Source organism: Lichenicoccus roseus, assembly GCF_005844085.1.
Taxonomy (GTDB): domain Bacteria; phylum Pseudomonadota; class Alphaproteobacteria; order Acetobacterales; family Acetobacteraceae; genus Lichenicoccus; species Lichenicoccus roseus.
In genome coordinates this window covers 111,988-165,285 of the sequence record NZ_VCDI01000009.1, presented here as the reverse complement: position 1 = coordinate 165,285, position 53,298 = coordinate 111,988, and the positions used below count along the sequence as shown (strand labels likewise).

Annotated in this window: 51 protein-coding genes (1 of these 51 only partly in view); 20 read left to right on the top strand and 31 right to left on the bottom strand. The window is 70.1% G+C overall.

What is annotated here, in order from left to right:
* Together FE263_RS19545 and FE263_RS19540 are read left to right on the top strand one after the other, a co-directional pair.
* On the top strand, window positions 1–1,888 hold a 1,888-nt coding region (locus FE263_RS19545), incomplete at its 5' end, for a DUF6600 domain-containing protein (RefSeq protein ID WP_205880465.1).
* A 69-nt stretch (window positions 1,889–1,957) separates the two neighbouring features.
* On the top strand, window positions 1,958–3,121 hold the full coding sequence (locus tag FE263_RS19540; RefSeq protein ID WP_138327713.1) for an iron-containing alcohol dehydrogenase: 1,164 nt from the start codon (window positions 1,958–1,960) through the stop codon (window positions 3,119–3,121).
* Window positions 3,122–3,153: 32 nt separating this feature from the next.
* On the opposite strand, the gene FE263_RS19535 is transcribed toward FE263_RS19540, so the two are convergent.
* From FE263_RS19535 to FE263_RS19520, 4 genes are all read right to left on the bottom strand, one after another.
* Complete coding sequence (locus FE263_RS19535; protein WP_138327712.1) at window positions 3,154–4,773, bottom strand: L-lactate permease; 1,620 nt, start codon at window positions 4,771–4,773, stop codon at window positions 3,154–3,156.
* A gap of 79 nt (window positions 4,774–4,852) precedes the next feature.
* Window positions 4,853–6,082 (bottom strand): cystathionine beta-lyase, encoded by a 1,230-nt coding sequence (metC, locus tag FE263_RS19530; protein ID WP_138327711.1) that lies wholly within the window; start codon window positions 6,080–6,082, stop codon window positions 4,853–4,855.
* Window positions 6,079–6,966, bottom strand: coding sequence for a sulfurtransferase (locus FE263_RS19525; protein WP_138327710.1), 888 nt, complete (start codon window positions 6,964–6,966; stop codon window positions 6,079–6,081). Before FE263_RS19525 ends, metC begins: the two co-directional genes overlap by 4 nt.
* A 57-nt stretch (window positions 6,967–7,023) precedes the next feature.
* A complete protein-coding gene (locus tag FE263_RS19520) occupies window positions 7,024–7,905 on the bottom strand; it encodes a helix-turn-helix domain-containing protein (RefSeq protein WP_138327709.1) in 882 nt (293 codons plus the stop codon).
* 310 nt (window positions 7,906–8,215) lie between these two features.
* On the opposite strand from FE263_RS19520, the gene FE263_RS19515 reads away from it, so the two are divergent.
* The 6 genes from FE263_RS19515 (at window position 8,216) to ureG (ending at window position 13,366) form a co-directional block, all read left to right on the top strand.
* Complete coding sequence (locus FE263_RS19515) at window positions 8,216–9,361, top strand: AI-2E family transporter (RefSeq protein WP_138327708.1); 1,146 nt, start codon at window positions 8,216–8,218, stop codon at window positions 9,359–9,361.
* A gap of 25 nt (window positions 9,362–9,386) precedes the next feature.
* Window positions 9,387–9,977 carry an endonuclease/exonuclease/phosphatase family protein gene (locus FE263_RS19510; RefSeq protein WP_138327707.1) on the top strand — a complete coding sequence of 197 codons (591 nt, stop codon included), beginning with the start codon at window positions 9,387–9,389 and terminating at the stop codon, window positions 9,975–9,977.
* A 179-nt stretch (window positions 9,978–10,156) separates the two neighbouring features.
* Window positions 10,157–11,497 (top strand): DUF3422 family protein, encoded by a 1,341-nt coding sequence (locus FE263_RS19505; RefSeq protein WP_138327706.1) that lies wholly within the window; start codon window positions 10,157–10,159, stop codon window positions 11,495–11,497.
* A gap of 53 nt (window positions 11,498–11,550) precedes the next feature.
* Window positions 11,551–12,039, top strand: a complete 489-nt coding sequence (locus tag FE263_RS19500) for an urease accessory protein UreE (protein ID WP_138327705.1) — start codon at window positions 11,551–11,553, stop codon at window positions 12,037–12,039.
* 8 nt (window positions 12,040–12,047) lie between these two features.
* Complete coding sequence (locus tag FE263_RS19495) at window positions 12,048–12,707, top strand: urease accessory protein UreF (RefSeq protein WP_138327704.1); 660 nt, start codon at window positions 12,048–12,050, stop codon at window positions 12,705–12,707.
* Window positions 12,704–13,366 carry an urease accessory protein UreG gene (gene ureG / locus FE263_RS19490; RefSeq protein ID WP_138327703.1) on the top strand — a complete coding sequence of 221 codons (663 nt, stop codon included), beginning with the start codon at window positions 12,704–12,706 and terminating at the stop codon, window positions 13,364–13,366. Before FE263_RS19495 ends, ureG begins: the two co-directional genes overlap by 4 nt.
* Window positions 13,367–13,387: 21 nt before the next feature.
* Here the strand turns inward: ureG and FE263_RS19485 are convergent, their stop codons facing one another.
* From FE263_RS19485 to mtnK, 4 genes are all read right to left on the bottom strand, one after another.
* On the bottom strand, window positions 13,388–14,098 hold the full coding sequence (locus FE263_RS19485) for an anti-sigma factor (RefSeq protein ID WP_138327702.1): 711 nt from the start codon (window positions 14,096–14,098) through the stop codon (window positions 13,388–13,390).
* A complete protein-coding gene (locus FE263_RS19480; protein WP_138327701.1) occupies window positions 14,095–14,652 on the bottom strand; it encodes a sigma-70 family RNA polymerase sigma factor in 558 nt (185 codons plus the stop codon). Before FE263_RS19480 ends, FE263_RS19485 begins: the two co-directional genes overlap by 4 nt.
* A gap of 125 nt (window positions 14,653–14,777) precedes the next feature.
* Window positions 14,778–15,581, bottom strand: a complete 804-nt coding sequence (locus FE263_RS19475; RefSeq protein WP_205880464.1) for an alpha/beta hydrolase — start codon at window positions 15,579–15,581, stop codon at window positions 14,778–14,780.
* A 59-nt stretch (window positions 15,582–15,640) separates the two neighbouring features.
* On the bottom strand, window positions 15,641–16,897 hold the full coding sequence (mtnK, locus tag FE263_RS19470; protein WP_138327699.1) for an S-methyl-5-thioribose kinase: 1,257 nt from the start codon (window positions 16,895–16,897) through the stop codon (window positions 15,641–15,643).
* Between the two features lie 72 nt (window positions 16,898–16,969).
* On the opposite strand from mtnK, the gene FE263_RS19465 reads away from it, so the two are divergent.
* Both FE263_RS19465 and FE263_RS19460 read left to right on the top strand, forming a co-directional pair.
* Window positions 16,970–19,207 (top strand): prolyl oligopeptidase family serine peptidase, encoded by a 2,238-nt coding sequence (locus tag FE263_RS19465; RefSeq protein WP_138327698.1) that lies wholly within the window; start codon window positions 16,970–16,972, stop codon window positions 19,205–19,207.
* 147 nt (window positions 19,208–19,354) lie between these two features.
* Window positions 19,355–20,257 (top strand): NmrA family NAD(P)-binding protein, encoded by a 903-nt coding sequence (locus tag FE263_RS19460; RefSeq protein WP_138327697.1) that lies wholly within the window; start codon window positions 19,355–19,357, stop codon window positions 20,255–20,257.
* Between the two features lie 25 nt (window positions 20,258–20,282).
* Here FE263_RS19460 and FE263_RS19455 read toward each other — a convergent pair whose 3' ends face one another.
* The gene (locus tag FE263_RS19455) at window positions 20,283–21,248 is read right to left on the bottom strand and encodes an AraC family transcriptional regulator (protein ID WP_205880463.1); all 966 of its coding nucleotides are present in this window, start codon (window positions 21,246–21,248) and stop codon (window positions 20,283–20,285) included.
* 146 nt (window positions 21,249–21,394) lie between these two features.
* Between FE263_RS19455 and FE263_RS19450 the strand changes: the two genes are divergently transcribed.
* Window positions 21,395–22,600, top strand: coding sequence for an MFS transporter (locus FE263_RS19450; RefSeq protein ID WP_138327696.1), 1,206 nt, complete (start codon window positions 21,395–21,397; stop codon window positions 22,598–22,600).
* Window positions 22,601–22,778: 178 nt separating this feature from the next.
* On the opposite strand, the gene FE263_RS19445 is transcribed toward FE263_RS19450, so the two are convergent.
* The 3 genes from FE263_RS19445 to FE263_RS22250 all read right to left on the bottom strand — a co-directional run bounded on the left by FE263_RS19445 (window position 22,779) and on the right by FE263_RS22250 (window position 26,632).
* The gene (locus FE263_RS19445) at window positions 22,779–24,146 is read right to left on the bottom strand and encodes an MFS transporter (RefSeq protein ID WP_138327695.1); all 1,368 of its coding nucleotides are present in this window, start codon (window positions 24,144–24,146) and stop codon (window positions 22,779–22,781) included.
* Window positions 24,147–24,265: 119 nt separating this feature from the next.
* Entirely contained in the window at window positions 24,266–26,227 is a 1,962-nt protein-coding gene (acs, locus tag FE263_RS19440; protein WP_456306583.1) for an acetate--CoA ligase, read from the bottom strand.
* A 252-nt stretch (window positions 26,228–26,479) separates the two neighbouring features.
* The gene (locus tag FE263_RS22250; RefSeq protein ID WP_171034229.1) at window positions 26,480–26,632 is read right to left on the bottom strand and encodes a hypothetical protein; all 153 of its coding nucleotides are present in this window, start codon (window positions 26,630–26,632) and stop codon (window positions 26,480–26,482) included.
* Here FE263_RS22250 and FE263_RS19435 point away from each other — a divergent pair.
* Window positions 26,631–27,224, top strand: a complete 594-nt coding sequence (locus FE263_RS19435; protein ID WP_138327693.1) for a histidine phosphatase family protein — start codon at window positions 26,631–26,633, stop codon at window positions 27,222–27,224. The genes FE263_RS22250 and FE263_RS19435 overlap by 2 nt on opposite strands.
* Here the strand turns inward: FE263_RS19435 and cobS are convergent.
* From cobS to FE263_RS19420, 3 genes are read right to left on the bottom strand one after another with little or no spacing between them, the layout of a single operon-like run.
* Window positions 27,211–27,987, bottom strand: a complete 777-nt coding sequence (cobS, locus tag FE263_RS19430; protein WP_138327692.1) for an adenosylcobinamide-GDP ribazoletransferase — start codon at window positions 27,985–27,987, stop codon at window positions 27,211–27,213. The two genes, FE263_RS19435 and cobS, sit on opposite strands and share 14 nt — an antisense overlap.
* Window positions 27,984–29,015, bottom strand: a complete 1,032-nt coding sequence (cobT, locus tag FE263_RS19425) for a nicotinate-nucleotide--dimethylbenzimidazole phosphoribosyltransferase (protein ID WP_138327691.1) — start codon at window positions 29,013–29,015, stop codon at window positions 27,984–27,986. Before cobT ends, cobS begins: the two co-directional genes overlap by 4 nt.
* Entirely contained in the window at window positions 29,012–30,310 is a 1,299-nt protein-coding gene (locus tag FE263_RS19420; protein WP_205880462.1) for a cobyrinate a,c-diamide synthase, read from the bottom strand. Before FE263_RS19420 ends, cobT begins: the two co-directional genes overlap by 4 nt.
* 50 nt (window positions 30,311–30,360) lie before the next feature.
* Here FE263_RS19420 and FE263_RS19415 point away from each other — a divergent pair, with 50 nt between their 5' ends.
* On the top strand, window positions 30,361–31,500 hold the full coding sequence (locus FE263_RS19415) for a cobalt-precorrin-5B (C(1))-methyltransferase (RefSeq protein ID WP_138327689.1): 1,140 nt from the start codon (window positions 30,361–30,363) through the stop codon (window positions 31,498–31,500).
* Here FE263_RS19415 and cobM read toward each other — a convergent pair.
* Genes cobM through cbiE form a run of 3 tightly spaced genes read right to left on the bottom strand, consistent with a single transcriptional unit; the run spans window position 31,443 to window position 33,806 of the window.
* Window positions 31,443–32,225 carry a precorrin-4 C(11)-methyltransferase gene (gene cobM, locus FE263_RS19410; RefSeq protein WP_138327688.1) on the bottom strand — a complete coding sequence of 261 codons (783 nt, stop codon included), beginning with the start codon at window positions 32,223–32,225 and terminating at the stop codon, window positions 31,443–31,445. The genes FE263_RS19415 and cobM overlap by 58 nt on opposite strands.
* Window positions 32,222–32,608: a cobalamin biosynthesis protein gene (locus tag FE263_RS19405; RefSeq protein ID WP_240759953.1), complete on the bottom strand. Its 387-nt coding sequence runs from the start codon at window positions 32,606–32,608 to the stop codon at window positions 32,222–32,224. The genes cobM and FE263_RS19405 overlap by 4 nt, the downstream gene beginning before the upstream one ends.
* Entirely contained in the window at window positions 32,601–33,806 is a 1,206-nt protein-coding gene (gene cbiE, locus FE263_RS19400) for a precorrin-6y C5,15-methyltransferase (decarboxylating) subunit CbiE (protein WP_138327687.1), read from the bottom strand. Before cbiE ends, FE263_RS19405 begins: the two co-directional genes overlap by 8 nt.
* Window positions 33,807–33,817: 11 nt before the next feature.
* Here cbiE and FE263_RS19395 point away from each other — a divergent pair, with 11 nt between their 5' ends.
* Complete coding sequence (locus FE263_RS19395; RefSeq protein ID WP_138327686.1) at window positions 33,818–34,579, top strand: cobalt-precorrin-6A reductase; 762 nt, start codon at window positions 33,818–33,820, stop codon at window positions 34,577–34,579.
* Here the strand turns inward: FE263_RS19395 and cobJ are convergent.
* The 8 genes from cobJ to FE263_RS19355 form a co-directional block, all read right to left on the bottom strand.
* Window positions 34,555–35,310 (bottom strand): precorrin-3B C(17)-methyltransferase, encoded by a 756-nt coding sequence (cobJ, locus tag FE263_RS19390; protein ID WP_138327685.1) that lies wholly within the window; start codon window positions 35,308–35,310, stop codon window positions 34,555–34,557. The two genes, FE263_RS19395 and cobJ, sit on opposite strands and share 25 nt — an antisense overlap.
* Window positions 35,311–35,332: 22 nt before the next feature.
* A complete protein-coding gene (locus FE263_RS19385) occupies window positions 35,333–36,058 on the bottom strand; it encodes a precorrin-2 C(20)-methyltransferase (protein WP_138327684.1) in 726 nt (241 codons plus the stop codon).
* Complete coding sequence (locus FE263_RS19380; protein WP_138327683.1) at window positions 36,055–36,714, bottom strand: precorrin-8X methylmutase; 660 nt, start codon at window positions 36,712–36,714, stop codon at window positions 36,055–36,057. Before FE263_RS19380 ends, FE263_RS19385 begins: the two co-directional genes overlap by 4 nt.
* Window positions 36,711–37,865: a precorrin-3B synthase gene (locus tag FE263_RS19375; protein ID WP_138327682.1), complete on the bottom strand. Its 1,155-nt coding sequence runs from the start codon at window positions 37,863–37,865 to the stop codon at window positions 36,711–36,713. Before FE263_RS19375 ends, FE263_RS19380 begins: the two co-directional genes overlap by 4 nt.
* A 94-nt stretch (window positions 37,866–37,959) precedes the next feature.
* The gene (locus tag FE263_RS19370) at window positions 37,960–38,154 is read right to left on the bottom strand and encodes a hypothetical protein (RefSeq protein ID WP_138327681.1); all 195 of its coding nucleotides are present in this window, start codon (window positions 38,152–38,154) and stop codon (window positions 37,960–37,962) included.
* Window positions 38,155–38,222: 68 nt separating this feature from the next.
* Entirely contained in the window at window positions 38,223–38,429 is a 207-nt protein-coding gene (locus FE263_RS19365; RefSeq protein ID WP_138327680.1) for a cold-shock protein, read from the bottom strand.
* A gap of 242 nt (window positions 38,430–38,671) precedes the next feature.
* Complete coding sequence (locus tag FE263_RS19360; RefSeq protein WP_205880469.1) at window positions 38,672–40,000, bottom strand: LLM class flavin-dependent oxidoreductase; 1,329 nt, start codon at window positions 39,998–40,000, stop codon at window positions 38,672–38,674.
* Entirely contained in the window at window positions 40,000–41,493 is a 1,494-nt protein-coding gene (locus FE263_RS19355; protein ID WP_171034228.1) for an FAD/NAD(P)-binding protein, read from the bottom strand. The genes FE263_RS19360 and FE263_RS19355 overlap by 1 nt, the downstream gene beginning before the upstream one ends.
* A gap of 79 nt (window positions 41,494–41,572) precedes the next feature.
* On the opposite strand from FE263_RS19355, the gene FE263_RS19350 reads away from it, so the two are divergent.
* The 5 genes from FE263_RS19350 to FE263_RS19330 all read left to right on the top strand — a co-directional run bounded on the left by FE263_RS19350 (window position 41,573) and on the right by FE263_RS19330 (window position 46,927).
* Window positions 41,573–42,466 (top strand): aldose 1-epimerase family protein, encoded by an 894-nt coding sequence (locus tag FE263_RS19350; protein WP_138327677.1) that lies wholly within the window; start codon window positions 41,573–41,575, stop codon window positions 42,464–42,466.
* A 155-nt stretch (window positions 42,467–42,621) separates the two neighbouring features.
* Window positions 42,622–43,032 carry a DUF4870 family protein gene (locus FE263_RS19345; protein WP_138327676.1) on the top strand — a complete coding sequence of 137 codons (411 nt, stop codon included), beginning with the start codon at window positions 42,622–42,624 and terminating at the stop codon, window positions 43,030–43,032.
* A gap of 124 nt (window positions 43,033–43,156) precedes the next feature.
* A complete protein-coding gene (locus FE263_RS19340) occupies window positions 43,157–44,317 on the top strand; it encodes a substrate-binding domain-containing protein (RefSeq protein WP_138327675.1) in 1,161 nt (386 codons plus the stop codon).
* A gap of 28 nt (window positions 44,318–44,345) precedes the next feature.
* Complete coding sequence (locus tag FE263_RS19335; protein WP_138327674.1) at window positions 44,346–45,947, top strand: sugar ABC transporter ATP-binding protein; 1,602 nt, start codon at window positions 44,346–44,348, stop codon at window positions 45,945–45,947.
* Window positions 45,944–46,927, top strand: coding sequence for an ABC transporter permease (locus tag FE263_RS19330; RefSeq protein WP_138327673.1), 984 nt, complete (start codon window positions 45,944–45,946; stop codon window positions 46,925–46,927). Before FE263_RS19335 ends, FE263_RS19330 begins: the two co-directional genes overlap by 4 nt.
* Window positions 46,928–46,990: 63 nt before the next feature.
* Here FE263_RS19330 and FE263_RS19325 read toward each other — a convergent pair whose 3' ends face one another.
* Genes FE263_RS19325 through FE263_RS19315 form a run of 3 tightly spaced genes read right to left on the bottom strand, consistent with a single transcriptional unit; the run spans window position 46,991 to window position 50,185 of the window.
* Window positions 46,991–47,815, bottom strand: a complete 825-nt coding sequence (locus FE263_RS19325) for a sugar phosphate isomerase/epimerase family protein (RefSeq protein ID WP_138327672.1) — start codon at window positions 47,813–47,815, stop codon at window positions 46,991–46,993.
* Complete coding sequence (locus FE263_RS19320; RefSeq protein WP_205880461.1) at window positions 47,812–49,515, bottom strand: GMC family oxidoreductase; 1,704 nt, start codon at window positions 49,513–49,515, stop codon at window positions 47,812–47,814. Before FE263_RS19320 ends, FE263_RS19325 begins: the two co-directional genes overlap by 4 nt.
* Window positions 49,490–50,185, bottom strand: a complete 696-nt coding sequence (locus tag FE263_RS19315; protein WP_171034227.1) for a gluconate 2-dehydrogenase subunit 3 family protein — start codon at window positions 50,183–50,185, stop codon at window positions 49,490–49,492. Before FE263_RS19315 ends, FE263_RS19320 begins: the two co-directional genes overlap by 26 nt.
* A 100-nt stretch (window positions 50,186–50,285) precedes the next feature.
* On the opposite strand from FE263_RS19315, the gene FE263_RS19310 reads away from it, so the two are divergent.
* A complete protein-coding gene (locus tag FE263_RS19310; protein WP_138327669.1) occupies window positions 50,286–51,062 on the top strand; it encodes an SDR family NAD(P)-dependent oxidoreductase in 777 nt (258 codons plus the stop codon).
* 82 nt (window positions 51,063–51,144) lie between these two features.
* Here FE263_RS19310 and FE263_RS19305 read toward each other — a convergent pair whose 3' ends face one another.
* Window positions 51,145–52,293, bottom strand: coding sequence for a YihY/virulence factor BrkB family protein (locus FE263_RS19305; protein ID WP_205880460.1), 1,149 nt, complete (start codon window positions 52,291–52,293; stop codon window positions 51,145–51,147).
* A 73-nt stretch (window positions 52,294–52,366) separates the two neighbouring features.
* A protein-coding gene (locus FE263_RS19300; protein ID WP_138327667.1) for a glycosyltransferase family 61 protein crosses the window boundary here: on the bottom strand, window positions 52,367–53,298 show its 3' portion. 94 nt of this gene lie beyond the right edge of the window; the window shows 932 of its 1,026 coding nt (coding positions 95–1,026); the start codon falls outside the window, past its right edge; it ends in the stop codon at window positions 52,367–52,369.

Sequence of the window (53,298 nt, the reverse complement as noted above, 5' to 3'; positions counted from 1 at the left end):
GGCCCCCCGGGGCCCGGTGTCCTGGGGCCCCCCCCCCTCCCCCCTTGGGGCACGGGTCCGGGCTGTCCCTCCCCGCGCGGGCCGCGCCGCCCCGCGGGGGGGGCCCGCCCGGCTGGCTCGGCTCGACGGCACGGTCAGCACGCATGGTCCGGGCGGCACGCAGTGGACACCGGCAATTCTCAACTTCCCCCTCACGTCAGGGGATGCGCTCTGGACCGAGCCACCAGCGCAGGCCGATGTCGAGATCGGTCAGGATCTCCTGACCCTTGCGGCCCATACCGAGCTCGATCTTGACACGCTCGATAACCTGAACGCGGTCGCCGGGGAGCCACAGGGCGCACTCTTCGTGGACCTCCGGGGTGTCCAGCCCGGCGAGACCTGGACCTTCAACACCCCACGCGGCGCGGTACAGATCGCGGCGGATGGCCAGTATGAAATACTGGCCGGCGACGCTGCGACGGCGACGCGGGTGGTGATCGTCCGAGGTGCGGCACAGTTCACCAGCGGAGCCCTCGTGCTGCGTGGTGGTGCCGGGCAGATGCTGGTGGCTTCCGGCAACGACACCCTGCAGGGCGATGTCGAGGCGCTCGGTACGCCGGACGCATTCCTTGCCGCCATGCTGGCGCGCACCGATCCTTCTCCGCTTCCGATCCCACAGGCGGCAATCGGCATGACCGGCGCCGATCAGCTGGGTGGCTACGGAAGCTGGCAGTCCGATCCGCAGTATGGCGAGGCCTGGTATCCGCAGGTCGATCCGGACTGGGCGCCCTATGGCGATGGCAGCTGGTCCTTTGTCGAGCCCTGGGGCTGGACCTGGGTGGATGCGGAGCCCTGGGGCTTCGCGCCGTTCCATTACGGGCGCTGGTTCCGCTCCGGCGGCCGCTGGGGCTGGAGCCCCGGCACATACGACCACTCCGGCTATCGCCCGACCTACGCGCCGGCGCTGGTAGACTTTCTCGCCGTTGGCGCTGGTGCCGGACTTGCCGCCGGTGCACTGACAGCCGCCCTCCTGGCGGGACATGGTCGTGTCGGCTGGGTGCCACTCGGCCCGCACGAGTTCTACCAGCCCGCCTACCACACCAGCGCGAGCTATCTTGGTCGACTGAACCACGGCGGCGGCTGGCACCGGCCAAGCTGGGACGATGCGCAGGGCGGCACGGGCTTCGTCAACCGCACCGCCCTGGTAGTCGCGCCGGCCACCGCAATACTGCGATCGTCACGGATCGGCAGCTTGCGCGGGCCCGCCCCCCGGCAGGGTCCGGTCGCCGGCTCCGGCAGCATCCGGACCTTGCGAGACGGCTTGCCGCTCAAGCCGGGGCCGGAGACACGAGGCCTGTCATTACCCGCCGCGCGTCGGATCGGGCTGGCGTCCGGCCCCATCCATCCGTTGTCGCCGGGGCCCACTGCAGCGACACGACCGCAGTTCGCATTGCCGGTCGCCAGCGCTGCCGGTTCGGCACGCCAGCAGGTGCAAGGACCCGGTCTGCCGCGTGGTGGGCCGGCTCGCCCGCCGCACGTCGACGGTCCGCTCGTCGCCCCTGGCCCGGAGTTGGGACGTCCAGACCGGGCCCGTCCGGATCTGCCGCGGATCCTGACGCCGCGCAGCCCGGCACCGGTGTTGCCGAACGTTCCACTGACCAGCCGTCCACTTCGCCCGACGCTGCAACGCCCGACGGTGCAACGTCCGGAGCTGCCCCGGATCCAGGCACCCTACGGTGCGGCGCCTGCGATCGCCGGGCCGCGCTTTTCGCAGCCAAGGTTCGCGGAGCCGCCACATCTTGCGCAACCTCGCATGCCGGGTCCGCGGATGGGACCGATGCTGCGTCCGGCGGCGCCGATGGCATCGAGGGCAGCTCCGGTCGCGCCGGGTCGCCCGCCGCCGCGTTGAGGCGCCGGCCAGCGCTGGCTGTCGAGACGTGCCGCGGCTACGCTGGACCTACGTACGGAGGCACTGCCGATGAAGTCGCTCTACCTGCCGGGTTCGCTGCGCGTCGGCGGCGGCTCCATCGATGGCCTGCCGGACGCGCTGCGCCAGATCGGCCTGCGCACGCCCCTGATCGTGACCGATCCGTTCATGGCGTCCAGCGGTGTGCTCGACCGCGTGCTGTCAGTTCTCGACGCCGCCGGAGTGTCGGCTCGCGTCTTCGACGGGGTGGTGCCGGATCCCACCGTCGCCTCGGTGGAAGCAGCCGTGGCGGTGTTGCGCGGTGGCCAGCATGACTGCGTCATCGGACTCGGTGGCGGCAGCCCGATCGACACCGCGAAGATGGTGGCCGTGCTGGCTCTGCACGACACCTCGCCGCGCGCCCTGCGTCATCCGCACGTCCAGGACCAGCCCGGGCTGCCGGTGGTCGCGGTGCCGACCACCGCCGGCACCGGGTCGGAAGCAACCCGCTTCACCATCATCACCGACGAGGCCACGCAGGAGAAGATGCTCTGCGTCGGGCTGGCCTACCTGCCCCGCCTGGCCATCGTCGACTACGAGCTGACGCTGAGCAAGCCGTGGCGGCTGACCGCCGATACCGGCCTGGATGCCCTCACCCACGCCATCGAGGCCTATGTCTCACGCCAGAACAACCCGTTCGCGGACGCGTTGGCACTCGCCGCCATGCGCGGCATCTGGCCGAACATCGCCACCGCCTGCACCACCCCCGGCGACCGCCGTGCCCGAGAGGCGATGATGCTTGGGGCCCTGCAGGCGGGCATGGCGTTCTCGAACTCGTCGGTGGCGCTGGTGCATGGGATGAGCCGGCCGATCGGCGCGCATTTCCATGTCGCGCACGGCTTGTCGAATGCGATGCTGCTGCCGGCGGTCACTGCCTGGTCGATCGCGGCGGCGGAGCCCCGCTATGCCGACTGCGCGCGCGCCATGGGCGTGGTCGACGCGGGCGCTCCTGACCGGGATGCGGCGATGGCGCTGGTCTCGGCGCTGGAGGACAGGAACCGCGAGCTCGAAGTGCCGAGCCCGCGCCGCTACGGTCTCGATCCCGAGCGCTGGACGGCGCTGCTGCCGCTGATGGCCGAGCAGGCCCTGGCCTCCGGCTCGCCCGGCAACAACCCTCTGGTCCCCGATACGGCCTCGATCGTCGCCTTGTATCGCGAGATCTGGGACCGCGACTGACCGGCAGGCCCGGTCGGCCGCGCCACCGGTCGCTAGTGCGGCACCATCCAGTGGAAGACGAACTGCTGCAGCACGGCGATCACGCCCAGCAAGGCCGTCAGGATGATCGAGTGCTTGAAGGTCTTGGAAAACACCAGGCCCTCCTGGCCCTTCAGCGGGGTGACCGACACGCCCGTCGATATGTTCTGCGGCGAGATCATCTTGCCGAGCACGCCGCCTGACGAGCCGGTGGCGGCGAACAGCACCGGGTCGAGCCCGAGCTGGTGGGCTGCCACCACCTGGAGGTTGCCGAACAGCGCGTTGCCCGAGGTGTCGCTGCCGGACAGCGCCACCGCCACCCAGCCAAGGAAGGCCGAGGCGAACGCGAAGAACAGGCCGAGATGCGAGACGCCGTCGCCGAGCGTGTAGGTCATGCCCGAGAAGTTCATCAGGAAGGCGAGGCCCATGATGGTCGAGACCGTCAGCATCGCGATCCGCAGCTGCCGCCAGGTGGTCAGCGCGCAGGCGAGGAAACGCACGGGCGAGACGCGGAACAGCAGGGCGGTCACGGCCGCGGCGAACAGGATCGCGGTGCCGGTGGCGAGCGGCTCGAAGGTCCAGACCGCCGCGTACGGCTTGTGGTACAGCGTGATGTAGACGGCGTTGTCGAGACCGGGCCAGTTGATCTTCTGCCGGCCGATGGCGGACAGGCCAAGCTGGGTCCAGATGATCACCACCACGCTGACCACGATCCAGGGAATCCAGCCCTGCCAGGGCGAGAGGCGCGGGGTGGCCGCGGCGCCGAGGGAAACTGCCGTCGGCTCCAGATCGGTCCGGGTCGCGAACTTGGGATCCGGCGCCGGACGCCAGACACGCAGGAACGCCACGGTGATGATGAGCGACCCGAGCGAGGCGAACACGTCGGTCAACCGGTAGTCGAGATAGTTCGACACCCCGAACTGGATCAGCGCGAACGATCCTCCGGCGGTGAGCAGCAGCGGCCAGAGGGCGGCGATCGAGCGACGGCCGCCGAACACGCCCATGACATAGAAGGGAAGGATGAAGGCGAGGAACGGCAGCTGCCGGCCGATCATGGCGCCAAGCTGTTCCGCCGGGAGATGGGTGATCGCGCCGAGCACCGTCACCGGAATGCCGAGTGCGCCGTAGGCGACCGGCGCGGTGTCGAAGATCAGCGAGTAGGTGACCGCCTCGAGTGGTTCCCAGCCGACCAGGATCAGCAGCGAGGACGAGATCGCGATCGTCGAGCCGAAGCCGGCGATGCCCTCCAGCAGGGCGCCGAAGCAGAAGCCCACGACGACCAGCACGACGCGGCGGTCGGCCGGCAGGTTGTCGATGATCCAGTGGCGGAAGGCGTCGAAGCGGCCGCTCACCACCGCGATGTTGTAGAGCAGCAGGGCGTTGAACGCGATCCACATCACCGGCCAGAGCGCGAACACCATGCCGTTGAGCGTACTGTCGGCGGCGAGGAACAGCGGCATGCGCCAGAAGGCGATCGAGGTGACGAGACCGACGACGAGGCCGCCCACCGAAGCCTGCCAGGCCGGCCGGCGCAGGATGCCCAGCATGACCAGCACGGTGGCGATCGGTAGCGCGGCTACGAGGAAGGACAGCGGCAGGCTACCGCCTATCGGCGTCAGGTCTTGATGGAACACGGCTCCCCCCGGAACGTTTTCATTCTTGTTGTCCAGGGACTTACCAGCAGTCCTGGCGAGAGGGAAGGCTGTTGCGCGGCTACTCCGAGGCAGCCCGCAGCACGGCCAGACCACCCTCGAGATCGGCGATCAGCTCATCGGTATCCTCCAGCCCGACATGCAACCTGATCGCCGGGCCGCCGAACCGGCTGCTCTCCAGGGTACGGGTGATGGTCGGGTTGCTCGGCAGCGCCAGGCTCTCGTAGCCACCCCAGGATTCGCCGATCCCGAACACGCCGAGCGCGTCAACCATCGCATCCACCGCCGCCTGGCTGAAGCCGGGCCGGAAGACCACGCCGAACAGGCTGCTGGCGCCGGTGAAGTCGCGCGCCCAGAACTCGTGGCCCGGCGCGGTGGGCAGCGCCGGATGCAGCACGCGAAGCACCTCGGGGCGCGCCTCGAGCCAGAGCGCCACCTCCAGCGCGGAAGCCGATTGCCGCTCGAGCCGCACGCCGAGGGTGCGCAGGCCGCGCAGCGTGAGCCAGCAATCATCCGGGCTGGCATACTGGCCGAGCTGCAACGCGCCGTCGCGGAGCACCTGCCAGTCGTTGTCGTCGGCCACCGTGATGGCGCCCAGGATCAGGTCGGCATGGCCGCCGGCATATTTGGTGAGCGCCTGGATCGAGACATCGACGCCATGCTCGAACGGCTGGAACACGTGCAGGCCCCAGGTATTGTCCAGGATCAGCTTGGCGCCGTATTCGTGCGCGACGCGTGCCAGCATCGGCACGTCCTGCACCTCGAAGGTATGGCTGCCCGGGCTCTCGGCCATCACCACCTGGGTGTTCGGCCGCATCAGCGCGTGCAGGGCGGCTTCCGGCAGCATCGGCTCGTAGTACGTGGTCTCGACGCCCATGCGCTGCAGCATGGTGTCGCAGAACCGCCGCGTCGGGCCGTAGACGCAGTCCGGCATCAGGCAATGTCCGCCGGCGCCCAGGAAGGCGAGCAGCGGCGTGGTGCAGGCGGCCGATCCGGAAGAGACGATCTGGGTGTGGGTGCCGCCCTCGATCTCGGCGATCGCCCGTTCCAGGTGGAACTGCGTCGGCGTGCCGCACGCGCCGTAGGTGAGTTCGTGCGCGTAGCGGCGGGCGCCGTTCTGGCGAAGCGCGCGCAACGTCGGGAACAGCACCGTCGAGCCGCGCGACACCGGCGGGTTGACGAAGCCATGCGCCTCGTCGGCAGCCCCATCGTCCTGATCGCTGCGCCCGGCCCGCACCAGCCGGGTCGAGAGCGTGCGCCAGACGGCGGAAACCTGCATGGGGCTGGTCATTGCGCTGCACTCCCGCCCTGGGCATCAACGCCGCCACGGGGCAGCCCTGGATGACTGGCCCATTCCGTCCAGGACCCGTCGAACAGGGCGCCATGCGGATAGCCGGCGACCCGCAGCGCCAGCGACAGCACCGACGCGGTCAGGCCGGAGCCGCAACTGGTGACCACCTGTCCGCCGGCCTCGATGCCGGCGCCGGCGAACCGGTCGCGCAGCACGTCCGGCGGCAGCATGCGGCCGTCCGTGGCCAGCAATTCGGTGAACGGCAGGCTGGCGCTGCCGGGGATATGGCCACCAGGCAGGCCGGCGCGCGGCTCCGGCGTGGTGCCGGCCCAGCGGCCCCGGCTGCGCGCATCGATGACCGTCGCGGTCCGCTCGCCGGACGCGATCCGGATCATGTCGCCCAGACCCACCAGCCGCTCGCCGCGCAGGCGGGGGGTGAAACGGGCCGCGGGGGGAGCATCCGGTTCACCGCTTTCGAGCGGATAATCCAGCGCGCGCCAGGCCTGCAGGCCGCCATCGAGCACCTGCGCGTCGTCGTGGCCGAACAGGCCGAGCAGCCACCAGGCGCGCGCAGCGCCGATCAGGCCGGTCTGGTCATACAGGACGACGCGGGTCGCGTTGCCGATCCCGAGGGCGGCGATCAGGCGCGAGAAGCGGCCCTGGCTCGGCACCATGTGCGGAAGCGCGCCCTCCGGATCGGAGAATGCCTCGATGTCGAAGCGGCGGGCGCCGGGAATATGCGCATCCAGGAAACGCTGCTGCGGATCGTGGCTCTCGCCCGGCAGCAGGACGCTGGCATCCAGGACGACCAGCGAGGGTGTCTCGACCCCGGATGGCTTATCGAGGAGGGCACGCAGATCGTCGGGCGTGATCAGCGGGGTCATGCGGCCGGGTCCCGGGAGGCGGCCTCGCGGGAGTGCGAGTCGTACCGCCCCAGCAGATCACTGCACGGCGTGGGCCGCAAGCAGCTCCCGGACCCGGCGCGCCGCGGTGGCGCCCTTCAGGCTGTCCCGCCACATCGTCTCGGCCACCCGCTGGTGCGAGCTGACCGCCTCGGGCGCACTGGTCACCAGCGCCACGCCGTTGGCGTTCACGCAGCTCGCATCGCTGCGGAACGGGTTGATCGCGAGCGAGGCACGGTCGCGCTGGCGCAGCAGCGTGCAGGAGGTGGTCGGTTCGGCGCCGGGGATCAGGCTGAACTGCAGCCCCATCGGCTCGGTCTCGAGCATGGCGGCGATGTTCTGCACCTCGGCGGCTGCGATGCGGCGGCAATAGGCGCGAAGCGTCGGGCTGACGCGCATGCTGTCGGCGACGCCCTGCTCGAGGAAACGTTGCAGCACCGGTTCCGCAATGATGGTGATGAGGTTCGGGCGGCGCAGCTGGTAGGCGCGTTTGCGGGCCGCCATGATGCCGAGCACCTGCTCGGACAGCGCGCGCGTGGTCGGCGCCTCGGCACCCGACTGCTCGGCCATCTCGGCGAACACCTGGGCCAGCAGGGCGTCGTATTCATCGGAGGTCACCAGGTAGGCGAGCGGTTCGCCGACCTGCAGGATCTGGTCGGCGGTCTCCTCGAGCTGGCGCATGCGCTCGAAGAAGCCGATCGTCCGGCTGTAGTACTCGACACCGATGCCGAGCAGCGAGAGCGGCGAGATCTTGAGCAGCTCGGCCAGCCGTTGGACGGTGTCGAGCTTGATCACCTCGCCCTTCTCGTAACGATAGAGCGCCGCGCGCGAGACACCGAGCCTTGCAGCGATCTCCTCCGCCCGCATGCCGGACTCGAGCCGGTAGGCTCGAAGCTGCTGGCCGATCTCGTTCAGTCGCATAATCTTTGTCCCCGACCCACACGGGTGCCGCCAAGCCCCCGTATCCCAGAAAATCCGGACCCCGGACGAAGCCGGCCGCGAACGCGAGGTCCCGAATCCATCAATATCACGTTAAAGCACGTGTTTCATCCTACTGCATCACGGAATAGTTTTCATCTCAAAACATTGTCGTCTTTTCGTGCGATGCCAACGCTGCCGCCTCTCGCCCCGGCTTGCGGAAAATGGGAAGGTCCCGGCCCTCGATCCGGCGCCCGCGTCGCCCGGGAAGGAAGTGCCCGGGGATCGCGGGAGAAAGCTGCGAAGGATGTGCATGGCCGAGCGAATCATGATGGGTCTGCTGATCACCGGCATCGCCGCCGGATGCCTGATCGTTCTCTACCCGTTCTTTTCCGCCATCCTCTGGGCTGCGATACTGACCTTCACCACCTGGCCGGTCTACAGGCATCTCGCGCGTCGGGCGGGTCCCTACGCCGCGGCCGCGATGATGATGCTGATGACCGCCCTGATCGTCGTGCTGCCGCTCGCCCTGGTCACCACCGAGGGCGTCGACGACGCGCCGGGCATCGTCCATGCCGTCGAGGGGCTGGTGGCGCTGCATCTTCCGGAGCCGCCGCGCTGGGTCGCCAACACGCCGCTGATCGGCCGCCAGGTCGCCGTCACCTGGGCCAAGTGGTCGGCTGACCTCTCCGCCGCCGGCGCGTTCGCTCAGCCCTATCTCGGCACCATCGCGGCGCGCATCCTCAACCTGCTGGTGCAGATCGCCAGCGGCCTGCTGCAGCTGGTGCTGGCACTGTTCATCGCCTTCTTCTTCTGGGTCGGCGGCGAGCGCCTCGGCGCCCACCTCACCGCCATCATCCAGCGCATCGCCGGCACCTACGCAGACCGGCTGCTCGGCGTCACCGGCAGCACGGTGCGCGGCACCGTCTACGGCATCCTCGGCACCGCGATCGTGCAGGGCATCCTGACCGGCGTCGGCTTCTACATCGCCGGCGTTCCCAACCCGGTGCTGTTCGGCGGCATCGCGGCCTTCGTCGCCGTGCTGCCGATCGGCGCCCCGCTGGTCTGGGTGCCGGCGGCGATCTGGCTGGCACTCAGCCATCATCTCGGCTGGGGCATCTTCCTGGCCGCCTACGGCGTGCTGGCGATCTCCGGCGCCGACCACATCATCCGCCCGGTGTTCATCGCGCGCGGCGCACAGCTGCCCTACCTGCTGACGGTGCTGGGCGTGCTGGGCGGCGTGCTCGCATTCGGCGGCCTCGGCATCTTCCTCGGGCCGGTGCTGCTCGGCGTCGGCTACACGCTGGTGATCGAGTTCGCGGCGAACGGCCGCGATCCCGGCCGGCACGGCGTGCGCCCGGCGACGGCCCCCGGGATGGTGGAACCGGGCGGCCTTGCCGAGCAGGGCAGCCTGGTTCCGCGGCCGGGCTTGAAGTCGGGCGTGCAGACGGACGCATGAAGCCTCCGGGGATGAAGATCGGCGCATGAAGATCGTCAGCTGGAACCTGCTGCGCCGGGTCGGCGCCTCGATCGACGATGTCAGCGCCCTGATCGCGGCGGAGCGTCCGGACCTGATGCTGATGCAGGAGGCCACCATCGAGATCGACCAGCTGCCGGCCCGCATCGGCGGCTATTACGCCCGCTCGCCGCTGCCCGGACGCATCCACGGCGTCGCGTGCTGGAGCCCGACGCGGTTCCTGGAGCCGCCGCTGATCTGGCCGCTGCAGCCGGGCACCCTGATACGCCGGGTCTGCCAGGTCATCACCTGCCGCGACTTCGCCGTGGCCAACGTGCATCTCTCGCACGGCCAGGTGCTGAACCGCCGCCAGCTCCGGCTGATCGCCGAGCGCCTGCCGTTTCGCGCCGCGGTGCTGGGCGACTACAACCTGGTCGGGCCCGCCCTGGTGCCGGGCTTCAGGGATGTCGGACCGCGCGGCCCGACCCACCGGATGGCAGACATGGTGCCGATCCGGCTGGATCGCTGCCTGGTGCGCGGGCTGGAATGCATCGCTTCCGAGATCCTGCCGCACCGGCCGTCGGACCATCATCCGATCAAGGTCGTGCTGCGCCTCTGAAGCCGGGCCGCCCGACACGGCGATCCTTACAACCTTTACCGATTTCCAGACTTCGAGTGAGCGGGGCTGACGGCTTTACAAGCCAAATCTGCTCGATCCTGCTGACCGCGAGGGCGTGCGGGCCTTACGCTCACACCCTCCTGACCCGCGCAGGCAGCAGCTCCGGAGGTCGATAGGCGATGCGAGACGACAGCCTGACCCTCGCGCCGGAGCCGGTACGACCGGCGGTGCCGGCCCTGCCTCGCGATCATCCGCAGCGCGTCGTGCTGAACGACGAGGTGCACGCACGGCCGTCGGAGATCCTGGTCGCGCCTCTGCGCGTCAGCTATCTCGCGATATTCGCCGAGGGCGAGGAGCGTGCGCAGATATGGCGGCACGTGCAGGAGCTGGCCCGTCGTCATGGCGCCGTTCCGGCGTCCGACGCCGTCAACCACTACAGTGCCGATCTCGGTCCGTTCCGCATCAAGTGCGAGCGGCATACCGAATTCCTCCGCCTGGTGTTCATCGTCGAGGGGCGCGGCCAGCCGGAGAGTTTCGACGACCCGGCGCTGCAATCGGTGCCGGCGGACTGGCTCGCCGCCCTGCCTGGGCAGCTGATCACGGCGGCGAACGTCCTGCTGCAGCGCTCCGATGGCGACTGGCCGCAGCCCGAGCGGATCGCGGCGGATTATTTCGATGGCAACGCGCTGGTCGGCGCCTCGATCGCCGACGGGGCCGCCTTCGCCTTCACCGATTTCCGCATCCGCCCGGACGGCTTCAGCCGGCTGCTGGTGATGGATCACGGCATGACGTCGCGCCAGGCCGGACGCACCGTGCAGCGGCTGCTGGAGATCGACACCTACCGCATCCTGGCCCTGCTGGCGCTGCCGATGGCACACGCATTGGCTCCGTTCCTGGCCGCACGCGAACGCGAGCTGGCCGAGGTGACGCGGCTGCTGGTCGATGCCAGGGCTGCCGACGAGCCGCTGCTGTTCGACCGCCTGACACGGCTGGAAGCCGAGATGGAGAGCGAGCAGTCGCGCAACCACTACCGCTTCAGCGCCAGCGTCGCCTACGAGGCGCTGGTCGACAGCCGCATCGCCGAATTGCGCGAGGAGCGGCTGGCCGGGCTGCAGACCTTTCGCGAGTTCCTGCAGCGTCGCTTCCTGCCCGCGATGGAGACCTGCCGCTCCACCGCCGCCAACCAGGAATCTTTGTCGCAGCGGCTGAACCGGGTGACGCAGCTGCTCTCGACGCGGGTCGACATCACCCGCGAGGCGCAGACCCAGGAGGTGCTCGCCTCGATGGACCGCCGGGCGCGCCTGCAGCTGCGCCTGCAGGAAACCGTCGAGGGCCTCTCGGTGGCTGCGATCACCTACTACATCGTCGGTCTGGTCGGGTATCTCGCCAAGGGCATGCGCGTTGCCGGGGCGCCGATCGAGGTCGAATTGGTGATGGCGGCCAGCATTCCGGTGGTGCTGGTGCTGACCGCGCTGGCGCTGCGACACCGCAAGCGCCGGGCGACCCGCGAAACCCGGTAGCTTCGAGCAGGCCGGGGTTTGCGCTCCCCGGTGCGGTTGCATACCGTCCGGCGATGATCGCCGCCGATCCGTCCGACCATGTGCCCCGCGCCCGCATCGTCATCGCCGCCGGGGGCTGGGATGCCGGCCTGGAGGTCGGGCGCGTGCTCGCCGGTTACGACGAGCGTCATCGCCGGCGCGTCCTGCTTCGCACCGTGGCCGGCCAGGATCTCCTGCTCGACCTCGCCCAGGCGCGGCATCTCCGCCACGGCGACGGGCTGCTGCTCGAGGCGGGCGGCATCGTGCGGATCGAGGCGGCGCCGGAACCGCTGATGCAGATCACCGCCGCCGACGCCCCGGGCCTGATGCGCATCGCCTGGCATCTCGGCAATCGCCACCTGCCGACCGCGCTGCAGGCCGACCGGCTGCTGATCCGCGACGACCACGTGATCGCCGGCATGGTGGAAGGCCTGGGCGGCACCATCGCCCGGATCGAGGCGCCATTCGACCCGGAGACCGGCGCCTATGCGGTGGGCGCGCCGCATCACCATCACGACCCATGAGCGCCACCATGCCTGCGGCACTGCTGCCGCGGCTGCTGACCTGGATGTCGCAGAGTTTCCCGACCGGCGCCTTCGCCTACAGCCACGGGCTGGAATGGGCGGTGGACCGTGGTGTGCTCGCATCCGCGACCGACGTGCAGGACTGGCTTGCCGACCTGGTGCTGCATGGCAGCCTGTGGTCGGATGCGGTTCTGCTTCGCCAGGCCTGGCGCATCGAGGATCCGGAAGCGCTGCGCAGCCTGGCCGGATTCGGCGCCGCCTGCGCCGCCTCGCGCGAGCGCCGGGAGGAAACACTGGCGCAAGGGGCGGCCTTCGCGCGGGCGATCGGCGCCTGGGATGTGCTGCCGGTGGCGATCGCACCCGATCAGGAGTGGCCGTTGCCGGTGGTGGTCGGCGCGGTGCTGCGCCGGGCCGGCCTGTCCGAGGAGGCTGCCTGTCTCGCGGCGTCTCATGCCTCGGTCGCCAATCTGGTTTCGGCCGCGGTCCGGCTGGTGCCGCTCGGCCAGAGCGATGGGCTGCGCTGCCTCGCCGGTCTCGAGCCGGCGCTGCTGGAGATGACGCGGCTGAGCGAAGCGGCCGGGCTGGACGAGGTCGGCGGCTGCTGCCTGCTGTCCGATATCGCCGCCATGCGGCACGAGACCCAGAGGACGAGGCTGTTCAGGACATGAGCGAGAGACTGGCGGAAACGAATTCGACCGGGCCGTTGCGTGTCGGCATCGGCGGTCCGGTCGGCAGCGGCAAGACGGCGCTGATGGATGCGCTGTGCCGCAGCTTCCGCGACCGCTACGACATCGCCGCGATCACCAACGATATCTATACGCGCGAGGATGCGGAGTTCCTGACCCGGGCCGGCTCGCTGGCGCCGGAGCGCATCCTCGGTATCGAGACCGGCGGCTGTCCGCACACCGCCATACGCGAGGATGCCAGCATCAACCTGAGCGGCGTCGCGGCACTATGCCGGCGTTTCCCGGGGCTCGACCTGGTGCTGATCGAAAGCGGCGGCGACAACCTGGCGGCGACCTTCAGCCCCGAGCTCGCCGATCTCACGATCTACGTCATCGATGTTTCGGCCGGCGACAAGATCCCGCGCAAGGGCGGCCCGGGCATCACCCGCAGCGACCTGCTGGTGATCAACAAGATCGATCTCGCCCCGCATGTCGGCGCCAGCCTCGACGTGATGGACCGCGACGCCAGGCTGATGCGCGGCTCACGGCCGTTCGTGTTTGCCAACGTGCGCGCCGGCCATGGGGTCGAAGAGATCGCGACGTTTGTCGAGCGGATGGGCGGCCTGGCGCGGCCTGGCCAGAGCTTCGTTCCGACCAGGTAGCGAGATCGATCGGATGATGCTCTAGATCCCGCCGCCATACAGCACCGGCCCGGTCGGCAGGCCGGTCTTCGAACCGCCGCGCGGTTCCAGGCTGACCAGGATCTTGCCAGGGCCATGACCGCTCAACGTGCCGACAGCCAGATGCGCGCCGGAGGCCGGCAGCAATCCGAGCGGCGTCGGGGCGCTGGCGCCGTCCTTCAGCAGCCAGAGCTCCAGGTCGCGGTCGAGCGGCACGGTCACGCCGGTCAGCGGACGCACCACGGCGCTGCCATCGTCGGCCACGCTTGCCAGGAACACCGGGGTCTGCTGGTTGAGCGGCACCAGGGCGGTGACCAGCGGCGGCGGCGCCAGCGGCGGTGCCGGGCGATACACCGCGATGCCGGCGATGGCGGCCGCAAGCGCGAACCCGACGGCGGTGGTGGCTCGCCAGAAGCCGAGCACCCGAGGCGTCGCGTCGGCGGCCGGGGCGAGCAGCCGCATCGGCGGCGCGGCGACACCCCAGGCGCTGGCCTGGATGCGTGGCCACAGCGAGGCAGGCGGCGTGGTCGCCGGCGCCAAGCCGGCAAGCGGTGCGAGCCGCGCCTCCCACCAGGCGATCATCGAGCGCATCGCCGGATCGGTTGCCGCCTCGCGCTCCAGCGTGGCGCGTTCGGCGGCGCACAGTGTGCCGAGCACATATTCGGCGGCCAGGAGATTGGCTTCCTCGCCCGGATCGGTCGCTGTGGCACTCATGATTCAAGACACCTGCGCAGGCCGATCAGGGCACGACGCACCCAGGACTTCACGGTGCCGAGCGGAGACTTCAGGGATGTTGCAAGTTCGGAATGACTGAGGCCGTCGACAAACGCAAGCAGCACGACGCGGCGCTGGTTCTCGTCGAGTTCCTCGAGGCACCGGCGCAACGCCTCGGCCTGCTCGCTGCTGGCCAGCTGGTCGAGTGGACCGGGTTCACGGTCGACCTCCTCGGCCGGCTCGAACCCGTAATCCTCGCGGCCGCGCTTGCGCAGCAGGTCGATCGCCCGATAGCGCAGCAGCCCGGCGAGCCAGGCCTCGGGCTGGCCGCGCGCGGGATCGAAACGGGAGGAACGCTGCCAGACCTGGAGGAAGGCGTCATGCACCGCATCGGCGGCGAGCGCAGGCTGGCGGGTCAGGCGGAGCGCTATGCCGTACAGCCGTGCCGATTGCAGATCGTAGACCGACCGGAAGGCGGCACGGTCGCCGGCCGCACACCGCGCCAGCAGTTCGGCGAGATTTCCGCCGGCATCCTCTCTCGTCGCGGTGGCCATGCAGAAAGACGCTCGCCTCGTTGCGCTATAACGCACCCTAGACGGTCTATAAACGTTTGGCGATATGGCGAGCACGACACTCATGCCGGGTATACGGCGCAGTACTGCAATCGGATGTCGCGTTGCTAGTTGTTCACCGGCGGCGCATCCGCAGGCGTCGGGCGCATGAAAGCAACGGTGTCACGCAAGGTCGGCGCCAGGAACCGCAGGCTGCCGGCGAACGCCCCGACAATTGTGATGTGGTCGACGCCTTTGTAAAGTCGATGTTGCACCGGAACACCGTGCGTGCTCAGGGCGCCGGCCAGCCGTAGAGTATTGCCGGGCAACACGGTGCGGTCCGCGGTGCCGGCCAGCAGCAGCACTGGCGGCGCCGGGCCGGTGCCCACATGGACGATGGGCTGGCTGGAGACGATCGGCACCGCCGGCGCGAAGATCTGCCGCAGCCGGTCGGTGTCCAGCGGCAGAAAATCGTACGGACCGGCGATGCCGACCAGGCCGCGCAGGTCGCGCTGCGGATGCAGGCCGACCTCGTGCAGCCAGCGTCCGTCGAGCGCCAGCATCGCCGCGTTGTAGGCGCCGGCCGAATGACCGATGACGAATGGCGGCCGGCCGTCGCCGCCGAAGTCCTGGGCGCGGGTGCGGGTCCAGAGCACCGCCTGGGCGCAGTCGGTCAGGAAGTCCGGGTAGCGCACCTCCGGGTAGAGCCGGTAGTCGGGGATCACCACCACGAAGCCGCGTGCCGCCAGGGACGCGCCGACGAAGCGGTAGACGCTCTTGTCGCCGGTGTCCCAGGAGCCGCCATAGAGGAACAGCGCCACCGGATGTGGTCCGGGACCATCCGCCGGCGCGTAGACGTCGAGGGTGTGGCGCGGCCCGGGTCCATACGGGATCGAGCGGGCCACCGGTGCGGATGGTGCCAGCGCGTTCAACAGGGTGGCCGGGGAGCAGCCGGCAGCCAGCAGCGGGGCCCCGAGCAGGAGACGACGCCTCAGGACGGCAATCTCCCGGCGCGCTGTCGCAACAACGCGCCGATGCCGCCGGAGGCGGAACGTTCGACCAGCAGACGGCGCGCGAAGGCAAGCGCCTGCAGCTCGCAGGCGGCCCGCGTGTCGTCGGACCCGATCGACTCCAGATCGAGCACATGCGCGAAGCCGAGGATGCGGCGGATCATCTCCATGCCGGCGAACCCGAGCATGTCGTCGTGGATATCGGCCATCCAGCTCTCCTGCATGGCGTTGCGCGAGCCCTCTCCCGCCAGCAGCGCGGATGGCATTACGTCACCGGCGGCGTTCGCGGAAGCCGCGTTCCAGAGCCTGCGGAATTCACGATCGAACACCGTCCAGACCGTCTCGATCTGCGCGGCGATCCACGCCTGGTAGGTGGCGGCCCCGGCCTCGTCATGACCGGGCTGGGAGAACAGGCTGAGCAGCAGGTTGGCCACGAACAGGCCGAGGTCGAAACCGATCGGCCCCATCAGCGCGAACTCGCCATCGATGATGCGGGTCTCCTCCGCCGTCACCATCACCGATCCCGAATGCAGGTCGCCATGCAGCAGCGCCTGCGGACGCCCCAGGAACCGCTCGCCCATGCGTGCCGCAGCCTGCTTCAGCGCGGTGTCGCCACGGATGTCCGCCGCCACCGTATCGAGGAGCGGGGCGGTCCAGCGGTTGCGCGGCGCAATCCGGTACGGGTCGGTGAACACCAGATCCACCGTGATGCGCGTCAGCGTCTGGTTCCTTGCGAACAACGCGATGTCGTCCATCACCGCCTCGAACCGGCGCGCCAGCCCCGAGGTCGCAAAGCAGGCGCGCGCGACGTAGGCGCCGACGTCGGATGCCATGCGCGGATATTCCGCGCGCTCGATCAGGCCGCGACGCAGGATCACATGCGGCGTCAGGCTCTCCATGACGAGGCAGAACAGTGCCGGCTCGTAGTCGAGCAGCGCCGGCGCCGCGCTGCCCACATGCGGCGCCACCGCCCGCATGTAGGCCGCCTCGAAGAACGCACGGTCGAGCGGCAGCTTCCAGGCCGGATCCACCCGGACGTGCGGCAGCGACTGCTTGACGCACAGGCCGCCCGCTTGTCCCTCGACCAGGAACACGCTGTTGAGGTTGCCGTCGCTGACCTCGCGCACCGCCCAGTCGCCGGGAGCGCCGCCGAGCCGGGCGGCGAGCGCAGGACGCGCCGCCAGATGACGTCGGACGCCCTCCTGGTCCAGCTCGACATAGGAACCCGGCTCGCCCATGCGTCCTCACCTCGTGCTTGACCGCAACGACCGCGGTTCAGCAGTCTTCCGCGTCGCCGCGGAGACCACAACATGCCTCGATCCACCAGACTGACAACCGGGAGGCGCCGCGCGACGATCGCCTGCCTGCTGCTGCCGGCGGTCCTGCTTCAGCCCGGCATCGCCAAGGCGGTCACCCCGGCGGCGCCGGTGGCACGGATTGCGCCGGTCACCGACAGCTATTTCGGCCAGGGCGTCACCGATCCCTATCGCTGGATGGAGAGCCAGCCGAAACCGGAATTCCTGCAGTACCTGCACGCCCAGGACGACCATGCACGCGGCGTGCTCGCGGCGATCCCGGGGCGCGATCCGCTTGCCCATGCGATCAGCGGCCTGGACGGCCTGCTGCCGCGGATCAGCATGCTGACGATCGCCAATGGCCGCCGGTTCTACCTCAAGCGCGAGGCCGGGGCGCAGATCGGCCGGCTGGTGATGCGAGACGAGCGCGGCATCGAGACGGTGCTGGTCGACCCGGCCGGCCTCGACAGCCCGGCCGGGCCCGGCGCCCAGAGCCACCACGCCGAGATCGACCAGTTCGCGCCGTCGCAGGATGGCGGCCTGGTGGCCTACGGCGTCTCCATCGGCGGCTCGGAGAAGAGCGTGCTGCACGTGGTCGACACCATCACGCGCAACAACCGGCCGGACGTGATCGACCGCGCGCAGTTCGCCAGCGTCTCCTGGGCGCCGGACGGCCGGCACTTCTTCTACACCCGCCTGCCGGTGCCGGTGCCGGGTGCTCCGGCCACCGCCGAATACGCGCATCTGCGGGTGTTCGAGCACGCGCTCGGCGATAAAGCCGATCATGACCGGCTGATCCTGGATACCGACCACCTGCCCTTCCCGTTCAAGGCGCAGCAGGCCTTCGCGTCCGTCACCTGCACGCCCGGATCGGGCCACCTGCTGGCGACCGTCAGCGACGGCGTGTCGCCGGAAGTTGCGCTCTACACCGTGCCGCTGGCTGCCCTCGCCGGCGAGACGCTCCCCTGGCGGCTGGTCGCGGGCCAGGCCGACGCGGTGGTGGGCGCCACCGTGCGCGGCAACCGCATCGACCTGCTGACCCACCGGAACGCACCGCACCTGCGCATCGTCGAGACCGACCTGCGTGCACCCTCGTTCGCGAAGGCGCGTACGATCGTCGGCGCCGGCAGCGGGGTGCTGACCGACCTCGCGCTGGCCGCCGACGGGCTCTACCTGGTCCGGCGCGACGGTGCGGTGATGACGCTGCTGCGGCTGCCGGACGGCGCCCGCACGCCGGAGACCATCATGTTGCCGTTCGCCGGCACCATCGAGCCGCCGCTGGAGGGCGCCGGTGGACTGGTCGCCGATCCCGGCCGGCCCGGCGCCGATATCAGCCTGGTCTCGTGGGTGCATCCGCTGGTCTGGCTGCATTACGATCCGATCGGCCACACCATGACCGATACCGGCATCGCACCGCCCTTCCCGCACGACCTCAAGCCGTACCAGGCGATCGAGACCACGGTGCGCGCGCATGACGGCACCATGATCCCGCTCTCCATCGTCAGCCGGCGCGACCTGCCGCATGACGGCCAGCGGCCGGTGCTGCTCGACGGCTACGGCGCCTACGGGATCTCGTACGATCCGGCCTTCACGCCGACGATCCTGCCCTGGCTCGATCATGGCGGGGTGTTCGCGGTGGCGCATGTGCGCGGCGGCGGCGAGCGCGGACAGGCCTGGCACGAGGGCGGCCGCATCGCCACCAAGATGAACACCGTCACCGATTTCATCGCCTGCGCCGAGGCGATGATCTCGCGGCACTACACCGACGGCGCGCATCTGGCAGGATCCGGCACCAGCGCCGGCGGCATCCTGATCGGCGGCGCCATCACCCAGCGGCCGGACCTGTTCCGCGCCGCGCTGATCCGCGTCGGCGCCACCAACAGCCTGCGCGGCGAATTCACCGCGGGCGGCCCCGCCAACATCCCGGAGTTCGGCTCTGTCACCGATGCGGCGCAGTTCCCGTCGCTGCTGCGCATGGATGCCTACCAGCATGTGCGCGACCATGTGGCATATCCCGCCGTGCTGCTGACCGGCGGCGCCGACGATCCCCGGGTGACGGTGTGGGAGCCGGCCAAGATGGCAGCCCGCCTGCAGGCAGCGACCAGCAGCGGCCGGCCGGTGCTGCTGCGTATCGAGTTCGACGCCGGGCACGGCATCGGTTCGACACGCGACCAGCGCGACCTGGAGACCGCCGACGAGCAGGCTTTCCTGTTGTGGCAGATGGGCGAGCCGGGGTTCGAGCCGACGCCGTAGATCCGCCGGAGACCGCTTCCATTGCCGGCAGTGGGAAGACCCGGATGGATTGCAGCCATCAACCAGGAGGTCTGCGATGCCAGCAGCGATCGAACCGTCCCGGCGCCATTCCGCATCCCGGCAGCCCGTGCTGCGGGGAGCGATCGGATGAGCGATGCGCTTGTCATCCTGGCTGGCGGCACCGGCGACCTGGGAGGGCGGATCGCCGCGGCACTCGGGCGGCGCGGCATCGCCTTCCGGGCACTGGTGCGCCCGGGCACGCCGGCTTCCGTCAGGGCGCGCCTGGAGTCGGCCGGTGGCACGGTACTGCCGGTGGCGCACGACGACGTGGCGGCACTGACACGGGCCTGTGCCGGCGGCAGTTGCCTGGTGTCGGCGGTGAATGGCCTGGAACCGGTGATCATCGGCCTGCAGGGCCGGCTGCTCGACGCCGCCGTTGCAGCTGGCGTGCGGCACTTCATTCCGTCCGACTATTCGCTCGACTTCACCAGGACCCGGCCGGGCGACAACCGCAATCTCGATCTGCGCCGGTCCTTCATGGCGCATATCGACCGGGTGCAGGCGGCCGGAGCCGCGATCCGGTCCACCTCGGTGCTGAACGGCGCATTCGCCGACCTGCTGACCGGCCAGGCGCCGCTCATCCTGCACAAGCGACGCAGGGTCCTGTACTGGGGCAGCGCCGACCAGCCGCTCGACTTCACCACCAGGGACGACGTGGCGGAGTATGTCGCCGAGGTGTCGGTCGATGCCTCGGCACCGCGCATCCTGCGCATCGCGGGCTCTACGGTGAGCCCGCGCCAGCTTGCGGGGATCATGACCGAGCTGAGCGGCGAGCGGTTCGGGCTGTGGCGCGCCGGCGGGATCGGGCTGCTGTCGGTGCTGATACGGATTGCGCGTGGAGTGACCCCGCGCAGCGAGGCGGTGTTTCCGGCCTGGCAGGGCATGCAATACCTGCGCGACATGGCAAGTGGACGCGGCCGGCTGCAGCCCCTCGACAACGACCGCTATGGCGTGCGGACCTGGAGCACCGTGCGGGACGTGCTGCGTTAAGCGCGATCGTAGGTCAGGCAGCCGGTCATGGCGGGGCCGGCGGGCTGCGGGCGCCGCCGGGCGCATCGCCGGTCACCCGCTTGAAGGCGCGGCTGAAGGCGGCCTGCGAGGTATAGCCGAGCCGGTGCGCGACGTTGTCGATGGCGACCTTGTCGCGACCGATCCATTGCGTGGCGAGGCGCATACGCACCTCGGCGACATAGCGCAGCGGGGCGATCCCGGTGACCGACTGGAACCGCTCGGCGAACACCGAACGCGAGCAGCCGGACACCGCCGCCAGTTCCGCCACCGTCCAGCCATGGCCCGGATCGCGATGCACCGCCGCGATGGCGCGCGCCAGGCGCGGGTCGCGCAGCGCGTCCACCAGCCCGGATGCATCGCCGCAGCCGCACTCGACCCAGCCGCGCACGATGGTGGCGCACACCACGTCGGCGAGGCGCGCCAGGATGGCGGCGAACCCGACCCGGCGGCTGCGAACCTCGCTGTCCATCGCCTGCAGGATCGGCAGGATCTCCGGATGGCGCTGGCTGGGCAGGTCGACCAGCATGACCTGCGGCATCAGGCGCACCAGCCCCTGCATGGCGCCCAGGTCGAACTCCATGCAGCTGCTGAACAGCACCGCGTCGCCCGGTACCCCGGGGGCGTGCGTGCAGTCGTTGATGTCGCAGACGCTGTCGCAGAGCGGGGCGGCCTCGAAGCTGGCGATGTCGCGGGCGGGCAGATCCGGCGCTGAGAGCAGCTGGTGCGCGCCGCCATGCGGCAGGAACACCGCGCTGCCCGCCGCGAGGCTGTGTATCTCGCCGGTCTGCATGCGCAGGAACACCGTGCCGTCGGCGATGAAATGGAACTGCGCCCAGCCGGTGTCCGTCCCGAAGCCGAGGCCGAAGGGCGGCTGCATCTGGATGCGCCGGTAGCGCACGCCGCGCAGGCGCATGCCGAGCAGCAGTTCGGCCATCAGGTCGGACGACGCCGGCGCCACGATCATCGACATGGTTTCTCCCCTGGAGCATGCGACAAGCAGAGCATGATCGAATGGATCATGCGCCAGCTCCGGACGCGCGGTCAAAGATCGCGGAGTTACTATCATAGATCGTCCTGGTGCCCTGACATATGTTGCAGCGCGCAAGAGGAGGCAACATGAGCCAGGACCTGAAGCTCGCGGATGATTCCATCGACTATGCGGGCGCCGATCACGCGGAAAAGCCGGCCTGGGGGGCGGTGACCTCGCTGGCGCTTGGCGTGTTCTCGCTGGTGACCGCCGAGTTCCTGCCGGCCAGCCTGCTCACGCCGATGGCGGCCACGTTCCGGGTCTCGGAGGCGCTGGTCGGCCAGGCGGTGACGGTCACCGCGGCCGGGGCGCTGGTCGCCGCCCTGCTCGCCGCCGTGGCGACCCGCGGCATCGATCGCCGGCTGGTGCTGATGGGCTTCTCGGTGCTGCTGATCGCTTCGAACCTGCTGGTCGCCCTCGCCCCGGACCTCACCGTGCTGCTGCTGGCGCGCCTGCTGCTCGGCATCGCGCTCGGCGGCTTCTGGAGCATGGCGACCGCGGTGGCGATGCGCCTGGTGCCGCCCGCCATGCTGCCACGCGCGCTCTCGATGATCTTCAGCGGCGTCTCGGTCGCCACCATCGCCGCAGCCCCGCTCGGCGCCTGGCTCGGGCATCTCTATGGCTGGCGCACCGTGTTCCTGCTGGCGATGTCGATCGGCGTGGTCACGCTGCTGTTCCAGGCCGCCACCCTGCCCGCGCTGGCGTCGACCGGAACCGCACGCCTGCGCACCCTGGCCGACGTGCTGGCGCGCCCCGGCATCGCGATCGGCATGCTCGGCCCGGTGCTGGTGTTCGGCGGCCATTTCGGCCTGTTCACCTTCATCCGTCCGCTGCTGGAGGACGCCGCCGGCATCGGCATCGACACCATGTCGCTGATCCTGCTCGGCTTCGGCATCGCCAACTTCGCCGGCACGCTGCTGGCCGGCCTGCTGCTGGAACGCAGCCTGCGGCTGACCCTGACGCTGATGCCGCTGGCGATCGGCGCCGCCGGCCTGGCGCTGGCCGGGTATCATGCCGGGGCGCTGGCCTGCACGGTGCCGATGATCGTGTGGGGCCTGGCGTTCGGCGGCGTCCCGGTCGGCTGGTCAACCTGGCTGGCGCGCGCGGTGCCGGACGAGGCGGAAAGCGCCGGCGGCCTGCTGGTGGCGGCGGTGCAGCTGGCGATCGCGGCGGGTGCTGCGGCCGGTGGCGCGGTATTCGGGCTCGCCGGCGTGACCGGCGTGTTCACCACCGGCGGCGTGCTGCTGCTGCTGACGGCGGCGGCCATCTTCATCAGGAACCCGCGGACCGGCTGAGCCGGCACTATTCGCCGGCACGTTGCGAGAATGCGACCGACCCGTGGCCGTATCCCGCGTGACCGTGCCGGCATCGACCGGGCGACGTGCGATTCCCCGCGCCAGCTGTAGTTCCGCATCCCACCGATGCGATGCGGACCAGCCTGGGCTTGAACCCGGTCAGGTCCGCCAGATCCTGCTACCGCCCCGGCTTGCAGGACAGCGGCGGCGCGATCTGCTCGAGCGAGCGGCCTTCGGCATCCACGCCGATGCGCAGCGCCACCACGCCCGCGATCAGCATCAGCGCCGCAGCGCCGGTATAGCCCAGCGCCAGCGGCTCCCGGCCGCCCAGGTCGATCAGCACGCCGAACAGCCACGGCGCCCCGGCCCCGCCGATCACCGTGCCGATCGCATAGAACAGCGCGATCGCCAGCGCCCGGGTCTCCAGTGGAAACACCTCGCTCGCCGTGAGATAGGCCGACGAGGCGGCGGCCGAGGCAAAGAAGAAGATCGCCACCCAGCCCAGCGTCTGCGTCATCGCGGTCAGTTCGTGCGCACTGAACATCCAGGCGACCGCGATCATCAGCAACCCGGATACGGTGTAGGTCGCGAAGATCATCTTGCGCCGGCCGATGGTGTCGAACAGCGTGCCGAGCAGCAACGGACCGAGGAAGTTGCTGACGGCCAGCGGCAGGATGAACATGCCGACGTTGCGACCCTCGACGCCCTCGTAGTGGGTCAGCACCATGCCATAGGTGAAGAACACCGCGTTGTACAGGAAGGCCTGCGCGATCATCAGCACCATCACCAGGATGCTGCGCGTGCGGTACTCGCCGACCATCAGCCGCAGCACCATCCGGAAGCCGAAGCGCTTGCGCGGATGCACGGTCATCATCTCGTGCACCTGATCGAGCGTCTGGCCGGTATCGTCCGCCACCAGCTTCTCGATCTGCCGGGTGACGCGCTCGCCTTCCGCATGCTGCCCGTGCGTGCACAGCCAGCGCGGGCTCTCCGGGACCCAGCGGCGCAGCATGATGACGATCAGGCCGAGCACGCCGCCGATCGCAAAACCGAAGCGCCAGCCGAAGGTGACCGGCATGTAGGTGCCGCCGATCAGGAAGATCGAACCGCCCGCGCCGAGTGCGGCGCCGGCCCAGAACGAGCCGTTGATGATGAGATCGACGCGGCCGCGCAGCCGCGCCGGAATGAGCTCGTCGATGGCGGAATTGATGGCAGAGTATTCGCCGCCGATGCCAAGCCCGGTGATGAAGCGGAACAGCGCGAAGCTGGCGAAATTCCATGAGCACGCCGATAGCAGCACGCCGCCGATATAGACCGCGAGCGTCAGCGTGAAGATCGCCTTGCGCCCGACCTTGTCGGTCAGCCAGCCGAAGATCAGCGCGCCGACCACCGCCCCGATGACGTACAGCGAGGCCGAGGTGCCGACGTTGGTCGGCGTCATCGACAGCGTGCGATGGTCCTGCAGGATCGGCGCGATCGAGCCGACGATGGTGACCTCGAGCCCGTCCAGGATCCAGGTGATGCCGAGCGCCACCACCACCAGCATGTGGAAGCGGCTCCAGGGCAGCCGGTCGAGTCGTCCCGGGATGTTGGTCTGGATCGGCGGTGCGGCGGCGGTGGCGGGAAGCCTCTGTCCCGACAGCTTCCGCGTGGTTGCGGTGGAGCTCAGGATCGTTCCTCCATCCTTCTGATGAGGTCCTGCACGACCGCGGGATCGGCGAGCGTCGTGGTGTCGCCGAGTTCAGCGGTGTCGCGCGTGGCGATCTTGCGCAGGATGCGGCGCATGATCTTGCCGGACCGGGTCTTGGGCAGGTCGGGCACCAGCAGCACGGTATCGGGGGCTGCGTAGCGGCCGAGCATCTGGCCAACATGGCGAGCGAGTTCCGCTTCGTAGCCTGGGGCCGCCTCCTTGCCCTTCAGCACCACGAAGGCGAACAGCGCCTGGCCCTTGATGTCGTGCGGCACCCCGACGACGGCGGCCTCGGCGACCTGGTCATGATGGTCGAGTGCGGCCTCGACCTCGGCGCTGCCGATGCGGTGGCCGGAGACGTTGATCACGTCGTCGACGCGGCCGGTGATCCAGTAGTAGCCGTCGCCGTCCCGCCTGGCGCCGTCACCGGTGAAGTAGCTGCCCGGATAGGTGGTGAAGTAGGTCTGCACGTACCGCGCGTGGTCGCCCCAGATGGTGCGGGCCTGGCCCGGCCAGGACCGGCTGATGCAGAGATGGCCCTCCGCCTCGCCCTCCAGCACCTGGCCCTTCTCGTCGACCAGCACCGGCACCACGCCCGGCAGCGGCAGCGTCGCCGAACCCGGCTTCTGGGCGATGGCACCCGGCAGCGGCGCGATCATGATGCCGCCGGTCTCGGTCTGCCACCAGGTATCGACCACGGCGCAGCGCTCGCCGCCAACCTCGTGATAGTACCAGAGCCAGGCTTCCGGGTTGATCGGCTCGCCGACGCTTCCCAGCACGCGCAGCGACTTGCGCGAGGTGGCGGCGAGGAAGCCCGGATCGTCGCGCATCATCGACCGGATCGCGGTCGGCGCGGTGTAGAAGCTGGCAACCTTGTACTTGTCGATCAGGCGCCACCAGCGGCCCGGCTCCGGCCAGGACGGGGTGCCCTCGAACATCAGGGTGGTGCCGGCATTGGCGAGCGGGCCGTAGACCACGTAGCTGTGCCCGGTCACCCAGCCGATATCGGCGGTGCACCAGAAGACTTCGCCAGGCCGGTAGTCGAACACCGCCTCATGGGTGAAGCGTGCCCAGAGCAGGTATCCGGCGGTGGTGTGCAACAGGCCCTTCGGCTTGCCGGTGCTGCCCGAGGTATAGAGCAGCAGCAGCGGGTCCTCGGCGCCCATCGGCTCCGGCTCGCAGCGAGCCGGCTGCCCCCGCACCGCCTCGGCATAGTCCAGGTCGCGCTTCCTCTGCATGGCGACGTTGCCGCCGGTCAGGCGCAGCACCAGCACATGCTCGACCGTGTGCGGGGCGATCGGCTTGCCTGCACCTGCGCTGCCACCCGAGGCAAGCGCCAGCGCCTCGTCGATGGTGGCCTTCAGCGGCACCCGCTTGCCGGCGCGGCGGCCCTCGTCGGCGGTGATCACCAGCTTCGCGCCGCAATCACCAAGCCGGTCTGCGATGCCCGACGCCGAGAAGCCGGCGAACATCACAACATGCACGGCGCCGATGCGTGCGCACGCCAGCATGGCGATGGCGCCCTCCGCCACCATCGGCAGGTAGATCGCGACCCGGTCGCCCTTGCGTATGCCAAGCCCGCGCAGCGCATTGGCAAGGCGGCAGACCTCGGCATGCAGCTGCCGGTACGTCAGGATGCGGCTGTCATCCTCCGCCTCGCCCTGCCAGATCAGCGCATCGCGGTCGCCATGCAGGTCGAGATGGCGATCCAGGCAGTTGACCGAGACATTCAGGATGCCGTCGGAGAACCAGCTGATCCGCACGTCGCCGTCGAAGCTGCTGTTGTCGGCAAGCTGTGGCGGCCGGATCCAGTCGATCCGTCCCGCCTCTTCCTGCCAGAAGCCGTCCGCATCGGTGATGGCATGGTTCGACATCAGCCGGTGGCGCGCAGCGTTGATCACGGCGGACGCAGCCAGGTCCGGCTTCACGTGGTAGATAGGTGCGGCTTCCACGTCGCGGTCGCTCCCGAAATGCCGTGCCCGTTGATCGGAGCATCGGCCGCATCAGCATTTTTGTCGCCGCCCTTGCCGCAAGCGAAGCAAATCACGACGACCCTTGCCGGATCGGCCTGATGAAGGCAAGAGCAAGCATTGGATAGCGGCAATGCTTACGCAGTTGTATCGGTAACCAACCTGTAACGCCGACGGTCGGGACTGGATGTCCCTGGTTCAGGCGGGGTCCTGGGCGCCCTATGGGGCGGTTGAGGACAGCAGCCGTCCGGACAGCAGCAACGGCTTCTGTCCCTCGCCGACCGTGATGGCGGCGAGGCCAAGGACGATGGCGAGTGCCAGGCAGACCTCGACCAGGCGGCGGCGTTTAACTTCCGGAGACCGTCCAAGCATGTCCGCCCCGCCCGCTGTTGTTGATCAACCTAACACGCAGGCCCGGTCGTGCAATGGGCTGCAACACGTTGTCCTGCTGCGGCATCCGGCGCCCCTGCTGCCGCGCGGCGGTATCTGCTACGGGCGGCTCGAGGTCGGTCTGCAGGCTGGCTGGCAGGAGGCCGTCGACACGCTGGCGCTGCCGGATCTTGCCGATGCGCGGATCTGGACCTCACCGGCCGCCCGTTGCGCGAGGCCGGCAGCGCGGCTCGCCGGGCGGCTGGGGACAGCGATCCGGACCGATGCGCGGTTGCAGGAGCTCGATTTCGGCGCCTGGGAAGGGCTCGCGTGGGACCAGGTGCCGCGTGTGGCGCTTGATCGCTGGGCAGCCGACCTGACCGGCTTCGCGCCACCCGCGGGCGAGACCGGCGGCGCCCTCATCGCACGTGTGCAGGAATTCCACGCGGCGTTGCGGCATGATGGCCGCGATGCCATCGTGCTTTCACATGGCGGTCCGCTACGGGTGCTGGCATCGCTGCTGCGCGGCGCACCGGTCGATCTCTGCGCGCCGGCTCCCGGTTTTCTCGCGCCGCAGAGCTTCAGCCTGGCCTGAGGCCGGACCAGGACGTGCAGCAGATGGTCAGCAGCACCGCCTCGGTCACCACCGAGCAGGCCCCGAGTACATCGCCGGTATGGCCGCCGAACTGGCGGACGCAAAGCCTCGCCACCCCGACGCCGCACAACAGCGCCCCGCCCAGCAGCACCGGGGCCACCGCCACCGACACCAGCGGCGGGATTGCGATCACCGTCAGCACCAGGCCGAGCCCCGCGGCGCGCAGGCCGAGCGGGTGCAGCAGCGCCGCCAGCCCGCCGGCGCGGGCAGGCGGGCTCAGCCGGACGACCAGGATGATCGCGGCGCGGGACAACATGCAGGAAGCCACCAGGGCCAACGCCACCAGCCGCGGGTCGGCCAGCGTCGCGATCGCCGAGACGCGCAGCAGGCTGCTCGCTAGCAGGGCCATCGCGCCGTAGCTGCCGATCCGGCTGTCGCGCATGATCGCCAGCCGGCGGTCGATATCGCCGCCGCCGCCGAGCGCGTCCATGGTGTCGGCGAGCCCGTCCTCATGCAGGCCGCCGGTCAGCACCAGCATCGCCGCCAGCGTCCAGCAGGCGGACAGCAGCGGCGACAGGCCGAGCCGGTCGGCGCCGGTGTAGGCAGCGGCGCCGAGCAGCCCCACCAGGGCGCCCGCAACCGGGAACGCCCAGATCGCTCGGCCCATCGCGATGGCGGGGTCGCGCGGCATCAGCCAGCCGACCGGAAGACGCGTGAAGAAACCGATGGCGAGCGCAAGATCGGTGCGCAGCCGCCGGATCATCGCGGCCCGTTCGCCGCCGGGCCGTCCACCCCGGCGTCGGCGAAGCTCGCCATGCCGGCGTGGCAGGCCAGGGCGGCACGCAACAGGGGCACCGCCAGCGCCGCCCCCGAGCCCTCGCCCAGTCGCAGGCCGAGATCGAGCAGCGGCGACAGGCCCAGTGCCGCCGCCAGCCGGCGATGACCGGGCTCGGCGGAGACATGCGCCAGCCAGCCATGCGACAGGCCGCCTGCCGCGAGATGCGCCAGCGGCGCCACCGCGGCGGTGCAGACATAGCCATCCAGCAGGACCGGAACGCCCAGTTGCCGCGCCGCCAGCATCGCCCCCAGCAGCGCCGCCAGCTCGCGGCCGCCGAGGCAGCGCGCGACCTGCAGCGGATCGCCCAGCACCGCCCGGTGGCGTTGCAGCGCGGCTGCCACCACCGCCTGCTTGTGTCGCAGGCCCGCATCGTCGAGCCCGGTTCCGCGTCCGACCCAATCCCCTGGGTCGCCGCCCTGCAAGGCCGCCGCCAGCGCCGCCGCCGCGGTGGTATTGCCGATCCCCATTTCGCCGAGGCAGAGCAGGTCGGTGCCGGGCCGCACCGAGGCATGGCCCACCTGCACCGCGTCGAGGAAATTGGCCTCGTCCATTGCCGGGGCCTGGGACAGGTCGTCGGTCGGCCGGTCGAGAGAGACCGGCACCACGCGCAGGACCGCGCCGGCGACGGCGGCCAGCTGGTTGATGGCAGCGCCGCCGGCCGAGAAGTTGGCTACCATCTGGGCGGTCACCGAGGCGGGGTAGGGAGAGACGCCCTGCGCCACCACGCCATGGTTGCCTGCAAACACCAGGATCTCGACGCGCTCCATCTGCGGCATCGGGCGGCGCTGCCAGGCGGCGAGCCAGCCGACCAAGGTTTCCAACGTGCCGAGGCTGCCGGGCGGCTTGGTCAGCGTCGCCTGCCGCACGGCGACCGCGGCGGTGGCCGCATGGTCCGGACCCGGCAGCGCGCCGCAGGCCAGGCGCAAGGCCTCGATGCTGACAAAGCGGCTCAAGGCATGGTTGCCGCGATGGCGTGGAAGAACGAGCCGCTGACCCGGCCACGCACACCGCCGGCAGCGCCGAGATCGTTCCCGGCAGCGTCCGCCAGCCTGGCCAGCGGCGTATCCGCGCCGGGCTCGGTCACCTGCGCATAGTGGAATTCGTGGCCGCGCAGCATCGTCCCCTCCCCTCCGAGCGCGCTCGGCCGCAGCAGCGTGGCCACGCGATAGCCGAGCGCCAGCCGGCGGCGGGCGAAGCTGGTGACGTGGCCGAGGAGTGCGGCCATCGGATGCGTCACCCCGGCGGCATCCTCGAGCGCGGCTCCGAGCACCATGTAGCCGCCGCATTCGCCGTGCACCGGGCGGGTGGCGGCAAACCGGCGCAGGCCGTCGATGAAGCGGCGGTTGTTCGACAGCGCCCCGGCATGCAGCTCCGGATAGCCGCCGGGCAGCCAGCAGCTGTCGCATTCCTCCGGCGGGGCCTCGTCGGCCAGCGGCGAGAATGCGACCAGCTCGGCGCCAGCCCGGCGCCAGCCCTGCGCCACGTGCGGATAGAGGAAGCTGAAGGCATCGTCGCGGGCGAGTGCGATGCGCTGGCCGGGGGGCGGCAATGCCGGCGGCACACCCTCTACCGCAGCGGCGACCGGCGCCATCGCGGCGAGGATGGCGTCGATGTCGAGGCAATCCTCCGCCCGCGCGGCGAGATCGTCCAGGAAGGCGCCGAGCCCCCCATGCTCCTGCGCCTGCACCAGGCCGAGATGGCGCTCCGGCAGCGCCAGTGCCGGATCGCGCAGCAGGCATCCCATTACCGGAAGTCCGGCGGCCTCGATCGCCTGGGCGGCGCCGTCGCGATGCCGGGCCGAGCCGGCGCGGTTCAGCACCACGCCCGCCACCCGTACCTCGCGCTCGTGCAGCGCGAAGCCGCGCGCCACCGCGGCGGCGGATTGCGACTGGCCGGCGATGTCGAGCACCAGCAGCACCGGCAGGCCGAGGCGCGCGGCGAGGTCGGCGGGACGGCCGCGACGGCCGGGTGGCCCCACGACCCCGTCGAACAGGCCCATCGCCGCCTCGACCACCAGCAGCGGCTCGCCGCCGTCGCCCGCGGCCAGCCGGTCGAGCAGCGCCGGTGGCATCGCCCAGCTGTCGAGGTTGAGGCTGGGCGTGCCGGTGCAGGCGGCGTGAAAGCCTGGATCGATATAGTCGGGGCCGGACTTGGCGGCCCGGACCGCGAGACCGCGACGCCGCAGCGCGGCCAGCACCGCCAGCGTCACCAGCGTCTTGCCACTGCCCGACCGTGGGGCTGCTATCATCAGACCGCGTGTCATGCGATGCGCAACCCCAGGGCATGGCCGGGAGCGTGATGACACCAGACGGGCCGATCCCGGACGAGCTGAAGCCGAAGGGGCCGCTGCGACGCGGCTGGACCACCGGCGCCTGCGCGGCCGCCGCCGCCAAGGCCGCCTACTCGGCGCTGCTGCACGGCGGCTTTCCCGATCCGGTCACCATCACGCTGCCGAACGGCGCCACGCCGGGCTTCGCTCTGGCGGAACAGCGGGCCGGCGACGGAGCCGCCTGCGCCGGCATCGTCAAGGATGCCGGCGACGATCCAGACGTCACGCACGGCGCGCTGATCCGCAGCGAGGTACGGCTGCTGCCACCGGGCAGCGGCGTGCGGTTCCGTGCCGGTCCGGGCGTCGGGACCGTGACCCGTCCCGGCCTGCCGCTGCCGCCGGGCGAGCCTGCGATCAATCCCTCGCCGCGTCGCATGATCGAGCAGGCGCTGGCCTCGGTGCGGTCCTCGCCCGACGCGCTGGTGACGATCAGCGTGCCCGGCGGCGAGGCGCTGGCGCTGCGCACGCTGAACGGCCGGCTCGGCATCGTCGGCGGCCTCTCCATCCTGGGCACCACCGGCATCGTGGTGCCGTTCTCCTGCGCCGCCTGGATCGACAGCATCCGGCGCGGCATCGACGTAGCGCGCGCCACCGGCCTCGACCATGTCGCAGGAAGCACCGGGCGTACCTCCGAGGAAGCGGTACAGCGCCTGCACGCCCTGCCCGAGACGGCGCTGATCGAGATGGGCGACTTCGCCGGCGGCATGCTGAAGTATCTGAGGCTGCACCCGGTGCCGCGCATCACCATCGCCGGTGGCATCGGCAAGATCACCAAGCTGGCGCAGGGAAGGCTGGACCTGCATTCCGGTCGTGGCGGCGTGGACCGGGACGCGCTCGCCGCCATCGCCGCCGAGGCAGGCGTGCCGGCGGCGGACGTGCCGCGCATCGCCGCCGCCAACACCGCCGCCGACGGTTTCGCGATCGCGCGCGAGGCGGGCGTGGCGCTGGGCGACCGCATCGCGGCAAGGGCCTGGCAGGTCGCCGCCGGGGTGCTCGGCGACGGGTTGCCCGGAGACGTGCCGGTGGAACTCGAGATCGTGCTGTTCGATGCTCAAGGCGCGCTCTCCGGCCGGGCGGTGATGACACCGGTGCGGAACCGCCGGTCATAGTCCGGGCTGTACAACGCGCTCTCGGAGCCCGTCTCGCCGAGTGCCGGGCCGACCAGCACGAGAGCCGTGCGCTCGATGGGCTCCGCCTGCAGCATCGCCCCGACCGTCGCAAGGGTCCCGCGGATGATCCGCTGGTCCGGCCAGGACGCGCGCGCCACCACCGCGACCGGCGTACCGGGATCGTAGAACGGCATCAGCTCCGCGACGATGCGATCGATGGCGTGGATGGCGAGGTGGATGGCCAGGGTCGTGCCGGTGGTGGCGAAGGCGGCCAGCGTCTCGCGTTCCGGCATCGCCGAGGCGCGCCCGGAGATCCGGGTCAGCACCACGCTCTGTGCCACCCCGGGCACGGTCAGCTCGCGGCCGAGTGCTGCGGCGGCGGCGGCAAAGGCCGGAACGCCGGGTGTCAGGCTGTACGGGATGCCCGCGCGATCGAGCCGGCGCAACTGCTCGGCGAGCGCGCTGTAGATCGACAGGTCGCCGGACTGCAGGCGCGCGACATCCTGCCCGTCCGCATGCGCGCGGACGAACTCCGCCTCGATGGCGTCGAGATCCAGCGGCGCGGTATCGACCAGCCTTGCGCCGGGCGGGCAATGCGCCAGCATCTCGCGCGGCACGATCGAGCCGGCGTACAGGCACACCGGGCAGGCCGCCAGCAGGTCCCGCCCGCGCAGCGTCAGCAGGTCGGCGGCCCCCGGTCCGGCGCCGATGAAGTGCACCGTCATGGCGTTGCTTCCAGCAGGGCGAACGCGCAGGTGACGCCGTCCGCCGCCCGGCGCGGCAGCAGCAGGCGTGCCTGCGGACCGAGCGCCGCCAGAGCGCAGGCCTCGGCCACGCTGGGCAGGCCGACCGCATCCTCGACACGCGCCGAGCGCGTCACGCAACGCGGCTGTTGCGCGCGCAGCTGGTCGTTTGGCACCCGCAGCAGGGTCAGGCCGAGTCGCCGGGCCGCCTCGTCCAGGCCCGGCTCGTCGCGCTTGAAGTCGGGCACCGCCAGCAGGCCGGGAGTGCTGCCCGCCTCCGCCGCGCAGGCTCGCAGCAGCGCCAGCACGGCAGCGGCCGGAACGCCACGACGGCAGCCCAGCCCGGCGGCGACCAGGTCAGCCATGCCAGACCCATTGCAGGATGCGCATCGCCGGACGCAGCGTGTGCAGGTTGCCGATCCGGTCGAGCCGGTCGACGCCGTAGCGCGTGAGGAAGCCGCCGTGGCTGGCCTGGTGGGCGATCAGCAGCGCCTCGGTCTCCAGCGTCACCGCATTGACGACCATCCGCCCACCGGGACGGACCAGGGCGCGGGCGGCGTCCAGCACCCCGTCGTCGCCGGCGCCGCCGCCGATGAATACCGCATCCGCGGCCGGAAGCCCATCGAGCGCGGCCGGAGCCAGGCCCTCGCGCAGGTCCAGGGCGGGCACGCCGAGCTCTCGGGCGTTGCGCGCGGCCCGTGCCCGGCGCTCGGGGTCGGGCTCGATGCCGATGGCACGGCAATCCGGATGACGCAGCATCCACTCGATGGCGATCGAGCCGGAGCCGCAGCCGATATCGCACAGCAGCTCGCCCCGCCGCGGCGCCAGCGCCGACAGTGTCAGGGCGCGGATCTCGCGGCGGGTCATCTGGCCGTCGTGTTCGAAAGCGGCATCGTCGATCCCGCAGGCCATCGGGATGGACCGGCCGCCGCGCGGCAACTCGATCGCCAGCACCGTCAGCGGATCGATGTCGCCGGGCAACTCCTGGTCGGTGCGCAGCGTCACGATGCGCTCGCGCGGGCCGCCGAGTGCCTGCATCAGGTGCAAGGTCGCCGCCTCGAAGCCGCGCTGCCCGAGCAGGCCGACGATCGCCGCCGGGCTGGAGGCATCGGCGCACAGCACCAGGAGCCGCGCCCCCGGCTGCAGCGCCGGCGCCAACGCGTCGACCGGGCGGCCGCAGACGGACAGCGTGGCGGTTGCCTGCAGGCTCCAGCCGAGCCGCGCGCAGGCCAGCGAGAACGACGATGGCTGCGGCAGGCAGATGAATTCGCCGGCCGGGATGCCGCGCGCCAGCAGGCTGCCGATGCCGAACCAGAACGGATCCCCCGACGCCAGCACGACGCAGCGGCCCGGGCGGCGAGACAGCAGCAGCGGCACCGGATCGCCCAGCGGCACCGGCCAGGGGATTGCCTCGCCGCGGATCAGGTCGCACCCCAGCGCAAGATGGCGGGTGGCGCCGAACACGAAAGCCGCCTCCGTCAGCACGCGGCGGGCGGTGCCGGACAGCCCGTCGACACCGTCCTCGCCGATGCCCAGAATGGACAGCCATGCAGGCTGGCTCATCGCGACCAAGGATGCGCGTCCTTATCCTGGGCGGCACCGGCGAAGGCATGGCGGTTGCCGAGGCCCTGCGGCGCGATCCGCGGTTCGATCCGGTCTACTCGCTCGCCGGGGCGACGCGCACACCGCATCCGCCCCATGTCCAGACCCGCAGCGGCGGATTCGGCGGCGTGGCGGGGCTCAGCGGCTGGCTGCGCTCCGAGGCCATCGCGGCGCTCATCGACGCCACCCATCCCTACGCGGTCCGGATCAGCCGGAACGCCGCGCGCGCTGCCGCCGAGACCGGCATTGCGTTGCTGCGTGTCGCCCGCCCCGCCTGGACCGCGCAGCCGGGCGATCGCTGGACCGGGGTGGCTGATGCCGACGGGGCCGCCGCTGCGCTTGGTGACGAACCGCGCAAGGTGCTGCTGACGGTCGGCAGCAAGGGGCTGGCACCGTTCCGCGCGGCCGGCCGGCATTGCTTCGTGGTGCGCTGCATCGACGCGCCCGATCCGGCGCTGCTGCCGGCGCATGCGACGCTGCTGCTGTCGCGCGGGCCGTTCGGGATTGCCGAGGAACGCGCGCTGCTTGCGGAGCATGGCATCGACACGCTGGTCACCAAGAACTCCGGTGGCGAGGCCACCGCCGCCAAGCTGCAGGCCGCACGCGAGGCCGGCATCGAGGTGGTGATGATCGGCCGGCCGCGCGGCGACAGGGTGACGGCGGAGGTGCCGGATGCGCTTGCTGCCCTGGAGTGGCTCGATCACCTGCATCAGACGGCGCCGCGCGGGGCGTAGAGGAACGCTGCGCGGCCCTCGCCCCGGGGGATGAGGCGGCTGGTCTCGGTGCCGACCAGGATCAGCGTGCGCATGTCGGCCTGCGCCGGGATGGCGTTGGCGAGGTCGGTCAGCACGATGCGCTCCTCGGGGCGGCTGACGGCGGTGGCGAACACCACCGGGACGGTGCCGGGCAGCCGGTCGCGCAGCAGGGCAAGCGCCTCGCCGAGCTGCCAGGGCCGTGCCGTCGAGACCGGATTGTACAGCGCCATGCTGAACCCGGCCGAGGCCGCCGCATCCAGACGTCGCAGCACCAGCGGCCAGGGCTTGAGGTTATCCGACAGCGACAGCACGCAGAAATCATGGCCGAGCGGCGCCCCGACGCGCGCCGCCACCGCCAGCATCGCCGAGATCCCGGGCAGCACCGCGATGTCGAGCAGGCGCCATTGCGGTTCACCATGCTCGATCGCCTCGAACACCGCGCTCGCCATGGCGAACACGCCGGCATCGCCCGACGATACCACCGCGACCCGTCGCCCGGCGGCGGCAAGCGTGAGGGCGTGCCGGGCACGATCCAGCTCCTCGCGGTTGTCGGACGCGTGGCGGACCGCATCCGGCGCCGCTTCGACGCGCTGCAGGTACGGCCCGTAGCCGATCAGGTCGGTCGCCCCCGCCAGCGCCGCATCGACCTGCGGCGTGCGCATCGCGACGTCACCGGGCCCCAGGCCGACGATCACCAGCCGCCCCGTCATCGGGCGCCCATGGCCCTGGCGCTCATCTGGCCCGACGCCTGCCCGGCACCAGCACCATGGAGAAATACGGCGCCGCCTGCCCCGCCATCTCGGCGAGCGGCAGGATCCGCTGGCCCGGCATCATGCCGCTCTCGACATAGACCGCGCGCGACAGCAGCCCGGCATCGTCGAGCACCGCCTGGATCTTGGCGAGGTTGCTGCCGACCTTCATGATGACGGCGGCGTCGGCGGTCGCCAGGCGCGACGCCAGCGCCTGCCGGTCGAGGGTGCCGGGCAGCACCATCAGCACGTCGTCGCCATGCGTGAACGGGATGCCGGCGGCAGACCAGCAGCCGCTCATGCCGGTGACGCCGGGCACGATCTCGGTGCGGAACTCGCGATGCAGCCGGTCGAAAAGGTACATCGCCGAGCCGTAGAAGAACGGGTCGCCCTCGCACAGCAGGGCCACGTCATCGCCGCCTGCCAGGCGCTCGGCGAGCTGCGCCGCGCAGCCCTCGTAGAATTGGCCGATCTCGGCGAGATAGCGCGGATCCTCCACCGCAAGCTCGGTGGTGAAGGGATATTCGAAGCGCAGCAGCTCGGCCCGTGCGTCGATGCGGTCGCCGGCGATGCGCCGCGCATGACCGGTGCGTCCCCGCTTGGCGAAGAACGCCACCACCGGCGCCGCCTCGATCAGCCGCACCGCCTTCAGCGTCAGCAGGTCGGGATCGCCGGGACCCATGCCGACGACCTGCAGGACGCCGCTCACTCCGCCTCGCTGGCCAGCGCGTTGAGGCAGCCGGCCGCCATCGCGCTGCCACCCTGGCGCCCGGCCACGATCGCATACGGCACGGTGGCATAGGCCTCCAGCGCCTGCTTGCTTTCCACCGCACCGACGAAGCCGACCGGCATGCCGATGATGCCGGCGGGCGCGGGTGCGCCGGCTGCCAGCATGTCGAGCAGGTGGAACAGGGCGGTGGGCGCGTTTCCGATGGCCACCACGGCGCCACCGAGCCGGTCCCCCCAAAGCTCCAGCGCCGCCGCCGAGCGGGTGTTGCCCAGGCGGCGCGCGAGGTCCGGCGTGCGCGGATCGCGCAGGGTGCAGATCACCTCGTTCCGCGCCGGCAGCCGCGCCCGGGTGACACCGTGCGCGACCATCTCGGAGTCGCACAGCACCGGGCAGCCACGCCGCAGGGCATTCCGGGTGGTGGCGACGAAGCCGGGGCCGAAGCGCAGGTTCGCCGCAAGCTCGACCATGCCGCAGGCATGGATCACCCGGACCGCAACCTGCGCCTCGTCCGGCGCGAACCGCCGCAGGTCCGCCTCGGCGCGGATGATGGCGAACGATCGCGCGTAGATCGCGGCGCCGTCGCGCTCGTAGGCGTCGCGTGGGGCCGAGTTCTGGTTCTGATGGGCTTCTCTCAAGACCGGTCCGCACTCCCGCCGCGATCAGGGACGAGTTGGCGTGCGAGTTGCGCGCAATCGAGCCCGTCGGACTGCGGTGTATGGCTTGCCGGCCCGTCACGCACCAGTGCGTACACCCCGCTACCGTCCCGGACCGCCTCGCCGACCAGGGTCAGCGCGGCCGGGCCGGGATGGGCACAGCCCTTGGCGCAGCCGGAGACATGGATCGAGGCCGCCCGGACGCCGAGACGCAGCAATGCGAGCGCATCCGTGCGCGCGTCGGTCCGGCCGCTGCTGCAGCCGGCAGCGCCGATGCAGGCGCTGACAAGTAGGCGCGGATCGTCGGCATCCAGCACCAGGCCGGAGAGTGCGTGGCGGAGCAACGGCACGGCAGCATCATCGACCCCTGAGATCAGAAGCGTGCGCCAGGGGGTGACGTGCAGCAGGCCGTCGCCATGCCGGACGGCGAGCGAAGCCAGCTTGTGCATCAGGTCGGCATCGAGTTGCCCGAAGGGAAGGCCGAAGCCGAAGGCACCCCCCGATGCCTCTCCGGCGGCGGCCGGGTGCCAGCCGATGGTGAGCGTGGGCGCGGCGCCGGCCTGACCCCGCTTGCGCATTGGCGGCGATCCGCCGAGCAGCGACAAGGCAGCCGCCGGCAAGCCTTCGACGGCTGCAAGCACGCTGCGCGCTCCAAGGGAGGCATGCCACTGGCTGCCAAGCGGGCGGATCAGCAGGTCGACCTGGCCATCCGCCAGCGGAAAACGGCCGGCGCTTATACCGGTGGCAAATTTCGGTGGCAGGAGGTCGATGAGGGGAGATGGGGCGAAGGTGTCGCCAAGGAGGACCGCCACGGCCAATCCGTCCGGCGGCAGCAACGGCGACAGGATGAGGGAGGATCGGCGTTCGCGCGCCGGGTCAGGATCGGCAAGGCCGGCTTCTGCCAGGCAACCTGCCGCTTCGGTGGCCGATCCGGAAGTGAAGCCACGCAATTGGAGGTTGCCACGGCTGGTCAATTCGATCAGCCCGTTGCCGTACCGTGCCGCCGCCGCAGAGACGGCTGACGCCTGCTCGGCCATCACCCGCGCCAACCTCGGCCGCACGCGGATCAGCCAGCCGTCGCCGGACTGCATCGGCCTGAACAGGTCCGGACACCAGCCGCGAACTTCGGTCACTGCACTCCTCCGGGAGGATGAGATCCCATCTCCGGAGGGCAGGGTCGGCTACGACCCAGAGGTCGGCAAGGTCACGCCCGGATCTGCCGGGGGATCAAGCCTCGCGAAGCTGGACTTCGTCGAAGACGCGCTCGTGGTTGTCCATCGTATTCTTGGCGCGGTACTGACAGCCCTGGCTTGTCACCGGCATGGCGCGGACGATGGTGTAAACGCCGGGGCGCACGTTGATGTTCGAGCTGTTATGCAGCAGTGCGACGCGATCGCCGACGGCAAACTTGTGTTTCGCCACTCAGACTTTCTCCAGGAGAAGAGGTTCAGCAGAAGGACAATTGGCGGCGCCGAGGCGCCGCCAACCAATCAGGTTGCCTGCAGGTTGACTGCCGACACCTTGCCCTGCTGCCCGCGCTCGAGCTCGTAGCTGAGCTTCTGGCCCTCGTTCAGGGTCGAAAGCCCTGCCCGCTCGACAGCGGACACATGCACGAACACATCCTTGGAGCCATCAGTCGGCTCGATGAAACCGAAGCCCTTCTGGCTGTTGAACCACTTAACCGTACCTGTCGACATCACGTATCTCCGTTGCCGGCAATCCCTGCGCAGCGGCAGGGCTCTTCACTTCTATTTTCGGGAACCGGGAGGCACACACGCGAAACAGAACCGAGATTTTGCCCCGGTTAGAAATTAACCGTACGCTACCCTACAGGACGCCAGGCAATTCGACACTAGTTATTTTCAAGTATTTTCCCATAACACGGCAATGTTGATCAACAATAATGACTTAAACTTAATCCAGCCATCCAAGTTTCAACTCAGCGACGTGTTCGTGCGGTCCCGCCGAGTTTTTCCCGCAAGGTCCCCGGCCGGTAGGCGCGCTTGAACCGGCCGCGACGCTGCAGTTCCGGAACCAGCAGGCGACCCACCGCCTCGAACGTCTCATGGGCCACCACCGAGCAGAGATTGAACCCCTCGATGCCGCTCTCCGCCACCCAGGCCTCGAGCCGGTCGGCCACGGAGACGGCGCTGCCTGTGAACACCGGACCGATCCCGCCGATGCCGACATGCTCGGCCACATCGCGCACCGTCCAGCTGCGGTCCGGGTCCGCCCGGGTGATGTTGTCCAGCGCCGAGCGGCCGGCATCGTTCTCGACATGCCGGATCGCCTGGTCGGGCGGCAGGCTGGACAGATCGACGCCGGTCCAGCCCGACATCAGCGCCAGCGCGCCCTCGTGGCTGACATGGCCCCGATACTCCTCCAGCAGCCCCCGCGCCTCGGCATCGGTCTCGGCCACGATCACGGTAGCGAGCGAGAAGCAGCGGATCGCCGCCGCATCCCGCCCGGCCGCGGTTGCCAGGGCCCGGATCGCCTGGGCTCGCGCGCCCACGATCGCCGCCGTCGGGCCGGACACGAACACGCATTCCGCATAGCGCGCCGCGAATTCGCGCCCGCGCGGCGAACTGCCGGCCTGGTAGAGCACCGGCGTGCGCTGCGGCGACGGCTCCTGCAGGTGGACGGCGTCGAGCTGCACATGCGGGCCGTGATGCTGGATCCGGTGCACCCGTGACGGGTCGGCATAGATCGCACGCGCGCGGTCGGCGAGCACGGCGCCGTCCTCCCAGCTCCGCTCCCACAGCGCCAGGATCGCCTGCATGTAGTCCTCGGCGACATCGTAGCGGTCGTCATGCGCACGTTGCCTCGTCTGGCCCGAGGCCCGGGCGGCGCTGTCCAGGTAGGACGTCACGATATTCCAGCCGACCCGGCCGCCGGTCAGGTGGTCGAGCGTCGACATGCGACGCGCGAACGGGAACACCGGCTCGTACGAAAGGCTGGAGGTGACGCCGAAGCCAAGATCCCGCGTCACCATCGCCATCACCGGGATCAGCAGCATCGGGTCGCCGGCGGGCACCTGCGTCGCGGCCTTCAGCGCGGCATCGGCGTTGCCGCCATAGACGTCGTACACCCCGAGCACGTCCGCCAGGAACACGCCGTCGAACAGCCCCTGCTCGAGGATGCGCGCGAGGTCGGTCCAGTACGCCAGCGTGTTGAACCCGGTCGAACGGCAGCGCGGATGGGTCCACAGCCCGGGCGACTGGTGGCCGATGCAGTTCATCGTGAAGGCGTTGAAGCGGATCTCCTGCATCACGCTGCCAGCGCCTTTCCGGCGAGGGACGCGACATGCGCCGCCAGGGCGCGCGGCTGCATCGAGATCTGCGGCAGGCCCATCAGCTCGCCGAAGGTGCCGCGCGCCAGCGGCCCGACCACGAACAGCGACGGCCAGGCGCTGCCGTCCGGCCGCAACAGGTGCGCGTCGGCATCGACGGCGATGCCGAGGCCGGTCGGATCGGCCACCAGCATGCCGGCCGCCGCCATCGCGCCGAGCAGCGGATTGCTGGACAGCACGCCACCATGCGCAGGCCCGGTGCAGTTCACGATCCAGTCGGTCTGCAGCCGGCGCCGGACAACGTCGGGGGCATGGCGCGGATGCAGCGTCAGCACCACGCCGCCGTCCGGGGCGGCCTCGACACCGCGCAGGCTGGCCGCGACGATCTCAAGTTGTCCGTCGGCCTGCGCCGCCCGCATGGTCTCGTCGATCTGCGGCGCACACTGGTAGCGATGCACGTCCCAGAACGTGCGCAGATGCCGTAGCGCCCGGCGCTGCTCGGATTTCGGCAGCGCGTTCCAGAGCACGAAGGCCTGCTTGCGCAGGGCATCGACCACGTCCTCCCATGGACGCCCGGCAGCCTCGCAACCGGCGATCGCGGCGCGCACCCGCCGCAACAGCGCCAGCGCGTCGGTGGCGGGCCCGGTGGTGAAGTCGCCGTACGCCTCCACCGGCAGCGCCGTGCGCGGCCGCGGCAGCAGGCCGTGCCGGGACAATCCGACGATCGGACCACGATGGCCGCCATGCTTCGGACCCTGGCCACGCAGACCGGCGATCACGTCGCAGCCGGTCAGCCCGGTGCCGATCACCACCACGCGGTCGCCGTAGGGGATCGAGTCCAGTGCCCGGCTGTCCCACGGGTCTGCCAGCACGCGGGACGCGACAGGCTCCGGCAGGTCACGCAGCGGCGCCGGCAAGGCGGCCGGCGGATGGCTCATCGCCAGCACCACCAGGTCGGCCGCCACGGTGCCGCCGCCGGCAAGTTCGATCGCGAAGCCCCGGCTTCCCGGCGGATCGCCTGCCGCCCCCTCGACCGCGACCGCGCGGTCGCGCACGTGACGCAATCGCGCCGGTCCGGCGGACGACGCCGCGGCATCGGCGAGTAGCCCGGCGACATAGATCCCGAACAGGCAGCGGCGGGGGAACAGGGTGCCGTCCGGCCGTTCCGCGTCGGGGTCCTCGGGCAACCCGCGGGCGCGCAGCCAGCGGTCGAAGTGGGTGCGGTCCTCGTCGAACAGCGCCATCCGCGCCGCCGAGACATTGATCCGCAACATCGGGTTGTCGGTGTCGTAGGCGAGGCCGGCGCCGAGCCGTTCGCGCGGCTCGACGATGTCGATGACGAAGGGCAGCGCCGGGTGGTCACGCAGCAGATGGAGCGCGAACAGCGCGCCGCTGAGGCCGCCGCCCAGGATCGCGATGCGTGCCCCGGGTCGGATGGCGGGAGCGGGTATGCCCGGTGCAGGAGGCGTCATAAGGTCATGCTGGTCCGGCCGCGCGGCCGGTGCAAGCCACGCCGCCGCGCCCCGAATGGCAGAGGCAGGAGACATTCCGATGAGCGCTGGCGAGCTGCATACGATCCAGGATGGCGGCCTTTCCGCCACGATCTCCACCGACGGCGCCGAGCTGCACTCCATCCGCACCGCGGGTGGACGGGAGCTGCTCTGGCAGGCCGGTCCGGAATGGCCGCGCCACGCACCCGTGCTGTTCCCGATCGTCGGCAGGCTGGCCGGCGACCGGCTGCTGCACGACGGAGCCGCCACGAGAATGACCCAGCATGGCTTCGCGCGAGACCGTGCCTTCACCTTCATCGAGCGCGACCGCTCCGAGTGCCGGCTGGTGCTGGAGGATGACGAGCAGAGCCGGGCGATCTATCCGTTCGGCTTCCGTCTCGAGATTGCCTACGGCATCGACGGGTCGACCCTGACAGTCAGCTACCACCTGGCCAATCCCGGCCATGACGTGCTCCCCGCCTCGCTCGGCGCGCATCCGGCCTTCGCCTGGCCGCTCGAGCCTGGCCTTGCCGCCGACGCCCACGAGATCCTGTTCGACAGCGAGGAGCCGGCGCCGATCCGACGCGTCACCGGGGGATTGCTGCGGCCCGACGTAGAACCGAGCCCGGTGCGCGGCCGCCGGCTGGAGCTGACGCCGTCGCTGTTCACCGATGACGCGGTCATCCTGGACGAGCCCGTCAGTCGCGGCCTCCGCTACGGCATCCCGGACGGTCCGGCGCTGCGCATCGGCTGGACCAATTTCAGCCAGCTCGGCATCTGGTCGAAACCGGTGGGCGACGGCACCGCGCCGTTCCTCTGCATCGAGCCCTGGAACGGCCTGGCCAGCCCGCAGGACTTCGAGGGCGAGTTCATGGACAAGCCGCACCTGATGATGATCCCGCCCGGCGGCAGCATCGGCGCCGCCTGGACGGTGACCCCGGAGCGGATCGCATGATGCGGCACGCCACTTCCTGGTGCGCCACTTCTTGGTGCGCCAGGCCAAGCGGAAGCGGCTGACCGGCATCGAGGTGGCGGCGGACCGCGGGTCCTGCCCTGGCACACGGCTTGCCAAACATTCGTCATGACCCGACATGCAACAGGAGCTTCGCCATGACCTACCGCCCGATCGATCGCTGGACCCTCGGCGAGCCGATCGCCTACGGCGACGACGGCGGTCGCTTCGTCGCCAACCTGAACTACGCGCTCTACATCGCCGGCTTCTTCACCGGCGTCACCGCGGTGATCGGGGTCGTACTCGCCTATGCCCGGCGCGGCCGCGCTTCCGCCCTCGCGCGCTCGCACCTGGACTGGCAGATCCGCATCTTCTGGCATTGCATCCTGGCCGGGATCGCGATCTTCGTCCTGCATGGGCTGGTCATCGGTTTCGGGGCGCTGACATTCGGTATCGGGCTGGTGTTCCTTGTGATCCCCTGGGCAATCGGGGTCTGGTGGCTGGCCTGGACCATCTGGGCCATCGTGAAAGGACTGCAGCGGCTCAGCCGCGGCCTGCCGATCCGCTAGGCCGGAGCCGCACCGCCGCCCGGCCGGCTTGCCAACGTGCGATTTTCGCAAGAAAGATGCCGCGCGGCCGATCACCGGCCGGACAATCAGAGCCCCAGATCGGGGCCGCGCGCGGGGACGGGCCATGAGGACGACGAGATCGGTGCTGCGACATGCGGCGGCCTGCCTGCTGACCGGAACCCTCGCGGCACCGGCGCTGGCGCAGAGCTACCACTGGCCCGACAAGATCCCGCCCGAGGCCACCGAGCTGCTCAAGCCGCTGCCGCTGACCGAGCATGGCCAGCCGGTGCCGGGGTATCCGGACGGCCCAATCGCGGTGACGCCGGACGCCCTCACCTTCACCCCGGACGACCTCGCCAAGCTCAAGGCCGGCCACTTCACCGCCGGGATCTGCCTGCACACCATGGACGCCGGCTGGCCGAAGCTGCAGGAGCAGGGCATCTCGAACACCCTGCGCGACCTCGGCATCAGGGTGGTCGGCGTGACCGACGCCAAGTTCCAGCCCGGCCGGCAGATCTCCGATTTGGAGCAGATGACCGCGCGCAAGCCGGATGTGATCTTCTCGATCCCGATCGATCCGCAATCCGAGGCCGCGGCCTACAAGAAGGTGGCGCAGGCCGGGATCAAGCTGGTGTTCATGGACAACGTCCCGGTCGGCATGGCGCCCGGCAAGGACTACGTCTCGGTGACCGCGTCGGACAACCAGAAGAACGCCTACTATGCCGCCAAGGAGCTGTCCGAGAAGATCGGCGGCCAGGGCGAGGTCGGCATCATCACCCTGGTGTACGACTACTACTACTCGGTGGCGGTGCGTAAGACCGGCGCCAAGCAGGCCTTCGCCGAGTATCCCGGCATCAAGCTGGTGGGCATCGGCACCATCACATCGCCAGAGAAGGCCTATGGCGTCGCCACCGCGATGCTGACCGCGCATCCCAACCTCAAGGGCATCTTCGCCGCTTGGGACACCCCGGCCGAGGGCGTCGTCTCCGCCGCCAAGACGCTCGGCCGCAGCATCGTGGTCACCACCAACGACATCGCCGACGACAGCGCGCTGTACGTTGCGCGCGGCGACTTCTACGCCGTCGGCGCCCAGCGTCCGTATGACCAGGGCGTTGCCGAGGCGAAGTCGGCGGCGCTGGCGCTGCTCGGCCACAAGGTGCCGCCGTTCGTCGCGGTGCCGACCCTGCGGGTGAAGAAGATCGATCTGCTCAGCGCGCTCAAGGAGGTCACCAAGCAGGAACCGCCGGCATCGGTGGTCAAGGTCTGCAACGGCAACTGCTTCTGAGGACCCCATCCTGAAGGTATCAGGCAGCGTGACCGAGGCCGGACTGTCCGTCGCCAACCCGCCCGTCGCCGCCCCGCTGGTTTCGATGCGCGGCATCTCGAAGTCGTTCGGCGAGAACCGGGTGCTGCGTGACATCGATTTCGAGGTCGCTGCCGGCGAGGTGCACGCCCTGCTGGGCGAGAACGGCGCCGGCAAGTCGACGCTGATGAAGATCCTGATGGGAGTGTACGCGCCGGATGCCGGCAGCATCACCCTCGATGGCGAGAACATCGTCGGCACCTCGGTGCAGGATCATCGCGCGCACGGCATCTCGATGATCTTCCAGGAGCTCAGCCTGCTGCCGAACCTCACGGTCGGGCAGAACATCCTGCTCGGGCGCGAACCACGCCTGCCGGGCTGGCGCATCGACCATCGCCGCCTGGCCGGCAACGCCCAGGAGATCATCGACCATTACGGATTCCCGCTGCGTGCCGGGCGAGAAGTCCGCGATCTCGGCTTCGCGCAGCGCCAGATGGTCGAGGTGCTGAAGGCGGTCTCGCAGGGCGCGCGCGTGCTGGTGATGGACGAGCCGACCTCTTCGCTGAGCCTGCGCGAGGAGGAGCGGCTGTTCTCGATCATGGACGAGCTCAAGGCGCGCGGCATGGGGCTGATCTATATCAGCCACCGCATGGCGGAGATCTTCCGCCTCGCCAACCGGCTGAGCATCGTCAAGGACGGCCGCCTGATTGGTCCGCTGGTGCCTGCCGCAACCTCGATCGCCGAGGTCTCCCAGCTGATGTCCAAGACCACTGCCTCCGCATTGCCGGCAGTGACGGCGTTGCCCGATGCCGCGCCGGTCCCGCGCACGGAGACCGGCCTTGCGCTGCAGGTCACCGGCCTCGGCACCGCGACCAAGCTGCGCGACATCAACTTCACCATCGGCCGCGGTGAGATCGTCGGCCTTGCCGGGCTGGTCGCCTCGGGCCGCTCCACCCTGGCGAAGGCCTTGTTCGGCTTGATCCCGGACGCGACCGGCGAGGTCGTGGTGACAGGCCGTCCGCTCCGGCTCGGCGATGCGGCGCGTGCGGTCGCCGCCGGCATCGGCTTCGTGCCGGAGGATCGCCGGCTGGAGGGGCTGGTACTGGACCACTCGCTCGCCGCCAACGTGGCACTGCCCAATCTCGGCCGGCTGCTGGGCCGCTTCGGGTTGCCTTACGTCTCGGACAGCCGGATCGCGCAGCTGTTCGAGAGCTATCGCTCCCAGCTCGGCATCGTCGCCCGCGCTTCCAGCCAGCGCGTCGGCGAGCTCAGCGGTGGCAACCAGCAGAAGATCGTGTTCGCCAAGTGGCTGGCGACCAAGCCCGGCCTGCTGATCCTGGACGAGCCCACCAACGGCGTCGACGTCAACGCCAAGGCGGACATGCGGGCGCTGATGCGCGCGGTGGCGGCCAGCGGGGTCGGCGTGCTGCTGATCTCCTCGGAGCTCGACGAGATCACCGGCGCCGCCGACCGCATCCTGACCCTGGTGGACGGACGCATCACCCGCGAACTGCACCAGGTGCGCGACGAGGCCGAGTTGCGCGGCATCCTGCAGGCCGACGTCGCGGCTCGCGTCGAGGCCGGGGCCGACACCAAGGAGATCATGGCGTGAGCCTGCCGAACACGCTGCCTGGAGCGGCCGGGAGCGCCGACCGCCCCGACACCATCGCCAGGCGCGCCTGGACGTTGCTGATGCAGCGCCCGACCTACCTGATCTTCGCCGCCGTCACGCTGTTCTTCGTCGTTTTCGCGCCGAACTTCGCCACCGTGTCGACGGCGGAGGCGATCCTGCGCATCACCGCGCTGGTGTCGATCATCGCCGTCGGCATGACCTTCGTGATCATCTGCGCCGAAATCGACCTGTCGGTCGGCTCGGTGGCGAGCTGGGCCAGCATGGTGGTGGGACTGCTGCTGGAGCGCAACGTGCCGACGATCGTGGCCGTGCTGGCGGTGCTGGCGATGGGCGCGTTCATCGGCTTCATCAACGGCATCCTGGTCACCAAGCTGCGCATCCCGTCGTTCCTGGTGACGCTCGGCATGCTGAGCGTGTTCTCGGGCCTGGCGCTGACCGTCACCGATACCGAGCCGGTGCCGATCGTCGACGACCGGTTCAGCAACCTGTTCTGGAACGCGAGCTATGTCGGCCTGCCGGTGCCGATCTGGTGGACCCTGCTGCTGGTGGCGGTCGGCTTCTACCTGCTGTCGATGACGGTCTTCGGACGCCAGGTCTATGCGGTCGGCGGCAACCTGGTGGCCGCGCGCTTCTCCGGCATCAAGACAGATCGCATCAAGATCGCGTCCTTCATGCTGGTGAGTACGACCGCCGCCCTCGCCGGCATGCTGCTGGCGGCACGCTCGACCGCCGGCAATCCCAGCCTCGGCACCGGCCTGGAACTCGACGTCATTGCCGCGGTGATCATCGGCGGCACCAGCCTGTTCGGCGGCATCGGCGGCATCCTGGGCTCCGTGGTCGGCGCCATCTTCATCGGCATCCTGGGCTTCGGTCTGCTGGTGATGGGGCTGTCGACCAGCATCCAGGAGGTGATCAAGGGGGCGATCATCATCCTGGCGGTTGCGCTCAACCGGCGCTGAGGAAGGTCAGGGACCGGCCCCGGGCTGGCAGGGCCGCGTCCCGGGAGCCCGGGACCCCGATCCTCAGGCGTGTCCTCGTACGAACGCCAGGCTGCGCCGGGCGCCGTCCACCGGGTCGGGCCAGAGGTCGAGCTCGTTGGTGATCCAGCCGCGATAGCCGATCTGCTTCAGCGTCTGCAGCACGGCGGCGTTGTCGCAATCGCCTTCGTCCACCGGGGTGAAGGTGAACGGCTCGCGCCGCCAGCCCTTGAGATGGATGTAGGAAATGCGGTCCGCGTGCTCGCGCACCATCTCGGCCGGGATGCCGCCGGCGGCCGCGAGATGCGCGGTGTCGGGGCAGAACCCGATCCCGGTCATGGCGAGGATGCGCCGCACCGCCTCGGGTCCCTCGACGATGGTCGACAGATGCGGGTGATAATGCGCGCGCAGGCCGCAGGTGCGCGCGATCGTCACGACGCGGTCGAGGCCGCGTGCAAGCGATTCGAAATCGCCGTGGCGCAGCCCGGACACCCGCGTGGCGCCGCCGCCGACCACCAGATGCTCGCCGCCCAGCGCCTGCGCCGCGCGGGCCGCGCGCGCAATGCGGTCCAGCTCCTCGTCCAGGATGTCCCCGAAGATGAAGTTGGCGCCGCCGTAGACGGCAACCAGCTGCAGCCCGGTTTCCTCCAGGGTGGCGCGCAGGGCGGCATGATCGTCGGCCTCCCCGTCCAGGATGTTGCCGTCGAAGAACTCGATGCCCGCGTAGCCGGCCGCGGCGATCTCGCGCGCCGCGAGCGCCATGTCGCCGAAGGTGCGGTAGGTGAGCTGCGCGATGGAGGTAACTCCCACCGCGTTGCCGCCGAGCGGCCCCCAGCAGTTGGCGTGGTAGGCGTAGCGCCACTCGTTCATGCCGTCGCCCTCGCCGCCGTCCGGGTGGCCGCCCCGAACCGTCCGCGCTGCCGCACGATGTGCTCGGCGACGCGCCAGGCGTTGGCCATGATCGTGAGTGTCGGATTGGCCCCGGTCGCGGTCGGGAACGACGAGCCGTCGACCGCGAACAGGTTGTCCACCTCGTGCGACTGGCACCAGCGGTTGAGCACCGAGGTGGCCGGATCGCCGCCCATGCGGGCAGTGCCGTGCTGGTGCGAGCAGTTGCCGGTCACCCGGTCGGCATAGACCCTGGTCACGCTGGAGGCGCGGGCGGCCTCGAGGATCTCCGCGCTGCGGTCGATCAGGTAGCGGCCCTGGTCGAGGTCGTTGCGGTGCGGCCGAAGCGTCACCCGCGCCACCGGCAGCCCCCAGGCATCCACCACCGCGTCGTCGAGATCGATGCGGTTGTCGTGCTGCGGCATGTCGTGCAGCACCATGGCGACCGCCATCGAGTGGTTGAACGCCTCGCGGTCGATCCGCTTGGCCTCGGCACCCCAGGCGGGCGCACCGGGAAGGCGCCAGTTGATCGGCAGCGGAATGCCCACTCCGGCGGCCGCGATATGGCCGCCGCCGACGAAGCCGCGTCGCGCGTCGTGACCGTAGAACTGGAAGCTCGACGCGCTGACATAGCCGCCGCCGGCCCAGGCATAGACCGGGTCGTCGAACACGCCGACCGCGGCGCTGTATTCGTGGAAGGTGACGTTGCGCCCGACCAGGTCACTGCCGTTGGCAAGGCCATCCGGAAACCGGCCGGACTTCGACAGCAGCAGCAGCCGCGCCGTCTCCACGGCGCCGCAGGCCAGCAGGAAGACATCCGCCTCCTGCTCGAACAGGTTACCCTCGGCATCCTCGTAGAGGGCGCTTTTCACCCGGCCCGCGCCGTCCAGGGTCAGCTCGCGCACGATGCAGTCCGGACGCAGGTCGTAGCGCCCGGAGGCGACCGCGTCGGGGATGAACACGTTCAGCGCGCTGGAGCGGGTGCCGGTAGGGTCGCCATGCTGCTGCGCGAAGGCGCTGATGACGGTCGCCGGGCGAACCCCGAAGGGCTCCGAAAGCGCCGCCTGAGGCGTCGGGAAGGAGTTCCAGCCAAGCTCGGCACAGCCCGCGTGGAACTTGGCGGCATAGCGCGACATCGGCATCGGCCGGCACGGATAGCCCCGGCTGCGCGGCCCCTCGAACCGGTTCGCGCCGGCAAGGCCCGAGACGCCGAACGCCCATTCGACGCGGTCGTAGTACGGCTCGAGCTCGTCGTAGCTGATCGGCCAGTCCGCCAGCGTCGTCCCCGGCAACGCGCCGGCGACGCTGCGCAGGCGGAAATCGTCCGGCGTGAAACGTGGCAGCCAGCCCTGCCAGTGCACCGTGCCGCCGCCGACCATCTGCGGCACCGGACAGAACAGCTCGCGTCTAGCCGGCTCGCTCGCCGAGGTGCGGGCGGTGCGCGGGTTCAGCAGCGGGTCGGGCCAGAGGTTGTACCGGTTGATGTTGGCAAGCTCGTCGCCGCCGAAGCTCTCCCGCCTGCGCCAGGGCCCACGTTCGAGTGCGACCACGCGCACCCCGGCCTCTGTCAGCACCTTGGCGGCGGTGGCGCCGGACGCTCCGGCACCGATGATGCAGACTTCGGCCCGCTCTGGCCTGCCTGCACGTGGTCCGCTGCTACGAGTTCCGACCGTCGACGCCACGATGCGCCTCCCGCTTCTCGGGCGACGGGTCCGTGTGCCCGTCGGCAAACCAGTCGAGGGTGGAGTAGCGGCCGGCATGCACCTCGGCGAGCGAGGCCGGCCCGGGGAAGCCGATGACGCGCCAACCTACATGGTCGCGGTTGCCGCCATAGATCGGGTCTGCGTAGAAGCCCTGCCGCGTATGCGCGACCAGAAGCGCAAAGAAGTCGAGATCGACCTCGGTACTGGTCTGCTGCAGCGCGGGGCCCGAGGCGGACGGGCCACCGATCGCATACGCAGGCGACAGCGTGCTGTCCGGCAGGCCATCCCGGCGCTCAACGGCGCGCAGGACCTCGTCCTGCTGCCCGGGCTCGAGGTCCGCGAAGACGCCGCCATGCGATCGCCGGCTGCGCGCATCGAGACCGGCGATGCCCTCGACATACTTCGCGCGCATGGTCTCGATGCGGCTGCGCCAGGCCTGCTCGCTGCGTCCGGTCAGAGTCTCGAAGCCGCTGCCGTCGGGCCGCGCATAGACGAACCCGGTGCCCGAGAGGTAGCGCTCCAGGAAATCGATGGTGCCCGCCTCGGCGGCGCCCGGGGTGGCGTCGGAGGGGATGATCCGCGCCATCGCCGCGGCGACCGTCCGGCGCTGCGCCGGCGTGAAGAATGTGCCGGTGGCTGTTGCGTTCATCACGGCATCAGGCTCGATCATGCTCCGCCGCAATGCAAGGGGCAGCCCGAAGGCCTGTGCGGAGTTGCACCTTGGATCTGCAGGACCCGGGGGCTCGAACATGGCGCGTATCTTCATCACCGGATCATCGGATGGCCTGGGACTTCTGGCCGCGCGGCTGCTGATCGAGCAGGGCCATGCCGTAGTCCTGCACGCCCGGAACGAGGCGCGCAGCCGGGACGCCATCGCGGCGCTTCCCAGGGCCGAAGCCGTCGTCACAGGTGATTTCTCCAGCATCGGCCAGGTCCGCGACGTCGCCGCCCAGGTCAATGCCCTCGGCGCCTTCGACGCGGTGATCCACAATGCCGCGGTCGGCTTCCGGGAGCGCCGGCGCATCGAGACCGAGGACGGGCTGGCGCATGTGTTCGCCGTCAACACGCTGGCGCCCTACCTGCTGACGGCGCTGATCCACAGGCCCCGGCGCCTGGTGTATGTCAGCTCGGAGCTGCATCGTCGCGGCGATGCGAGCCTTGCCGACCTGAACTGGGAGACGCGGCCATGGCGCGGCAACCAGGCCTACTCCGACACCAAGCTGCACGACGTGCTGCTGGCCAACGCCGTCGGCCGGCGCTGGCCGGAGGTGCGCAGCAACGCGCTGGAACCCGGCTGGGTGGCGACGAAGATGGGCGGATCGCATGCCACCGGCGACCTGGACGCGGCCCCGCGGACCCAGGCCTGGCTGGCAGCCGGCGGTGAGCCCGGGACGGAGGTGTCCGGCGGGTATTTCTTCCATATGCAGCCGCGCAAGCCGAGCGGCGCGGTGCACGATCCGGTGCGACAGGACATGCTGCTGGCTGCCTGCGCGCGCCTCAGCGGCGTGACGCTTCCCGGGGCCTAGGAGGCCCCGGGGCCCGAGGGTCTCTCACGCACCGAATGCCGCGGGGCGCCTGTTCCGATGCCACCCGTCTGCCAGGGAACACTCAGGCGACCTTGTCCGCCATGCTGGCCCGGCGTGCACCCATCGGCTTCTCGGCGCCGTGGGTTGAATCGCGGGCGGTCTGGTGCTCCATCTCGGCGTTCAGCTCGGCACCCGACAGCACCACGATCGACGAGATCCAGATCCAGGTCATGAAGCCGACCGCGGCGCCGAGCGAGCCATAGGTCTTGTTGTAGTTGCCGAAATGCTCGACGTAGTACGAGAACAGCAACGAGACCAGCAGCCAGACGACGGTGGCAAGCGCGCTGCCCCAGCTCACCCAGCGCCACCGCGCCGGGCGGCGGCTCGGGCCGTAGCGGTAGACGCAGGCCAGCAGCAAGGCGAGCATCACCAGCAGGATCGGCCAACGTGCCAGCTTGAGCAGGATCGCCGTGGTCTGCTGCAGGCCGACGAAGTTCAGCGCCGCGGGCAATGCCACGATGCCGGCGATCACCAGGATGAGGAACACCAGGGCGCCGATCGTGAAGCCCAGCGTGATGAGGGTGCGCCTGATGAAGCTGCGCTCCTCCTTCTCGTCGTAGACCACGTTCAGCGCGTCGAAGAGGCCCTTGATGCCGGCATTGGCGCTCCAGAGCGAGGTCGCGAGCCCGAGGATGACGCCGAACCCGAGCGCCTTGGGTGGTCCCGAGGTCAGCGACTTGAGCTGGTCGCTGATGATCTGCACGCCTCCGCCCGGCACGAAGCCGGAGACTGCGCTGAGGTTCTCCGAGATCGTGTGCGGATCGGCGACCAGGCCATAGAGCGAGACCAGCGCCGCCATCGCCGGGAACAGCGCCAGCAGGGTGTAGAAGGTGACCGACGCCGCCTCGTCCATCACCCGGTCCTCGCCGATCTGCTGGAAGGTCCGCTTGGCGATCTCGAGCCAGCCGCGCGGCGGGATCTCGGTGGGACTGTCGGCGCCGCGGCCTGGGTGCGCTTCGCTCTCGTCCGGTCGACCGGCAGCCTGCCGCGCATCCGGTCGCCCGTCACCTGGTTGATGGGCTACCCGTTCGACCGGCCCGGGAGCAGCCAGCACCTCCGGGCGGCGCGAACCCCAGCGTCCGCGAGCCGCCAGTGCCGCAAGGGCCGCGGTCAGCGCAGTCAGCAGCGTGATGGCAACGTGGCGCAGCGTCGGACGGATGCTCGCAGGCATGGTGTTCCCTTGTTCGGTCGATCGCGTCATCGAACGATGAGCATCCGAGGGGTCCGGTGGTTCCTTTCCGAAATCAGGTCTCCTCGCATGCCGCCTGCGCCCGCTCCAGCAGCGCCCGGGCAAGATCGACCGGGTTACTGAGCGTGAAGTTGTTGCCGAAGGAACCGTTCCTGCCGGCGTTGATGATGCCGGCGGTCGAATAGTAATAGTCGACGCTGGCACCGTTGATGCAATCGAGGATCAGCTGGTTCGACCAGACCATCGGACCGGAGTTCAGGACGACGCAGCGTGGCCGTCGACTGAAGATGCCGGTATGGAAGGCTGATCCGATGAAGCCATAGACGACGGCGCGATCACGCCAGAGCTGCACCTGCTCTGCGATTGACAACTCCTCCGGGCATACGACGTCCGCTCCGAGGCGGACCAACTCGTCGACCACCTCACCTTCGTTGACCACCCGTGACACGCCCCGTTGCACCTTGTGCTTCGACAGATAAAGCGGACGCCGACTTGGTTTTGAGGGCAGGTTCAAGGTGAGGATGTCGCCGATGCGGTTGCAGAGGCGTGCGTAGGCGAGGTGGCCCAGGTTGTTCTCCTCGAAACTCGGCGCCGTGACCGTGATGCGCTTGAAGCGGGCGCCAGCGGGAAAACGCATGAGGTGATGGGAACCCAAACCCAGGGCGGAGAAAATATCCGCAAGGAACGGGATCCGGAACAATTCCTCGGGGGACCGGTCACCGCAATAGACCAGGCGGGTGGTGTCATCGATAACCGCGCGCATGTTCCAGAGCCGGGGCAACCCGCTCAGCAGGAAATGTCCATAGTGCCATTCGTGCAGCGAGCCGGCATAGATGTAGGAGAAGTCGCCGGGAGCTGGATCAAGGGGTTCGGGTATGCGCTGAAGAACGCCCTGGGCAGTATGCGGCCCCAGCAGGCCGAGATACGTGACACCTTCCGCTACGGCGCGACCGTTGCTGTGGAACAGGTGTGTCTCGCCAGGGGCGC

Bases quoted from the DNA above. Each gene is read 5' to 3' on its own strand.
- FE263_RS19420 (WP_205880462.1), bottom strand. From the start codon at position 30,310: ATGATAGCAGCCCCACGGTCGGGCAGTGGCAAGACGCTGGTGACGCTG.
- FE263_RS19525 (WP_138327710.1), bottom strand. From the start codon at position 6,966: ATGACCCCGCTGATCACGCCCGACGATCTGCGTGCCCTCCTCGATAAG.
- FE263_RS19505 (WP_138327706.1), top strand. From the start codon at position 10,157: ATGCGAGACGACAGCCTGACCCTCGCGCCGGAGCCGGTACGACCGGCG.
- FE263_RS19340 (WP_138327675.1), top strand. From the start codon at position 43,157: ATGAGGACGACGAGATCGGTGCTGCGACATGCGGCGGCCTGCCTGCTG.
- FE263_RS19495 (WP_138327704.1), top strand. From the start codon at position 12,048: ATGCCTGCGGCACTGCTGCCGCGGCTGCTGACCTGGATGTCGCAGAGT.
- FE263_RS19520 (WP_138327709.1), bottom strand. From the start codon at position 7,905: ATGCGACTGAACGAGATCGGCCAGCAGCTTCGAGCCTACCGGCTCGAG.
- mtnK (WP_138327699.1), bottom strand. From the start codon at position 16,897: ATGGGCGAGCCGGGTTCCTATGTCGAGCTGGACCAGGAGGGCGTCCGA.
- FE263_RS19395 (WP_138327686.1), top strand. From the start codon at position 33,818: ATGCGCGTCCTTATCCTGGGCGGCACCGGCGAAGGCATGGCGGTTGCC.
- FE263_RS19315 (WP_171034227.1), bottom strand. From the start codon at position 50,185: ATGAACGCAACAGCCACCGGCACATTCTTCACGCCGGCGCAGCGCCGG.
- FE263_RS19455 (WP_205880463.1), bottom strand. From the start codon at position 21,248: ATGTCGATGATCGTGGCGCCGGCGTCGTCCGACCTGATGGCCGAACTG.
- FE263_RS19350 (WP_138327677.1), top strand. From the start codon at position 41,573: ATGAGCGCTGGCGAGCTGCATACGATCCAGGATGGCGGCCTTTCCGCC.
- metC (WP_138327711.1), bottom strand. From the start codon at position 6,082: ATGACCAGCCCCATGCAGGTTTCCGCCGTCTGGCGCACGCTCTCGACC.
- FE263_RS19355 (WP_171034228.1), bottom strand. From the start codon at position 41,493: ATGACGCCTCCTGCACCGGGCATACCCGCTCCCGCCATCCGACCCGGG.
- FE263_RS19480 (WP_138327701.1), bottom strand. From the start codon at position 14,652: ATGGCCACCGCGACGAGAGAGGATGCCGGCGGAAATCTCGCCGAACTG.
- ureG (WP_138327703.1), top strand. From the start codon at position 12,704: ATGAGCGAGAGACTGGCGGAAACGAATTCGACCGGGCCGTTGCGTGTC.
- FE263_RS22250 (WP_171034229.1), bottom strand. From the start codon at position 26,632: ATGCTTGGACGGTCTCCGGAAGTTAAACGCCGCCGCCTGGTCGAGGTC.
- FE263_RS19450 (WP_138327696.1), top strand. From the start codon at position 21,395: ATGAGCCAGGACCTGAAGCTCGCGGATGATTCCATCGACTATGCGGGC.
- FE263_RS19435 (WP_138327693.1), top strand. From the start codon at position 26,631: ATGTCCGCCCCGCCCGCTGTTGTTGATCAACCTAACACGCAGGCCCGG.
- FE263_RS19485 (WP_138327702.1), bottom strand. From the start codon at position 14,098: ATGAGTGCCACAGCGACCGATCCGGGCGAGGAAGCCAATCTCCTGGCC.
- FE263_RS19365 (WP_138327680.1), bottom strand. From the start codon at position 38,429: ATGTCGACAGGTACGGTTAAGTGGTTCAACAGCCAGAAGGGCTTCGGT.
- FE263_RS19540 (WP_138327713.1), top strand. From the start codon at position 1,958: ATGAAGTCGCTCTACCTGCCGGGTTCGCTGCGCGTCGGCGGCGGCTCC.
- FE263_RS19445 (WP_138327695.1), bottom strand. From the start codon at position 24,146: ATGCTGGTGGTGGTGGCGCTCGGCATCACCTGGATCCTGGACGGGCTC.
- FE263_RS19500 (WP_138327705.1), top strand. From the start codon at position 11,551: ATGATCGCCGCCGATCCGTCCGACCATGTGCCCCGCGCCCGCATCGTC.
- FE263_RS19305 (WP_205880460.1), bottom strand. From the start codon at position 52,293: ATGCCTGCGAGCATCCGTCCGACGCTGCGCCACGTTGCCATCACGCTG.
- FE263_RS19345 (WP_138327676.1), top strand. From the start codon at position 42,622: ATGACCTACCGCCCGATCGATCGCTGGACCCTCGGCGAGCCGATCGCC.
- cbiE (WP_138327687.1), bottom strand. From the start codon at position 33,806: ATGAGCCAGCCTGCATGGCTGTCCATTCTGGGCATCGGCGAGGACGGT.
- cobM (WP_138327688.1), bottom strand. From the start codon at position 32,225: ATGACGGTGCACTTCATCGGCGCCGGACCGGGGGCCGCCGACCTGCTG.
- FE263_RS19310 (WP_138327669.1), top strand. From the start codon at position 50,286: ATGGCGCGTATCTTCATCACCGGATCATCGGATGGCCTGGGACTTCTG.
- FE263_RS19325 (WP_138327672.1), bottom strand. From the start codon at position 47,815: ATGAACGAGTGGCGCTACGCCTACCACGCCAACTGCTGGGGGCCGCTC.
- FE263_RS19460 (WP_138327697.1), top strand. From the start codon at position 19,355: ATGAGCGATGCGCTTGTCATCCTGGCTGGCGGCACCGGCGACCTGGGA.
- FE263_RS19405 (WP_240759953.1), bottom strand. From the start codon at position 32,608: ATGGCTGACCTGGTCGCCGCCGGGCTGGGCTGCCGTCGTGGCGTTCCG.
- FE263_RS19415 (WP_138327689.1), top strand. From the start codon at position 30,361: ATGACACCAGACGGGCCGATCCCGGACGAGCTGAAGCCGAAGGGGCCG.
- cobS (WP_138327692.1), bottom strand. From the start codon at position 27,987: ATGATCCGGCGGCTGCGCACCGATCTTGCGCTCGCCATCGGTTTCTTC.
- cobJ (WP_138327685.1), bottom strand. From the start codon at position 35,310: ATGACGGGGCGGCTGGTGATCGTCGGCCTGGGGCCCGGTGACGTCGCG.
- FE263_RS19515 (WP_138327708.1), top strand. From the start codon at position 8,216: ATGGCCGAGCGAATCATGATGGGTCTGCTGATCACCGGCATCGCCGCC.
- FE263_RS19360 (WP_205880469.1), bottom strand. From the start codon at position 40,000: ATGCAGGAGATCCGCTTCAACGCCTTCACGATGAACTGCATCGGCCAC.
- FE263_RS19465 (WP_138327698.1), top strand. From the start codon at position 16,970: ATGCCTCGATCCACCAGACTGACAACCGGGAGGCGCCGCGCGACGATC.
- FE263_RS19510 (WP_138327707.1), top strand. From the start codon at position 9,387: ATGAAGATCGTCAGCTGGAACCTGCTGCGCCGGGTCGGCGCCTCGATC.